Annotated in this window: 39 protein-coding genes, 1 tRNA gene and 1 pseudogene (2 of these 41 running past the window's edge); 18 read left to right on the top strand and 23 right to left on the bottom strand. The window is 42.6% G+C overall.

Translation table 11 applies throughout. The features are described 5' to 3' along the window. On the top strand, window positions 1-1071 hold the 3' portion of the coding sequence (locus tag G9Q97_RS11120) for an NAD(P)/FAD-dependent oxidoreductase (RefSeq protein ID WP_166146832.1). Its footprint begins 75 nt before the window's first position; the window shows 1071 of its 1146 coding nt (coding positions 76-1146); its start codon lies beyond the left edge, outside the window; it ends in the stop codon at window positions 1069-1071. 25 nt (window positions 1072-1096) lie between these two features. Here the strand turns inward: G9Q97_RS11120 and G9Q97_RS11115 are convergent, their stop codons facing one another. Genes G9Q97_RS11115 through G9Q97_RS11105 form a run of 3 tightly spaced genes read right to left on the bottom strand, consistent with a single transcriptional unit; the run spans window position 1097 to window position 5154 of the window. After that, a complete protein-coding gene (locus G9Q97_RS11115) occupies window positions 1097-2143 on the bottom strand; it encodes an SMP-30/gluconolactonase/LRE family protein (protein WP_246255606.1) in 1047 nt (348 codons plus the stop codon). 3 nt (window positions 2144-2146) lie between these two features. After that, entirely contained in the window at window positions 2147-3313 is a 1167-nt protein-coding gene (locus G9Q97_RS11110; RefSeq protein WP_166146830.1) for an aldose epimerase family protein, read from the bottom strand. Further along, a complete protein-coding gene (locus G9Q97_RS11105; protein ID WP_166146828.1) occupies window positions 3310-5154 on the bottom strand; it encodes a glycoside hydrolase family 2 protein in 1845 nt (614 codons plus the stop codon). Before G9Q97_RS11105 ends, G9Q97_RS11110 begins: the two co-directional genes overlap by 4 nt. A 167-nt stretch (window positions 5155-5321) precedes the next feature. On the opposite strand from G9Q97_RS11105, the gene G9Q97_RS11100 reads away from it, so the two are divergent. The 7 genes from G9Q97_RS11100 to G9Q97_RS11070 all read left to right on the top strand — a co-directional run bounded on the left by G9Q97_RS11100 (window position 5322) and on the right by G9Q97_RS11070 (window position 18620). Beyond that, the gene (locus G9Q97_RS11100) at window positions 5322-8408 is read left to right on the top strand and encodes a PVC-type heme-binding CxxCH protein (protein ID WP_166146827.1); all 3087 of its coding nucleotides are present in this window, start codon (window positions 5322-5324) and stop codon (window positions 8406-8408) included. Between the two features lie 154 nt (window positions 8409-8562). After that, a complete protein-coding gene (locus tag G9Q97_RS11095; RefSeq protein ID WP_166146826.1) occupies window positions 8563-14238 on the top strand; it encodes a T9SS type B sorting domain-containing protein in 5676 nt (1891 codons plus the stop codon). Then, entirely contained in the window at window positions 14235-15266 is a 1032-nt protein-coding gene (locus tag G9Q97_RS11090) for a PorP/SprF family type IX secretion system membrane protein (protein ID WP_166146824.1), read from the top strand. Before G9Q97_RS11095 ends, G9Q97_RS11090 begins: the two co-directional genes overlap by 4 nt. A 99-nt stretch (window positions 15267-15365) precedes the next feature. Continuing rightward, complete coding sequence (tyrS, locus tag G9Q97_RS11085; RefSeq protein ID WP_166146822.1) at window positions 15366-16655, top strand: tyrosine--tRNA ligase; 1290 nt, start codon at window positions 15366-15368, stop codon at window positions 16653-16655. A gap of 52 nt (window positions 16656-16707) precedes the next feature. After that, window positions 16708-17406, top strand: a complete 699-nt coding sequence (locus tag G9Q97_RS11080) for a TetR/AcrR family transcriptional regulator (RefSeq protein WP_166146820.1) — start codon at window positions 16708-16710, stop codon at window positions 17404-17406. A 110-nt stretch (window positions 17407-17516) separates the two neighbouring features. Then, a complete protein-coding gene (locus G9Q97_RS11075; protein WP_166146818.1) occupies window positions 17517-17714 on the top strand; it encodes a hypothetical protein in 198 nt (65 codons plus the stop codon). Between the two features lie 138 nt (window positions 17715-17852). Next, entirely contained in the window at window positions 17853-18620 is a 768-nt protein-coding gene (locus tag G9Q97_RS11070; protein ID WP_166146816.1) for an SDR family NAD(P)-dependent oxidoreductase, read from the top strand. On the opposite strand, the gene G9Q97_RS11065 is transcribed toward G9Q97_RS11070, so the two are convergent. From G9Q97_RS11065 to G9Q97_RS11045, 5 genes are all read right to left on the bottom strand, one after another. Continuing rightward, the gene (locus G9Q97_RS11065) at window positions 18621-19577 is read right to left on the bottom strand and encodes a YihY/virulence factor BrkB family protein (protein ID WP_166146814.1); all 957 of its coding nucleotides are present in this window, start codon (window positions 19575-19577) and stop codon (window positions 18621-18623) included. It lies immediately after the preceding gene. Between the two features lie 86 nt (window positions 19578-19663). Next, window positions 19664-20221, bottom strand: a complete 558-nt coding sequence (locus G9Q97_RS11060) for a 1-acyl-sn-glycerol-3-phosphate acyltransferase (protein WP_166146812.1) — start codon at window positions 20219-20221, stop codon at window positions 19664-19666. Further along, window positions 20218-21021: a patatin-like phospholipase family protein gene (locus tag G9Q97_RS11055; RefSeq protein WP_166146810.1), complete on the bottom strand. Its 804-nt coding sequence runs from the start codon at window positions 21019-21021 to the stop codon at window positions 20218-20220. The genes G9Q97_RS11060 and G9Q97_RS11055 overlap by 4 nt, the downstream gene beginning before the upstream one ends. Before the next feature lie 59 nt (window positions 21022-21080). Continuing rightward, window positions 21081-22028, bottom strand: coding sequence for an acetyl-CoA carboxylase carboxyltransferase subunit alpha (locus G9Q97_RS11050; protein ID WP_166146808.1), 948 nt, complete (start codon window positions 22026-22028; stop codon window positions 21081-21083). Window positions 22029-22115: 87 nt separating this feature from the next. Then, window positions 22116-22769, bottom strand: coding sequence for an ABC transporter ATP-binding protein (locus tag G9Q97_RS11045; RefSeq protein WP_166146806.1), 654 nt, complete (start codon window positions 22767-22769; stop codon window positions 22116-22118). Between the two features lie 249 nt (window positions 22770-23018). On the opposite strand from G9Q97_RS11045, the gene sucC reads away from it, so the two are divergent. Both sucC and G9Q97_RS11035 read left to right on the top strand, forming a co-directional pair. After that, window positions 23019-24233: an ADP-forming succinate--CoA ligase subunit beta gene (gene sucC, locus G9Q97_RS11040; RefSeq protein ID WP_166146804.1), complete on the top strand. Its 1215-nt coding sequence runs from the start codon at window positions 23019-23021 to the stop codon at window positions 24231-24233. 37 nt (window positions 24234-24270) lie between these two features. Beyond that, window positions 24271-24344, top strand: a tRNA-Arg gene (locus tag G9Q97_RS11035). Window positions 24345-24447: 103 nt separating this feature from the next. Here G9Q97_RS11035 and G9Q97_RS11030 read toward each other — a convergent pair. Continuing rightward, on the bottom strand, window positions 24448-24867 hold the full coding sequence (locus tag G9Q97_RS11030; RefSeq protein ID WP_166146802.1) for a helix-turn-helix domain-containing protein: 420 nt from the start codon (window positions 24865-24867) through the stop codon (window positions 24448-24450). Window positions 24868-25665: 798 nt separating this feature from the next. Here G9Q97_RS11030 and G9Q97_RS11025 point away from each other — a divergent pair. The 3 genes from G9Q97_RS11025 to G9Q97_RS11015 all read left to right on the top strand — a co-directional run bounded on the left by G9Q97_RS11025 (window position 25666) and on the right by G9Q97_RS11015 (window position 30613). Further along, window positions 25666-28173, top strand: coding sequence for a M56 family metallopeptidase (locus G9Q97_RS11025; protein WP_166146800.1), 2508 nt, complete (start codon window positions 25666-25668; stop codon window positions 28171-28173). A gap of 111 nt (window positions 28174-28284) precedes the next feature. Further along, window positions 28285-29493, top strand: coding sequence for an alpha/beta hydrolase family protein (locus tag G9Q97_RS11020; RefSeq protein ID WP_166146798.1), 1209 nt, complete (start codon window positions 28285-28287; stop codon window positions 29491-29493). Continuing rightward, complete coding sequence (locus G9Q97_RS11015; protein ID WP_166146796.1) at window positions 29486-30613, top strand: mannonate dehydratase; 1128 nt, start codon at window positions 29486-29488, stop codon at window positions 30611-30613. Before G9Q97_RS11020 ends, G9Q97_RS11015 begins: the two co-directional genes overlap by 8 nt. Before the next feature lie 165 nt (window positions 30614-30778). On the opposite strand, the gene G9Q97_RS11010 is transcribed toward G9Q97_RS11015, so the two are convergent. Next, the gene (locus G9Q97_RS11010; RefSeq protein WP_187357720.1) at window positions 30779-32044 is read right to left on the bottom strand and encodes a hypothetical protein; all 1266 of its coding nucleotides are present in this window, start codon (window positions 32042-32044) and stop codon (window positions 30779-30781) included. Window positions 32045-32459: 415 nt separating this feature from the next. Here G9Q97_RS11010 and G9Q97_RS11005 point away from each other — a divergent pair, with 415 nt between their 5' ends. Next, complete coding sequence (locus G9Q97_RS11005) at window positions 32460-34025, top strand: neutral/alkaline non-lysosomal ceramidase N-terminal domain-containing protein (protein WP_166146794.1); 1566 nt, start codon at window positions 32460-32462, stop codon at window positions 34023-34025. Window positions 34026-34077: 52 nt separating this feature from the next. Then, complete coding sequence (locus tag G9Q97_RS11000) at window positions 34078-34533, top strand: DUF1801 domain-containing protein (protein WP_166146792.1); 456 nt, start codon at window positions 34078-34080, stop codon at window positions 34531-34533. Window positions 34534-34579: 46 nt separating this feature from the next. Here G9Q97_RS11000 and gap read toward each other — a convergent pair whose 3' ends face one another. From gap to G9Q97_RS10975, 5 genes are all read right to left on the bottom strand, one after another. Beyond that, complete coding sequence (gap, locus tag G9Q97_RS10995) at window positions 34580-35584, bottom strand: type I glyceraldehyde-3-phosphate dehydrogenase (protein ID WP_166146790.1); 1005 nt, start codon at window positions 35582-35584, stop codon at window positions 34580-34582. A 591-nt stretch (window positions 35585-36175) separates the two neighbouring features. Further along, window positions 36176-37213, bottom strand: coding sequence for an aldo/keto reductase (locus tag G9Q97_RS10990; RefSeq protein WP_166146788.1), 1038 nt, complete (start codon window positions 37211-37213; stop codon window positions 36176-36178). 11 nt (window positions 37214-37224) lie between these two features. Continuing rightward, window positions 37225-39072: a TonB-dependent receptor plug domain-containing protein gene (locus G9Q97_RS10985; protein WP_317168750.1), complete on the bottom strand. Its 1848-nt coding sequence runs from the start codon at window positions 39070-39072 to the stop codon at window positions 37225-37227. After that, window positions 39069-39491 (bottom strand): phosphoribosyltransferase, encoded by a 423-nt coding sequence (locus G9Q97_RS10980; protein ID WP_166146786.1) that lies wholly within the window; start codon window positions 39489-39491, stop codon window positions 39069-39071. The genes G9Q97_RS10985 and G9Q97_RS10980 overlap by 4 nt, the downstream gene beginning before the upstream one ends. 14 nt (window positions 39492-39505) lie before the next feature. Continuing rightward, on the bottom strand, window positions 39506-40030 hold the full coding sequence (locus G9Q97_RS10975) for a hypothetical protein (RefSeq protein WP_166146784.1): 525 nt from the start codon (window positions 40028-40030) through the stop codon (window positions 39506-39508). A 166-nt stretch (window positions 40031-40196) separates the two neighbouring features. On the opposite strand from G9Q97_RS10975, the gene G9Q97_RS10970 reads away from it, so the two are divergent. The 3 genes and pseudogenes from G9Q97_RS10970 to G9Q97_RS10955 all read left to right on the top strand — a co-directional run bounded on the left by G9Q97_RS10970 (window position 40197) and on the right by G9Q97_RS10955 (window position 43910). Next, complete coding sequence (locus G9Q97_RS10970) at window positions 40197-41735, top strand: GH3 family domain-containing protein (RefSeq protein WP_166146782.1); 1539 nt, start codon at window positions 40197-40199, stop codon at window positions 41733-41735. A 104-nt stretch (window positions 41736-41839) separates the two neighbouring features. Further along, a pseudogene (locus G9Q97_RS10965) lies at window positions 41840-43081 on the top strand (MFS transporter). Between the two features lie 31 nt (window positions 43082-43112). Then, complete coding sequence (locus tag G9Q97_RS10955; RefSeq protein WP_166146776.1) at window positions 43113-43910, top strand: hypothetical protein; 798 nt, start codon at window positions 43113-43115, stop codon at window positions 43908-43910. A 38-nt stretch (window positions 43911-43948) separates the two neighbouring features. Here the strand turns inward: G9Q97_RS10955 and G9Q97_RS10950 are convergent, their stop codons facing one another. From G9Q97_RS10950 to G9Q97_RS10915, 8 genes are all read right to left on the bottom strand, one after another. Continuing rightward, entirely contained in the window at window positions 43949-45031 is a 1083-nt protein-coding gene (locus G9Q97_RS10950; RefSeq protein ID WP_222851971.1) for a glycoside hydrolase family 113, read from the bottom strand. A 2-nt stretch (window positions 45032-45033) separates the two neighbouring features. Continuing rightward, the gene (locus G9Q97_RS10945) at window positions 45034-46494 is read right to left on the bottom strand and encodes a BCCT family transporter (RefSeq protein WP_166146774.1); all 1461 of its coding nucleotides are present in this window, start codon (window positions 46492-46494) and stop codon (window positions 45034-45036) included. A gap of 98 nt (window positions 46495-46592) precedes the next feature. Beyond that, window positions 46593-48194 (bottom strand): glucoamylase family protein, encoded by a 1602-nt coding sequence (locus tag G9Q97_RS10940; protein ID WP_246255605.1) that lies wholly within the window; start codon window positions 48192-48194, stop codon window positions 46593-46595. After that, window positions 48187-50154 carry a glucoamylase family protein gene (locus G9Q97_RS10935; RefSeq protein WP_166146772.1) on the bottom strand — a complete coding sequence of 656 codons (1968 nt, stop codon included), beginning with the start codon at window positions 50152-50154 and terminating at the stop codon, window positions 48187-48189. The genes G9Q97_RS10940 and G9Q97_RS10935 overlap by 8 nt, the downstream gene beginning before the upstream one ends. A 291-nt stretch (window positions 50155-50445) precedes the next feature. After that, the gene (locus G9Q97_RS10930) at window positions 50446-51531 is read right to left on the bottom strand and encodes a LamG domain-containing protein (protein ID WP_166146770.1); all 1086 of its coding nucleotides are present in this window, start codon (window positions 51529-51531) and stop codon (window positions 50446-50448) included. A gap of 25 nt (window positions 51532-51556) precedes the next feature. Further along, complete coding sequence (locus G9Q97_RS10925; protein ID WP_317168749.1) at window positions 51557-53095, bottom strand: RagB/SusD family nutrient uptake outer membrane protein; 1539 nt, start codon at window positions 53093-53095, stop codon at window positions 51557-51559. A gap of 12 nt (window positions 53096-53107) precedes the next feature. Then, the gene (locus G9Q97_RS10920; protein WP_166146766.1) at window positions 53108-56197 is read right to left on the bottom strand and encodes a SusC/RagA family TonB-linked outer membrane protein; all 3090 of its coding nucleotides are present in this window, start codon (window positions 56195-56197) and stop codon (window positions 53108-53110) included. Between the two features lie 299 nt (window positions 56198-56496). Beyond that, on the bottom strand, window positions 56497-57671 hold the 3' portion of the coding sequence (locus tag G9Q97_RS10915; RefSeq protein ID WP_246255604.1) for a 7TM diverse intracellular signaling domain-containing protein. 712 nt of this gene lie beyond the right edge of the window; only the last 1175 of its 1887 coding nucleotides appear in the window; the start codon falls outside the window, past its right edge; it ends in the stop codon at window positions 56497-56499.

Here is a 57671-nt window from a genome sequence, read left to right as displayed (position 1 = left end):
AATATGAAAGTATTGATCATCGAAAAGGAAATGCTGCCCCGTTATAAAACCTGTGGTGGCGGACTGGTATTTCGTGGCAGAAACCGCCTGCCTTTTGACATCTCCTCTTTGATACAAAGGGAATTCCATGAGCTTGAAGTATATTTCGAAAATTCCACACATTATTTCTCTACCAAAAGAACCGAACCTATTATCAGCATGGTGATGAGGGACGGATTTGATGCGTTGCTGGTGGATCAAGCAAGGGAAAAGGGTGCGCAAATTATGGATAAAACCCAATTAAATGGGTTAGTTCCAGTAGAAAATGGTCTTATCCTGCAAACTTCAGCCGGTAACATTCAATGCCGCTACCTGATAGCTGCAGATGGTGCACTAAGTCCTACGGCAAAAATGGCAGGCTGGGGGGAAAGCAGAAAGCTTATCCCGGCTTTGGAATATGAAGTCACTGTAGGCAAGGCGGACTTCGAAAGGTTGTCCAAAAAGGTGAGATTTGACGTGGATGCAGTTCCACATGGATATGCCTGGTGTTTTCCAAAAGAGAATCATTTGTCCATTGGAGTTGGTTGCCTGAAAAAGCAAAAAATAAATCTGAAAGCTTTATACCAGGATTACCTGGAAAAATTAGGTATAAAGGAAATATTATCCGCTTCCGCCCACGGTTTTCAAATTCCAATTAGTCCCCGCAAGGAAGGGTTTTCAAAAGGCCCGGTTTTTCTTGCAGGTGATGCTGCCGGTTTTGCAGACCCTCTGACTGCAGAAGGGATATCTAATGCCCTGTATTCAGGAGAATTGGTAGCTTCAGCAATCGCCGAGAATTTTGAGCATGTTCAAATCGCCAACCTGGCTTACCAGAAAAAACTGGAGGAAAAACTTTTACCTGAGTTGAAAACGTCGGCTATCATGGGCTGGGTCTTTTATACCCAACCCTCCCTGAGAAATCTGCTGATTCAGAAATATGGTCAAAAAGGCTGCGAATTGTTGACTGATATCTTTATGGGTAAAAAACCTTTTCCTGACAAGATCAAGAATAGGCTGAAAGAAATAATACCTATGCTCAAATTCACTGGGTAAAAGCTTCCGGCAAACTTCCCTCTTGTCAAAGCAAGGGTATCATCACCACAAAGCTGTCAGCTGTCACAAACAAAACATCCTCTTCTTTATTTAAGGCTACATTGGATACCAATTCTCCCACCTTCAACCTTCCCAAAAATTTCCCGGAAGGATTGAAAACCCATATTCCACCGGGTCCAGTGGCAAAAACGACTCCATCGCTCCTTATCTTTAAGCCATCCGGAAGTCCAGGTTCTCCCTGCACCAGCTGACTGGCATCCTGATAAATTCGGCCATTGGATAAGGTACCACCATTATCCAGGCTATAAATGTACCAATAAGGTTTTTTCGGATCGGAATTAGCTATAATCAACTCTTTTTCACCGGGTAAAAAGGCAAGACCATTTGGTCTGCTGAGGCTATCCAAAAGCAGGTCCAGGGTACCATCACGGCTGAAACGGTATACCCCCTGAAAAGGAATAGATTTTGCCGGATCCTCCATATTGAATTCCAAACCATATGGCGGATCTGTAAAATAAAGGTTCCCTTCCCTGTCATAAACCGCATCATTGGGACTGTTAAATGGTTTTCCTTCATATTCACTCACGATTGTTTCAAAATTGGGTTCCGGATCAGACAAGGGTGCTAGCATTCTGGCGAGCCGCCTGTCCCCATGCTGACAAAGAACAAGTTTACCAGCAGGATCCAGCAAGAGTCCATTGGATCCCAATTCCCCTCCACGGGAGACAGTTCCGGTAAAACCAGCAGGTTCCAGGTAAACTTTGGATTCTCCTCCCTCCTTCCAATAATGAATTTTATTGGCGGGTATTTCAGAAAATAAAAGCATTTCCTCCTCTTCCAGCCACAAGGGACCTTCAGTCCAGGAAAAACCACTTCCAATGATAGTAGCTTTGGCTGAAGAATGGATGATTTCTTCCAATGCCTTATCCGCCACATCAATAGTCAAGGGCAGATAGTTTCCAATGGAATCGGGATCACTATTTTCCAGATGGCTTTTGCTACCGGATTTTTCGGTCGAACATGCCGCCATTACCAGGAGGGCCGGAATAAGGAAATGGTTGAGTTTTAACATCACTTACTCAGTTACAGAAAACTTATACACACATTCATGGGCGTAAGTTTCACCGGGTCTCAAGGTTACTGAAGGAAACTGAGGCTGATTGGGAGAATCCGGAAAATGTTGGGTTTCCAGACAAATAGCTCCCCGTTTGCCATAGGTTTTGTCCCCTTTTGAAGGAGATGTTCCATCCATAAAATTCCCCGTATACACCTGAATACCAGGCTGATCGGTAAATACTTCCATTTTTCGGCCATTTTCAGGTACCCAAACGGTGGCAACCAGTTTGGTACCCCTGTTACCTTCTTCCCTGTTGATTACCCAATTGTGGTCGTATCCACCCCCTTTTTGCAATTGTTCATAGTCAGCATCAATCCTTTCTCCAATTAAATGGGCTGATGTAAAGTCCATGGGAGTACCTTCCACCGGCCGCAATTCCCCTAAGGGTATCAATACCTCATTGACCGGAGTAAATTTATCTGCATTTAATTCCAACATGTGATTGCGGACATCCCCTTCACCATGCCCATTCAGGTTAAAGAAAGAGTGGTGGGTGAGGTTCACGATAGTAGGCTTATTGGTAGTAGCCTCATAGGTGATTTTAAATTCATTTTCATCGGTCAGAAAGTAATTCATATATATGGTCAGCTCTCCCGGAAAGCCTCCATGCCCATCTGCCGAAACGTATTTCATGGCCAGTTTCTGATCCGTGGCTTCAATTACATCCCAAACCACAATATGGTATCCCCCCGGCCAACCATGCAGGTTATTGGGACCGTTATTTGCCTCCAGTTCATAGATCTCACCATCCAGTGTAAATTCAGCATCCGCAATGCGGTTGCCATACCGTCCGATCGGAGCTCCATAATAGGACCCGGGATGGTTGATGTAATCTTCCAGATTATCATATCCCAGCACCACATCCTCAAAATTGCCATTTCTATCAGGAGCAAAAAGCTCTACCACCCGCGCACCAAAATTGGTAACCGTCATTTCCATACCATTTTTATTGGTGAGCCGGTACAATTTGACGGGTTTTCCATCGATGGTTTTTTCAAATTTTGATTTATCCATTGCTGTTAAAGATTGAGTTTCCTGATTTTCTTCAGATTGTTGTGTGTCTCCCGATCCACAGGCCAGCAAAAGGCCTGATAGTACCAAAGAACTTATTATTGTTGATTTCATTTCATGGGGATTTTAATGGAATATAATTCGGCATGTTTATTTTTTAAGAATGATGGCTCAAATTTAACCACCTTTCTGTCGTAAGTCATTAAACCGTTCACTTCTACCTCCACATCTGTAGTCTGGGTATAAATAGCTGAAGATAAACCTTGGAAGATAAGGGGTTTTAAATCCTTGATCAATTGGCTGTACCTGTCCTGAAGTTCGGATTTGTTTTTAAAACTTTGGTATCCCCAGTTATCTTTTTCCTGCCAGGTATGTCCCTCTACAGGCAGGCCAAGCCCTCCATATTCCCCCAAAACAATGATCTGGTCCTTACCCCAAATGGATGGGTCAGGCATCACCGGGTCAGGATAATTGTGCATATCCATAATCTGGCCTGCCTTGGTATAATTTCCTCCACTTGCCCCATCCACCAGACGGGTAGGATCCTGTCTTACGGTCCATTTGACGATTTCTTCAGTATTGAACTGTCCCCAGGCTTCATTAAATGGTACCCAAACCACGATAGAAGGAAAATTATAATTGGCATCCATAATGGCTTTCCACTCCTTCCTGAAGATGGCTTCTGATTCCGGTGTTCTCTGCTTTTCTGTACCTTTACCGAGTACCCCTGGCCTGGATTCCCATCGGTTGCCCATGTCTCCACTGGGCATATCCTGCCAGACAAGCATACCCATCTGATCACAATGGTAATACCACCTGGCCGGTTCTACTTTGACATGTTTCCGGATCATATTAAAACCCATGTCCCTGGTTTTTTGAATATCAAATAGTAAAGCCTCATCCGTGGGTGCCGTATACAGTCCATCTGGCCACCAACCCTGGTCGAGGGGGCCGTATTGAAAAAGGAATTCATTATTCAACAACATCCGCTGAATGCCTTTAGCATCCCGCTCCATGCTGATTTTCCGCAAAGCTGTATATCCAGTCACCTGATCAATTTCCTTCCGGCCTTCCATTAAGGTGACCTCTACATCATAAAGAAAAGGATTATCAGGGCTCCAAACCTGGGGACTGGAAAGGGTAAACAAGGCTTCTTCCTGATTATTCACTGTTGTTTCACCGACAAGCTCCCCTTCAGCCAACAATTTAACGGTTATTTTTTGCCCTTTTTTGAAATGAGTGATATCAGGCCTAACTTTTATTTGTTTATTGTCCAGATCAGGTGTGTTTTTGATTTCGGATATGTATTGTTCAGGAACAGCTTCAAGCCATACTGTTTGCCAGATGCCGGTCACCGGCGTATACCAAATTCCTCTTGGATCGTTAACCTGCTTGCCCCTGGGTTGAGGTCCCTCATCCGTTGGATCCCATACTCTGATGGCCAGTGATTGGGTTTTTCCTGATTTCAATGCTTCCTGGATCTCAAAAAAGAAAGGGTCGTAGCCCCCCTGGTGCTGCCCTACTGGTTGTCCGTTGACAAAAACCTCAGCTTCCCAATCAACAGCACCAAAATGAAGCAATATTTTATCCTTTCTGGTAGCCCGGGGTATTTCTATGTCCTTGAAATACCAAAGTTCATTGTCCTTTCCTACCCTATTCCCCACCCCGGATAATGCGGATTCAATGGCAAATGGAACCAGAATTTCCCCATCAAATGAGTTGGGCATGGGAGTACCTCTGTCCACTATGGCATAGTCCCACAAACCGTTTAAATTTTGCCAGGAATCCCGTTTCATTTGCGGACGGGGATACTCAGGAAGTGGATCCTCCGGATCCAAATCTTGAGCCCAGGGCGTAAGAATTTTATCTTTAACAGGTTGCCATTGGCTTTCCTGACCAATGGCTGATGAATAAATGAGGAATGTCAGAAACCAAAAGGATATGGTTTTTTTCATGGGTTCAATTATTTTTGAGTCAATTGTAATTTCAAAAATGGTCTTTTTAAAAAGAAATTAAGCGAAAATATCAAAAATTATGGAGAAAAGTATCGAAGGCTCCTCTAAAATCGATAATTTCATGCGAATAATGGCATTTTACAACCTGGCATTACCCTATACTTCAAATGATTAGCTTTACATCCTTTTTCCTGCCTGAAAATGGCTTTCCTGCCTTAATATTTCTATTGGGAATTTCCCTGATTCATCAGGGTTGCCAGGAAAAAAAATTTGCGCACCCTATTGCTGCCAACGAGGATGTGGCACGATACATGGAAAATTTTGAAGGCAGAGGTGACCTTACCGATCCCAATTCGGCTCCTACTGATCCTGCCGAGGCAGTGAGGGCTTTTCAGTTACCCGGAGATCTTGAGTTAGAGCTGGTATTGAGCGAACCTGATATCGTCCAGCCCATCCACATGAGTTTTGACCACCGGGGAAGGCTTTGGGTGGTGCAGTATCACCAATACCCCTATCCTGAAGGATTAAAAATTACGTCTATAGATAACCATACCCGCGTCAGTTTTGACAAGCAGCCAGAAGCCCCGCCAGAGGGAGCAAATGGTGCAGATAAAATCAGCGTATTTGAAGACAGCAATGGAGATGGTACTTATGACAAGTCATTTGATGCCATCAGCGGTTTAAATATTGCCACGGCAGTAGCCCTGGGCCGAAGCAAAATTTGGGTAATGAACCCTCCTTATCTTTTGGCTTTTCCGGACCCCAATGGGGATGGTCTGCCGGATGCTGATCCTGAGGTACATCTGGAGGGCTTTGGCCTTCAGGATACCCATGCCGTCGCCAATAGCCTCCACTGGGGTCCGGATGGATGGCTTTATGGCGTACAGGGAAGCACTACCTCTTCCAGGATCCAATCCAAAAATAGTGAACCGGTGGAATTTAAGGGTCAGGCTATTTGGAGGTACCAGCCGGAAAAACAAGAATTTGAGCTTTTTGCCGAAGGAGGTGGAAACAATCCCTTTTATCTGGAATTTGACCGCAAGGGACGTATTTTTTCAGGATCCAATGGTTACGGAAGAGGCCCCTACTACAAACAAGGAGCCTATTACGTGAAAAGTTGGGGCAAACATGGTGCCCTTACCAACCCGTTTGCTTTTGGACATTTACCAAATATGCCTTTGGCCGGTGAAAATAAAAGGTTTACGCATGCTGTCATGATGTATGAAGCAGCTCTATTGCCGCCAAAATACCAAAACAAAATGATGGCCCTTAACCCCTTGCACAATTACATACAATTGACAGAACTCCAAGAAAATGGATCCTCATTTTCCAATAAGGATATAGGCTTCCTGGTCGAAACAGCAGACAAATGGTTCAGACCTGTTGACATCAAGACAGGTCCTGACGGAGCAGTGTACATCGCCGATTGGTATGACAGCAGGCTTTCGCATGTGGACCCCAGAGATACCTGGCATAAAAATAGCGGGAGAATATACCGAATCAAGCCATTTGATCACGCCCTAAACATGGCTTCCTTTGATTTTAGCAAAGCAAATTTTTCAGAGCTGGTCACCTGGTTGCAACATCCAAATAAGTGGTTCCGGCAACAGGCCTTAAGGCAATTTGCAGACCGGAAAGACAAAAATGCCCTGCCCGAATTGCTGCCTTTATTCAATTCTGAAGATCCCCAGGATGCTTTGGAAGCATTGTGGGCCATTCATCTGTCCAATGGCTTTACAGGGGATTTTGTAAGGCAAGCCCTGCAACACCCTGATCCCCAAGTCCAAATGTGGACCATCAGGCTGTTGGGGGACCAGAAATCAATCCCCGATGACGTTTTTCCCACTTTTCTCCAATTGGCCACCAAGCGTTCCTCTCCGGAAGTGATCAGCCAGTTCGCTTCCACCATCAAAAGAATACCCACAAAACAGGCACTTCCCGCTTTGGAAGCCCTACTACTCCTTAAATTGGATCCAAACGATCCGGATATCCCCCTTTTGATATGGTGGGCAATGGAATCCCAGGTTACGAAAAATCTTTCCGCAGTTTTAGCATGGTGGGATAATCCGGCCAACTGGCAAAACCCCATCATCAAAAGCCACCTGGCAGGACGCATGGTGCAGCGCCTGGTTATGGGAAATCACTATGAGGCAGCTGCCGGTTTCCTGGCAAAATCTCCCAATGAATCCTTTGATCAGGTCCTTGTGAATGGATTCTATGAAGGGATGGTAGGAAGGGATCTGAGCACGGTCCCTCCCAGGCTTTTGGAAGAAATTGCCGCAAAAGAAAAGGAGAATACGCCCTTCCAACTGGAATTGAAAACCGGCGATTTTGATCATCTTCCGGATGCACTACAATTGGTTCGTGACGAAAACCAATCTCTGAAACACAGACTAAATCTCATTTCACTTTTTGGAGAAATAAAAGCCCCGGAAACTGTACCTGTTTTATTGGATTTGATAAAATCAGGAGACAATCCCAGTGCTTTAAAACAGGCAGCAATACACAGCCTGAAGAATTTTAATCAGGCTGAAATCGGGAAAGAGATGGCGGCCATCTATCCGGGTATCAGGGGGGACAGCTATGTCAGGGAGGAAGCTATCCGTTTGTTTTCCAGTCGCCCCGAATGGGCAAATGCCTTTTTCCATGAAATCACAGAAACTAAAGTAATTCATAAAGAAGATGTTCCTTACCAGTTGATAAGAAATTTCTATGCATTAGAAACCGATGCCATAAAGGGTAAGGCAGCCCAAATCTGGCCTGAAAGTAAGCCTCTGGACGCTGCGCAAATAAATGAAAGCATCAAGCACTGGAAAGAAACTGTTTCCAGGGACAATGGAAACGCGGTGGCCGGCAAACAACTGTTTGTCAACAAATGCGGCAGCTGTCATCGGCTGGGAGAAGGGGGAGGCGATATTGGTCCTGATTTAGGCGGTTACGACCGTACAAACCTAGATTACTGGTTATTGCATACCATAAATCCCAATGCAGATATACGGGAAGGCTATGAGACCATGGAACTTACCCTTAAGGATGGAAGAACTGTAGTGGGAAAGCTGGTAAAAGATGAGGGGGGGATCAAATATCTGGTACCTCCTTTGGGTGGGAAAGGTGAATTTATATCAGATACTGATATCCGAAACATCAAGTTGAGTCAAAGGTCTGTAATGCCGGAAAGGTTGTTTGAAGAACTTCAGGAAGAGCAGGTAAGGGATCTGCTGGCCTATATTCTAAACCCTTTAATAAAAAACTAAAGGTATTATCGATTTATAAAATCTATTGCTTAATTTTATTGCGTCAATTCATGTTATAATCAATATTTTGTATTTTAGATAATTAAAACTATTTTTTGTCGTGAATTTTTTGTATAAAAGTTTGATTTTTTATCAAAGAGCTAGATTAAAATTTTTGTTATACACAACACTGGTCGTAGTTTTGACCAGCACTGTTTTGCTGCAAACTCAGGGTAAAGATTGGATGTTGTTTTTGCCCATTACCGTTACAGGTCAGGAGGAAGTAAAAATCTTTTATGATGAAGGCCTGGTAATCACCCTGGACATGCTTACCATTGATTATGATGGGGATCCTGGAGATTTATCTCTACAGGTTTTAGAAGGACCAGGATACAATCGAACAGGAAACACCATTAACCGGACTATAGAATACGATAAAGAATGGAGTGCTGCCGGAGAAGAAATCCTGGTAAATGTGAGGGTATCGGACGTATCGGGTGATTTCGACGATTATGAACTAAGGATACTGGTCATCCCTCCCCTGACCCACACCAGATATGATGAAAAGCCCTGCATGGGTATAGTTACTTTAGAAGTTAAGGCATATCAACCTTTCCCTGGAATTCCTTCACAGTCATTTCCTGTTAATTTTACCTTATTAGATTTGGATGGGAATATTATTCAAGAACAAATTTTCACAAGTTCTTTTCCTGGTCAGGGAACAGCCTCAGCTAGTTTTGATTTTGAAGAATTGGATCTAAGTAGAATAGCGAATTATGATATTATAGTTGAGGACAATTTGGGTAGAGTTTTCACCAAGCAGATTGGTCCACTAGGCGAGCCTTATTCTATAAATTTTGACATTAATGTATCCGGTCCATTATGTGCAGAAGATCCCGGAGGAGTTGTAGAATTTATTTTTTATAATGCTGAAGTACCTTTAACATCATTTATAATTTATGATGAGGAAGATAACATCGTATCGGACACTTATAATATAGTCAGTCTTACAACTGATTATTTGGTTATTAATTCTGATAATATAGGAAACGGAAAGTTCACGATGGAAGTGATTGATAGGCTTGGTTGTAGTGGTACTGAGGAATTTGAAATTGTATTACCTGAACCCATAATTGTAGAGGAAAGTATTCAAAACTTATCCTGTTTTGGGGCTAATGATGGAGAAATAGTCCTTTCCATTAGCGGAGGCTGGTCTCAACCCTTTGAGGGCAGTCCCTTTGAAACAGCGAGGAATTATTCAATCCACTGGTTCGCTTTATCCGGTGACAAAATTGGTACCGAATCCAATATCCCAATTGAAAAGGACGGTGAAATCCTTGGTATGGAAAGCACCCTTTCCAACTTACCAGAAGGGAGTTATTATGCTGTAATCCAAGAAAGTGTGCGCCGGTTTGAAATCCCGGATGCAGCTCCCTTGCTATGTACTATTGTTACCCCCACTTTTATTGTAGAAGGACCTGATCCCCTCGAGTTAAATGCTAATTTTAATCCTATTTCCTGCAATGGAGCCGGCGATGGCATTGTCACTATTGCTCCAACGGGAGGTACTGAAGCCTATACCATAGCCTGGTATGAGGGGAATTTTGCTGACCTTACCGTACCGGATCCGACCGGTTTGAATGAATTGACGGCGCAGGCAGGTGATGATGCCATGCAGCGGCAAGGTCTGGAAGCGGGGGATTATGCAGTTTTACTGACCGATGCCAATGGCTGTATGATCGCAGAAAATTTCACCATAGAAGAACCTGACCCTTTATCCATGATTGAGCGGGCAGACCTTAGGGTAGACGTGCAGTGTTTTGGGGAAGAAACAGGCTTGATTGTATTGGAAGTAGATGGACCCACTACTGGACCTTATTTTTTTGAGGCATTTAGGGACGGTGCTTCAGAAGGAATTAAAGAGGATCCAATAGTTTCTCTTGGATTCGGCGAAGTATTCATTTCAGACCTGCCCGCAGGTAATTACCGTTTGGTGGTCACGGATGCCAAGGGCTGTACTTTTGAAATCAACGACATCCTTATCGATCAACCCGATACGGGATTAATAATTGAAGAGCCGGTCATTTCTGACTATAATGGATTTCAGATCTCCTGTCCCGGTCAGAATGATGGGAGCATTGAATTGGAAATTACCGGCGGAGAAGGTGCACTGGACTACCTCTGGACCGGACCGGATGGCTTTGAATCCACTGAAAAGGATATTTTTGATTTGGCTCCGGGACAGTATCAATTCATCGTTACCGATGAGAACAATTGTACCGCAACTATCGGATCAGTAGAACTTATCGCTCCTACCCCCATCACCCTAAACGAAGTCATCCCGAATTACAATGGTTTCGAGATCAGTTGTACTGGCAGTGCAGATGGCAGTATCAATCCTGATCCAGCTGGCGGCACAGGTGCGTTTACCTTTAGTTGGGCAGGGCCTGACGGATTCAGCTTCACGGATCCAATCATAGAAAATTTAAGCCCCGGGTCTTATGAACTGACCATTACAGATTCGAATGGATGTATACTTGAATCCAGTTATTTGCTGGAAGAACCGGTGGAATTGATCATCGAAGAGATTCCAGACGAAAGGGTAAATATCACTTGCTTTGGGGATGATACCGGAGCCATTGCAATAGCATTAACCAGTCTTTCGGTTCCACCCTATGAAATACAGCTTGGTGAAATGGGCGAAACTGTGCCCCTTAGGACCATTAATGATTTTGTGTCGGATAGGCTGGATCTGGCCAACCTGGTTGCTGGAAATTATTGGGTTCGGGTCACTGATTCTAACGGCTGTAGCAAAATCATCGAAGACATTCCCATAGTGCAACCGGAAAATGGTCTTGAATTAACCAATGTATCGGTTTCTGATTACAACGGTTTTGAAATCTCTTGTAACGGAGCCAACGATGGTTTTATATCGTTTGAGGTAGAAGGTGCACAAGGTGCAGTGGCTTTATCCTGGTCTGGTCCGGATGGTTTTACCTCTGCAAGCAATACCCTTTCTGATTTGGCACCGGGAAATTATGAATTGACTGTATCTGACGAATCAGGATGTTCTTTGACAGAGACCTTTGGGATTACAGAACCTGAAGCCTTGAGTTTAACCGATGAAGTCTCAGATTTCAATGGTTTTGGCATCCAATGTAATGGTGGAAATGAGGGTTTTATCCATCTGCTCATTTCAGGTGGAAATGAACCAATAAACGTTAATTGGACAGGCCCGGATGGCTTTACTTCCAATGATACCTCCCTGGAAAACCTGGTTACCGGTGTGTATGAGGTGTTGATTTCCGACCAAAACGGCTGCCAGATAAATAGCAGTTACAACCTTACTGAACCTGAGAGTCTGCAAATAGTTGAATTGGTCGATGAAAAAGAAAATGTTGCCTGTTTTGGACAGGAAACGGGAAGATTAGGGGTTAGCCTTAGCGGACCTTCAGCTGGCCCCTACCTGTTTAGTCTGGAAAATCAAGATGGAAGTATCAGCCGTGAAACAGCGCCAACCACGGACATCAACTGGATAGTTGACAACCTACCAGCGGGCAACTACACCGTGCGGGTTACGGATGCCAATGGGTGTTTTCAGGAATTGACTGGGCTGCTTATCAGTCAGCCAGATGAAGGTGTACAGATTGAATCCACTGAATTGTCCTCCTTTAACGGTTTTAATATCAGTTGTTTTGGTGCTGCTGATGGCTTCATTGAAGTTACGGTAGCCGGAGGGTCTGGAAATTATACATTTGAGTGGACCGGGCCTGAGGGCTTTTCATCAGATCAACTCAGAATTTCTAATTTAAGCCCAGGCACTTACCAGCTTACTGTTACCGATGAAAATGGCTGCGCAGTCAATTCTGATGAATTGGAGATACTTTCCCCTGAGCCACTTGATTTGAATGCTACAATCAGTAGTATCAATGGTTTTGAGATCAGTTGTTTTGGAGCGAATGATGGACGTATTTCTCTAGCTGCTACCGGTGGCACCGAGAATTTCACCATTTCGTGGACAGGTCCCAACAATTTCACTTCCGCTGCCACCGAAATATCCGGATTATCTCCGGGAATTTATGAAGTGCTGCTGGTTGATGAAAATGGATGTGAGGCAAGGGAAAGCTTTCCTGTCAATGAGCCGGATTTGCTGGAAGTAACTTTGCTGGAAACGGAAGATGTGCTTTGCTTTGGAGAAGCCACCGGGAGCATTGCTGTAGCAGTAACGGGAGGGGTAACTGATACCTATGTGTTTGATTGGTCACGAGATGGTGCAGCAATTGACATGAGCTCTCAAAACCTGGAAAATATTCCTGCTGGCAACTACTCCCTTAGCGTCACAGATGCCAATGGTTGTATAGGCATCTTACCCGAAATTCAGATTCTCCAGCCGGACGCTGCCCTTGAAGCCACACTCAACCAAACCCCTGTATCCTGTTTCAACGCCAATGATGCCAACCTTTCTGTTGACATAACCGGGGGTGAAGCCCCCTACCAGGTCAGTTGGAACATTGGCTCCACACAAACAGAATTTTCGGGGATAGGTCCTGGCTTTTATCAGGTTACGGTAACCGATGCAAACGGCTGCAGGCTGGTAAGGGAAACAACCATTGAGGATGTACCGGTTTTTGATGTATCCCCGGAAGTAAATCAAATATCTTGCAATGGGGCTGCGGATGGGAGCATTTTGCTCAACCTGGAAGGAGGGGAGGCTCCTGTAAGGGCCATATGGGATCATGGCCCTGAGCAATCGGCTATCTATAACCTTGGACCAGGAACATACAGCGTACTACTGGAAGATGCAAAAGGTTGTACCATTCAACGGTCATTCAACATTGTGGAGCCTGATATTTTGGTGGTAGTGGAGCAAATCCAGGATGCCCTATCCTGTGAAGATGGTCAAAGTGGAGCAATCAACCTGATAGTTTCAGGGGGCACCCCTCCCTACAACTACGAATGGAGCAATGGAGCCAACACTGCGGGAATTTCAGGATTAACCAATGGAACCTATTCCGTAGATATTACAGACCAATCCGGATGTTTTGTCAGTCAAACTTTCAGGGTAAACAGACCCACTCCAATTACTATAGATATGGTATCCACTACCTCCATTGAATGCGAACCCCGGGGGATCAGTGAAACATTCGAAATCAATGTAGCCGGCGGAGTAGCACCCTACACTATTGAATGGAGCAATGGTGAAGTGTTTGATGAGGGTTACCGCATGAATACCGATGAACCCGGAACTTATGCAGTCACGGTTACAGATGGCTATGGCTGCACCCAAAACAAAAGTTTTGATGTTGAAAATAGCCAGGTTTTGGTGGATGGAGATTATATTTCAGCCTCTTTTGACAGCTATGGAGAAGACCTTGTCAACTTTGATGTGCAATTTATCAACAACAGCAGTGGAAATATCGACAGCTATTACTGGGATTTTGGTGACGGGAACAACAGTCTTGAAGATAGTCCCATACATCGGTATCAGGAAGCGGGCATATATGAAGTTAATTTGACTGCCTATGATTTCTGGAATTGTAGCTCTACAACAACATTTGAAATTGAAATATTGGATTACTTTCTGAAGGTCCCGAATGTGTTCAGCCCTAACGGGGATGGGATCAATGATTATTTCTTTCCCAAATTCCTTTATATTGAAGAGATTTCTTTTACCATCATGAACAAATGGGGTGAAATACTTTTCCATACCGAAGAAATAGATTCCAGGGGATGGGATGGCAGCTATCGGGGACAACAATCCACACCCGGGAATTATGTTTACAAATTGAATTTTACTACCACCGATGGGAGGGAATTTTCGGACACCGGTGCATTGATGCTTTTGAAATGAAAAACGTATGGACCATAGGAATAGCATGTCTCTGCCTGATTACAGGCTGGAATAAAGCCCTGGGGCAGGATTTTCATTTCACCCAGTTTTATGCTGCTCCCCTAAACCTGAGTCCGGCCTTCGCCGGCGCCATGGAAACCAGCAGAGTAGGGCTAAATTACCGCAAACAATGGCCGGGTTTGGGTTATGATTTTAATGCAGCAGGATTTTACTTCGACACCTACCTGGACAAATCCAATGTGGGTATAGGGCTGTCTGCCTCACAGTTTACAGAATCTTTTTTAAGCATAAGGTCTGCAGATATTGCTGGATACATTTCCTACAGGTTAAAATTGGGAGATGAAAGCTTCTTACGGTTTGGTGGACAATTTGGTGTTGTAAACCGAAGCCTAACACTAGAGGAGTTGGTTTTTGGTGACCAGATTGATTTGTTAAACCGTACCGTCAATCCCACTACTATTGACAGGCTTCCGGGAGAAGACAGCAATTGGTATCCGGACCTTTCATTTGGGGCATTGCTTCAGGTTCCGGACTTTTGGTTGGGGATCAGCAGCCACCATGTCACCAGGCCAAATATTGGCTTTTTAGATAATGGCATTGGCAATAATCTCCCCATTAAATGGGGTGTACATGGAGGATATGTCAAAAACCTGGACAACAGGATGTTCAAAACCTATCCCATTAGAAAGGTGTTTTCGGTATCCTTCAATTACAAAAGACAAGGCACTTTTCAACAAATAGAATTGATTCCACAGTTGCAGGTAGAAAATTTCATCGGAGGTTTGGGATTTAGAAACATTACCCGATTCAATGATTTGCCAGACCAAAATTCGATCAATGCCGTTCTGGGATTTAACCTGCCAAGCGGTATCACCATGGCATATAGCTATGATTACATGTTGAATAGGTTCAGCAATCCGGCCCATGTCTCCCATGAAATTTCCATCTATTTTACTGATCTGAAAAAGAAATCTTTGAGGGATACGCTTTTGCCTTGTCCTCCCGGAAATGCCAATTGGAATTATTAAAAATGGATGAATGCGAAATTCAGCCATAATAAACCCTATTCATTCCTTCAATTTCCCCGGATGCCTTATATTTGCGGACGCATTTAAAAAGCCTACAACATGAATGATTTTATAGCAGAGCTAAAGTGGCGGGGAATGCTACAGGACATGACCCCGGGTATAGAGGAACATTTGAGAAAAGGAAGGGCTGCAGCCTATCTGGGTTTTGACCCCACAGCTGATTCTCTCCATATCGGTCATATGGTAGGTGTAATGACCCTGGTTCATTTTCAGCGCTCAGGAAACCAGCCAATGGCCCTTATAGGTGGGGCTACCGGAATGATCGGAGATCCCTCTTTTAAATCTACCGAAAGAAGCCTGCTGGATAAAGCTACTCTTGACCAAAACATCGCCGGCATCAGGAAGCAACTGGAAAAATTTTTAGACTTCGATGCATCAAGTGAAAACAAAGCCATTTTGGTCAACAATTATGACTGGATGGCTCAATTTTCTTTTCTGGAATTCATCCGGGATGTAGGCAAACACATTACTGTCAATTACATGATGGCGAAAGATTCAGTAAAAAGAAGACTGGAGGAAGGAAATGGTCTTTCATTCACTGAATTTACCTATCAATTGATTCAGGGTTATGATTTTTACCATTTGTGGAAGCACAATGACTGCAGCATTCAGCTTGGGGGATCAGATCAATGGGGAAACATTGTCACAGGAACAGAACTGATCAGAAAGAAAGCAGGTGGAGAAGCCTTTGCACTAACCGTGCCCTTGATTACCAAGGCAGATGGCAGCAAATTCGGTAAATCCGAAGGAGGCAATGTGTGGCTGGATCCGGAAAAAACCTCTCCTTATGCTTTTTATCAATTCTGGTTGAATGTCTCTGATGAAGATGCAACACGCTATATTCGGATTTTCACTACTCTGGATAAATTGGCCATTGAAACACTGGAAAAAAAACATGCTGAAGCTCCCCATCAGCGGCTTTTACAGAAGACTATTGCTCAGGAAATCACTTGTATGGTTCATGGAGAGGATGAATACCAAATGGCATTAAAAGCATCCGGGATTCTTTTTGGAAATTCTTCTCTGGAAGATCTTTCCAAATTGGATGAAAGAACGTTTTTGCAGGTATTTGACGGGGTACCGGTAATGAAAATAGACAGGAAAACTTTCGATTCCATAGAAAATGTATTGGAACTTCTTTGTTTCGATAAAACCATTTTCAGTTCGAAAGGGGAAGCCAGGAAGCTTATACAGGGAGGAGGCCTTTCAATCAATAAAACAAAGGTTGCTGATCCCCAGGAATCCATTCAAGTACCTTTGCTTCAGGGAAAATACCTACTGGTGCAGAAAGGGAAAAAAAATTACTACCTCATCACGGTTCAGTCTTAAATTCATTTACCTCCGGGTATCTTAACTAAAGTTCAACAAAACCCAAATAAATATGGGGGTTTACGAAAGACAACAAAAAGAAAAAAAAATCCTTGAGGCAGCTTTCCAATTATTTGGACAGAAAGGTTTTCACGGCACCAAAGTAGAGGATGTGGCTAAAAGGGCCAAAATAAGCAAGGGTCTGGTCTATTTTTATTTTAAAAGTAAGGAAGACTTATACATGGCCATCACCAGGAAAGGTATAGATGAATTAAAGGATATGATTTTTAAATCCTTCGGAAAGGCCAAGGAAAAAACAGGCCTGGACGTGATGACAGATTTGGTGGAGGGCTACTTTACTTTTGCTCAGGAAAAAAAAGTGTACCATGATGCCTTGTTGTATTTTTTATCTACGCTGAATCAATACCATCTGGACAAGGAAAAGGTTAATCCCCTGCTTTTGGATAGTCAGTATTTTAATAAGTTGCTACAAAGCCATCATGACCTGGCAAAATTAGGGATCAAAGCCATCTCTCAAGGGATCAAAGATGGAAGCATAGGACCTGATCTTCAGGCAGAAAGCACATTTTACACGCTATGGAGCATGATGATTGGCTATTGTCAGCTAAGTGGCTCTATCCGGCTAGAACCCTCCGATATCAGGATCAATTCAGAAAGCTGGAAAAATGGATTTTTAAAATTGTTCTTTGAAATTCTGAAAGGCAGTGATAACCCCTATAAAAGCCCACCGGTGCAGGGCAAGTTATTTTAGTTTTGAAAACAATACGGCATGCAAATGGTTTTTTTGAAATAAAACCATAGTACCGAAGGGTTAGGCACCTTTCTTGTACCTATAGTTAATAAAAACTTAAAAAGCATCTCATGGATTTATTGATAGGAGCACTATTTGTATTGGCCATAATATTGGCCCTTTTCTTAATATTTAAGCGAATATTTAACAGAAAAAAAGGTAAAGTTGATGCCAGTCAGGAAATTTCCTCCAAAGAAGTTTTAGGGAAGGAAGTTTCAAACATGGAAGACAATCCTGAATCCCAGAAAAAGCGTGAAAATAAAGAATAATTTTGATTCTGAGACATCACGGCTAATATCTTTTAAATATTGTTGATTCATCAATTATTTGTTTCAATAATGGATATTTATTGGTATTAATCACTTAAATTGGCTTTATAATTTCCTCTCTTTAGATAGTCATTTCTTATGGATTTAAGTTCATTATTTTCTTTACAGGATAAAGTAGCTATTGTTACAGGCGCAAGTCGGGGTATAGGTTTTTCTATAGCCCATTTTTTTGCTGCAGCGGGGGCAAAAGTGGTGATCAATAGTAGAAATCAGGATAGATTGGATGAAGCCACACATAAATTAAGGGAAAAAGGTTATGAGGTTTTTGGTATAGCCAATAACATTGGATATCCGGATGACAGGCAAAACCTGATTAATCAAACCATAGAAAAATATGGCCAAATTGATATACTGGTTAATAATGCTGCGACCAATCCGATTTTCGGGCCTATTGAGGAAACAGATTTAAATTTGTTTGACAAGGTCCTTGACGTGAACGTAAAGGCACCCTACGAACTTTCCAAATTGAGTTTACCGTTTTTAAGGCAATCCTCGGCCGCATCAATTATCAATATCAGTTCAATAAGTGGTTTATCACCTGAAAAAGGCCTTGGATTGTATAGTATCAGCAAGGCAGCGCTGATTTCGCTGACCAAGGTTTTTGCCAAAGAATGGGGGACCTACGATATCAGGGTGAATGCTATCTGTCCAGGCTTGATCAAAACCAAATTTTCTGAAGTATTGTGGTCCGATGAAACTATCAGAGAAAAATTCTTAGCCGATCTTCCACTAAAACGCATAGGTGAGGAAGAGGAAATCGGATCGATGGCTTTGTTTCTGGCTTCTCAGGCCTCAGGCTATACTACAGGCGCTGTTTTTACGGTAGACGGTGGTTTTAATGCCTGATTACTTTGGATTGGCATCGTTTTCACATTCTTCATCTTCTCCATTTTCTTCTACTACCCTAATTCTTACCGCCTGTTTGATGGGAACAATTTGCCCCCCTACATTTTCAGCAATAAAATAGGTCAATTGGGCACCAAAAAGAAAAATAAGTACAGAATAATAAACCCAAATCAAGACCACTACCAGAGAACCTGCAGTACCATAATAACTTCCCACATCTGCATTACCCATATAGAGGCCTATCAGGTATTTGCCCAGTCCAAACAAGGCCATGGTAACAAAAGCACCCAACCAGACATCTCTCCATTTTACGACTGCATCCGGAAGGATTTTGTACATTAGACCAAAAATCAATACAAGAATTGACTGTGTAACAAAAAAATTAATTACTGACGCCAATTTTAAAGTACCCGTATCAAAAACTTCAGAAAAATAATTCAGGAATATTACGATCAGGGCATCTGCCAGCAATGACACCAATAGTAGGAAACCTATAGAAGCTACCATAGAAAAACTTAGCAAGCGGTTAATCACGAACTTTAAAAAGCCACGCTCAGGTTTTGATTTAATGTGCCAAATATGATTAATGCTGTTTTGAAGGCTAACAAAAACGGTGGTTGCAGAGAATATTAAGATCCCTATCCCCAAAATCCGGGTATAAACTTTTTGCCCACTAATAGAAACATTTTTCATGACATCATCCAAAGTCTGGGCACTTTCTTCCCCAATCAAACCGGAAACCTGGGCGAGTAGCTCATCCTTGACGGTATCTGCACTGTAAAGTACCGAGGCAATATTCAATACGATGATCAACAGGGCTGGCAAGGAAAAAATGGTGTAAAAAGCGGTTGAAGCGGCAAAAGTGACCGAATCACTTTTGCCAAATTCCTTGACACTATCGATGATGATTTCAAAAAAAGAAAACCGCTTTAAACTTTTAATTCTACTCTTTATCATTATTCAAACAAATTGCATAAAAGGAATTCAGTGAAAATCACCAAAAATCATACCTTAAATGGCAAATCAATTTGAATAATAAAACTTTAGCGAATTCCCTGCTCCGGATGCTTGCCGGTAATGGTTCTTCCAAATGCCTTCATTTCTTCCATTTGCTCTTCCATTTTACCATTTGGCCTGACCACAGGTCCAATGCCTGCCAGCTTTCTTTTATAATCTAAAAAACCAACTACTATGGGCACATCCGCACCTGAAGCAATATGGTAAAAGCCGGTCTTCCAACGGGGAGCATAACTTCTGGTTCCTTCGGGAGTCACCATTACCACCAATTCCTCTCTCTCCTTTAACATCTGGATCATGGCCTCCGTATAGGTCTGTTTCCTCCTTCCGGGCATTCTTTTGCGGTCAATTGAAATCCCTCCTAATGATTTGATCAACCAACCCAGAGGACCCACCATTACCTCTTTTTTGATGGTAAACCTAACGGGTACGTCCATTAGAAAAAAAGCAGACCTCGCATAAAGTAAATCCCAGTTACTGGTATGGGGAATAGCGATCAAAACAGCTTTCTTTACTCCATCGGGCCATTCACCCGAAATTTTCCAGCCTGAAATCCAAAATATAAATTTTGCAAGTAACTTCATTGTTTTGTAGGATGGTAGTCCTCATTTTTTAGACCTGATAATTGAGGGTTTTGTTCAAGAAACTGTCTGCCGGCATTGAGCCCGGCTGCATAGATTTCTTTTGCCTTTTTGATTTCCAATACTCCATATCTGGCCAAACCAGGTGGATCTATGAAATAATCACACATACTTTTTCTACTGTAGACATTGTAATTCATCGACATGATGACAGTCCTCTCAATAAGCCCCTTGATATGACTGATGTTTTGAAGTATGGGTAAATTGTTACAATTGATCCCTATTATGGTGTGGCATTTATCCAATAAAGGTTCTACAGGCAGGTTATTCAACACCCCCCCATCTACAAACAAGCCCTCTTCAATCAATATTGGCTCAAACATACCTGGAATACAGGAGGATGCCATCAGTCTTTTTATGAGTGGCCCCTCTGAGAAAAAAACTGTTTGGCTGTTTTGAATATTGGTAGCAGCAATAAATGCGGGTGTTTTTAAAGCTGAAAAATTATCAATAGGCAGGTATTTTGCAAATAAGCCTTCCAGAAGATCCATTTTCAACAAAGCCTTAAAACTGATGGAAGGCCTGAAAAATTTGAAATAATTGGTTTGGATGATAATGTCTAGAATATCCGCCGGCTTATGCCCATAAGCATACATTACAGCCGCAATGGCACCTGCACTACTTCCTGACAAATAGTCGGGATAAATATCCACTTCATTGAAGGCTTGCAATACACCTAAATGAGCAATTCCTCGTACTCCTCCACCGGAGAGCACGACACCTATTTTATTTTTGTTCTCCAAAATCAAGTGGTATATGTCCCTCTATATAATCCCACAGTGGGAGGATTCTTCCACCAAAATTATTCATTTACGATTCCCATGGCACAAAATTTATCAATGCGCTTTTCGATTCGCTTTTCTGGTTTCATTTTATCCAACTCAGACAGCGCAGCGATTATCTGATTTTTTATTCTAACGGCCATATCCTGCATGTTTCTGTGTGCCCCGCCTAAAGGTTCTTCTATGATGGCATCAATGAGTCCGTTTTCCTGCATGTCTGGCCCTGTGAGTTTCAAGGCCTCTGCTGCTTGTTCTTTATAGTCCCAGCTCCTCCATAAAATGGAAGAACAAGATTCCGGAGAAATGACAGAATACCAGGTGTTTTCCAACATGTATACCTTGTCTCCTATAGCTATTCCCAATGCACCTCCAGAGGCTCCTTCACCAATGATGATACAAATAACAGGAACCTTCAACTTAAACATCTCCCTAAGGTTTTTGGCAATGGCTTCTCCTTGTCCCCTCTCTTCAGCCTCAATTCCAGGAAATGCCCCTGGAGTATCAATCAGGGTAATGATAGGCTTATTGAATTTTTCTGCCAATTTCATTAATCGGAGGGCTTTTCGGTAGCCTTCAGGATTGGCCATCCCAAAATTTCTTTCTTGCCTTTGCTTGGTATTCCTTCCTTTCTGCTGGCCGATAAACATGACTGTCCTACCGTTGATGTCACCCAAGCCACCAATCATTGCCTTGTCATCTTTTACCGTGCGGTCCCCAAACAACTCGATAAAATCATTGGTCATTTCATAAATATAATCCAGGGCATATGGCCGGTCACCGTGTCGGGAGAGTTGCACCCTTTGCCACCTGGTAAGGTTATAAAATGTTTCCTTTTTTAACACCTGAAGTTTTTCTTCCAGAGATTGTATATCTGCGGATAAATCAATGTTTTTTCCTTTAGCCAAATGAATCATTTCTTGAATCTTGTGCTCCAGATCAGCTATAGGTTTTTCAAATTCTAATACCATAAAGTGCATTTTTAAAGACCCAAAGTTAATTATTAATTTTTGATTCCCTGCCCCACCTTCATCAAAGATACCAAAGGAACCTGTCATTCAGGTGATAATTCTTCCATCTTTCATTGTCAGCATCCTATCTGACATTCCTGCGAGACTTTGATTATGGGTTACAATGATGAAAGACTGACCAAACTCGTCCCTTAATTTGAAAAAAAGCTCATGTAATGCCTGTGCATTCTGGGTATCGAGGTTTCCACTGGGTTCGTCAGCGAAAATCATATCGGGATTATTTACCAGGGCCCTGGCCACAGCAACTCGCTGCTGTTCCCCACCAGAAAGCTCGGCGGGTTTATGTGAAAGCCTGGAAGAAATACCCAATAATGATGCCAGCTCCTGCGTTCTTTTCCTGAGGAAGGATTCATGTTTTTTGCCAATAAGCCCTGGAATCCAAATATTTTCTTCTGCCGTAAACTCCGGTAATAAATTATGAAATTGAAAGATAAAACCAACACGGTCATTTCTGAAGGCCGCTAATTTGTCCCCATTCAACTTCAAAATATCAAATCCATCTACTTCCAATGATCCTGAATCAGCTTTGTCCAGCGTTCCTAAAATGTGAAGCAGTGTACTTTTTCCGGCCCCCGAAGCGCCGACTATAGATACAATCTCACTCTTCTGAATAGTAACATCTACTCCTTTGAGCACATGTAATTCCCCATAATATTTTTGAAGAGATTGAGCAGTTAACATATATAGCAGTCAAAATTAAAGTGTAAACCTAAACAAAGGTTTGTTGTAAAATTAATCAAAATTTTAAAAAATAAGATAAATTGTGGGGTTTAGCCGTTATTAATCAGTTATTCCGCTGGTTTTTAAAGCAATAAGCTTTAGAAACCAAACCCGAAAAAGGTAAAGATTACATGAAACACTAAAAAGCAATCTCTAAATCTTGAATTATCGGACAATTGACATTAACTTCGGGCAAAAATTTTGACCAGGATGAATATACACGAATATCAAGCAAAGGAAGTTTTAAAATCTTACGGAGTTAAAATTCAGGAAGGTATTGTTGCCGATAGCCCTGAAGCTGCTGTTGAAGCTGCTAAAAAACTGAATGAAGCAACAGGAACTTCCTGGTATGTTCTAAAAGCACAAATCCATGCTGGTGGCAGGGGTAAAGGAGAAATAAAAGAGACCGGCTCACGTGGAGTGGTTTTAGCAAAATCTCTTGAAGAAGTTCCAGAAAAAGCCAAAAATATTTTGAATGGTACATTGGTAACCATACAAACCGGGGAGGAGGGTAAATTCGTTAAAAAATTACTGGTAGCACAGGATGTATATTACCCGGGAGAATTTGAACCAAAAGAATATTATCTCTCCATCTTATTGGACAGGGCCACAGGCAGCAATGTCATTATGGCTTCCACCGAAGGTGGGGTGGATATTGAAGAAGTAGCTGAACACAATCCTGAAAAAATCATAAAGGAATGGGTAGATCCTTCTATGGGAATTCAACCTTACCAGGCAAGAAAAGTTGCTTTTCAATTGGGACTTACAGGCAATGCTTTTAAGGAAATGGTTAAATTTATCATGGCCTTATATGCAGCATATGATGCTACAGATGCCTCACAATTTGAGATAAATCCGGTTTTAAAAACCTCGGATGATCAGATTCTTGCTGTAGATGCTAAAGTTAATCTGGACGACAACGCACTTTTCAGAAACAAAAAGCTTGCTGAAATGAGGGATCTTGATGAAGAAGATCCACTGGAAGTAGAAGCAGGAGAGTCTGGCTTGAATTACGTGAAATTAGATGGTAATGTGGGCTGTATGGTAAATGGTGCAGGTTTGGCCATGGCTACCATGGACATGATCAAACTATCAGGTGGGGAACCTGCTAATTTCCTTGATGTAGGTGGAGGAGCCAATGCACAAACCGTTGAAGCAGGTTTTAGAATCATTTTAAAAGACCCAAAAGTAAAAGCCATTCTTATCAATGTATTTGGCGGAATCGTAAGGTGTGATAGAATTGCTACTGGTGTGGTAGAAGCTTATAAATCCATAGGGGATATTCAAGTTCCAATTATCGTCAGATTACAAGGAACCAATGCGGAAGAGGGAGCCAAAATCATCGATGAGTCTGGTTTGAAGGTTACTTCTGCAATTACCCTGAAAGAAGCGGCAGAAAAAGTACAAAATGTACTGAAAGCCTGAATTAATTTTACTAATATTGCGGCATAATTGTCGGCAGGCACCCGTAGTTCAACTGGATAGAATATCGGATTTCGGCTCCGAGGGTTGAGGGTTCGAATCCTTCCGGGTGTACAAAAAGCCCCCTGCTTTACAGCAGGGGGCTTTTTTCATTCTACTATTTAAAGGGTTTACAACAAAAATCAAGTCAACCACCCTTCGGAATCATTAAATGACTTTAAGATTCCTTGATCCACTTAAACAAGGTCTGGTAGGTCACTCCTGTCTCCTTACTGAATTCTGCTTTGGATTTACCCTCGGCTTCAGCTTTTTTCCAGGCGGCAAGAATATTTGACTTTTCCTGATTAGAGTAAGTTCTTCTTCCTCTCCCCGTGGGTTTATCGCTCTTAACATCCACTCCATATATAAACTGAACAAGGGCTATGAATTTGGATGCTTCGGCTTTGGAGTGAATGCCTAATTCACCAAGATCTGCCAGTGCGGTATCTTTTACATTTTTGGTTACAAAAGGGTGTTTTCCTTTTTTATGCGCTTCATCTATAGAATGAAATACCGTTCCATCAGCATCTTCCATATAGACCACACTGTCTGTTTTTGGAAGGTCTGCATGCTTGCTTAAAAACTCCTGAATTGACATAAAATATTAAATTAAGATTTATTTGATAAATAAAGTTTATAACCGTGTAAGATAACAACAATTTATATATAATTAACAAATACTATACCAAAATTAGCTTTACTTAACTTCATCTTTTGCTTTTTATAAATTATGTTATTGGAATACGGAGATAGTTTTACATATGGTTTCAATATAAAGCTGTAGGCTTTCCATTATCTGTAGTAAAAAATATTCATTGAAAATAAATATAAAACCAGATTAATAAAATCCGGTGGACCAATACTACTTACTCAGGAAAAGGTGGTTTCCTTTCATCTGTTTATAATTTGATTTTTAGCTGTCAGATGCCCGCCCGGATGACGCCAGTCGGACGGGGAATCTCGCTATGATATTCATCCCACTGTGTGACGTTTTCGTCATGCTCGATTTCATGTGTCTATAATTTGTTCTTTAATGGCCACCCCGATTTGTCGCGGCAGGCTATGGAATCTCGCATGGTTGTTAGTCATCCCAGTGTGTGACGACTACGTCATGCTCGATTTCTTCAGTTAAAAAATTTTTAAAAGAAGAAGATGATTAGTTTGGAATTCAAAAACTAAATGGTTAAGTTTATTTTGTATTGCATTTCACTCAAAGGACAAGTCAAAGGAACTGATTTAATCCATTTATTAATTGAAACTAGAATCTTGTAAAACAAAAACGAAAGGGATTGATTGTATACAATCTCCTGTATCTGGACGCCCATCAAAATACCCTGATTCGTACTTATTTTAAAAAGAGGCTCATTCACCAAATCAACCGTTTAAATTAAAAAATATGGCACATCTGATCAATTACATCTGGCAAAGTACTTTTTGCCTGGCTTTTTTTTATGGGTTGTACTGGGTCTTTTTGAAAAATGAAAAGACATTTTTATTGAATAGGATATACTTGTTGGTAACTCCAGTTTTGGCCTTGGCTTTTCCTTTGGTAAAAATCCAGGTGCCTTTTGAAAAACCAAATATTTCTCTTGAAAACACGGCTTTTCTAAAAGCAATACAAACCGATGAGAGCCAGGAAGTTGTCGGTACTTTTGGGCTTCCAGAAATAACTGTTACCGGAAGCAAGCTACCATTGTTGTGGGAAATAACAGATTATCTTTTATTGGGTTATATGGCAATAGTGATGATTTTATTTACCAAGCTATTGTGGCAATATTTTCAGTTACGCCAAATTTTAGAAAGAGGCTGGTACCAGACCAGGTATATTTTAAAAGAAAATTATTTCAAGGTGCCTACCTTTGGTATGGCTCCCGTATTTTCCTTTTTTGATAAGATCTTTTGGGATGAAAATGAAGACCTGACTGAGAATGAAAAAACTCAGATCATCCAACACGAACTGGAACATGTGAAACAAAAGCATACTTACGATGTACTGTATTACCAGTTTCTTAGCATCCTGTTTTGGTTTAACCCCATGATACATCTAATGCGGTTTTCCCTGATAGATTTACATGAATATCAAGCAGATGCATATGTTTTAAAAGAAACGGTCAATAGAGAATCTTACCCCAGATTGCTCGTAAAAATGGCTTTCAAGGGGATTGAACTGCCCATTGGTAATTATTTTATTCGCTCTACCACATTAAAAAGGATCGTAATGATGAAAAGGCCTCATAAGATAAAGTGGTTTAAGTTACTCATGCTATTCCCATTGATGCTTATGCTCTTTGGCCTGGTGTCCATGAAAACAGAAAAGGGAATCACCATGCTCAATCAGTTCAAGACCCAGCCTACGTATTTTTTAAAGAATCAGATATTGGCTGCGCAGGACTCCATTCAGGTTGGTATAAAGGTCAAAAACCTCAAAAATCCGGTTCATTATGAAAGCATCGGCATGCTGGAAAATCAACGGCTAGTGGCACAATTGGGAGAACTTTCCTATGAATTTTCGGGAATACAAAATGAAAACGACTACTTAAGAATTCTACAATTAATCGAATCCTTGCGCAACAACTCGACCTTGGTAAAACAGTATGCAAATGTGCTTCCATTCGACAAGGTGGAAAAAAAACCTGAACCATCGAAGGGCTGGGGAAACTGGTACAGCTATCTGCAAAATCAGGTTCACTTACCACAAGGTGAATTCATTGCCGCATCTGACCCCGTAGAGCTGGAGTTCATTATTGACGGGGATGGTAAAATCAATTACCCCGTCATTAAGAAAAGTTTAAATGGGCTGGTAGATCAACAATTACTGGATGCCATGAAAAGCCCGCATGCCCCCCAATGGAATTCAGGCCAACATAATGGACAGGCTGTGGCTGTAGTGGTCCATACCAAGCTTTATGTATCCTCAAACCCCAATATCAGTTCTGCTACAGATCGCAAGCAAACTACACCTGAACCTGTAAAAAGACAGCAAGCAGCAGCAACCCGGGACGATAAAGTTAATTCGCCTTCTGCCAATTTTGCTTTTGCTAATTTTTCCTTTGCTGCAAAAGATACCAACGATCTGAAATCAGGGGCCATCGCATTAGGTGATGCAGCTAGGGGTTACCTGGTGAGAAAGCTTAAATTTCCGTTTAGTGATAATAAAAACGATCATATTGGCACCGTTTTGGTCCAATTGAGAACAAATATGACGGGAAAGGTAATTCATTACCAAATCCTGGAAAGTCCATCCGCTGCCGCTGAGAAGGAATTGCTTGAGGTGCTGAAAGATATCCCTGCATTGGAGCCTGTTAAGGCTAAAAATGAATACCTTATACTTTTGCCGGTAACTTTTCAGCTTCGGGGTGAAGAATATGGCCTCCCTCCCTCCCAAAAAAATAAGTATGGAGAAGAAATAACCGTCAATGCTTACGCAGATAGCGAAAAAAACAGATTTAAACCGGAACTTCCCCCTTTGACCCAAAAACTACCCCTGAAAATCATTAATAAAAATTACATCAATTTTAATGGGATTACCCTACCGCTAAACATCGGACTTTCGAAAGGTATCGCTAGTCTGACCAGGCATCATCAATGGAACCCTGAAAAGGTGGAAGTTGAACTATATGCTTTCGACGGAGTGAAAATGGGAACTATACAAGAAGTACAGAAAGCCCTTCGGGAAAATGGCATGAATAAAATCCATTATGCTGAACAAATTAATTCAGAACTATTTGACTCCTCCAAACAGCCCTTGTATATTCTTGATGGAGAAGTTCAAACAGATAATCAACTCCTGACCCAAACAAAACCTATAGACATCGAATCCATTTCGGTTTTAAAAAGTAATCAAGTCAATTTATACGGTGAAAAAGCTAAAAATGGAGTAATTATCATCACTACCAAAAAGTAATGTAATCATAAGCCAGTTTTAGTAAGGCCTGCTAAAATATGGGATATACTTTCCTGCATTTTGGCAGGTTTTTTTATATTGCATTTATATAAATCCAACAATCAAATAACCATGCCTAATAAATCGCTTATTGTTTTGAGCCTCCTGTTTTTTTCTTTTTTACATACCCGTGCCCAGGACGAATTCAATTACGACGAATCTCTGGTTCCGGACTATCCCCTACCAGATCCATTCGTTTCACAACAAGGAGAAGTGGTTTCCACTATTAAGGATTGGGAACACCAAAGAAGGGTTGAGATATTGCGCTTGTTTGAGGACAATGTTTACGGTCAAGTTCCCGGAAGTATGGACGAACTCAGTTTCAACCTTGTTTCTGAAGACAAAGAGGCCATGGACGGTAATGCCCATTTGAAAGAAATTGACATCCGGGTAGGGCGCAATGGAGGCTCAATTTCAATGAGGCTGATTCTTTTTATTCCAAAAAGTGCGACTAAACCTGCACCAGTATTTCTATTGATCAACCACCGTGATCCGGAGAATATTGATCCTACCCGAAAAGTGAAAATGGGCTTTTGGCCTGCTGAGGATATTGTTGAAAGGGGATTTGCAGCTGCTACTTTTCATGTAAAGGATGTCTCGGATGACAACAACGACACCTTCAAGGAAGACATCCTTCAAACTTTGTACCCCGAACAACTTGAAATGAAAAATGGCATGAGGGGTCTTGGTGCCTGGGCCTGGGGAGCCATGAGGGCCATGGACTACTTTGAGACTGATCCACAAATTGATGCTAAAAAAGGTGCTGTGGTAGGTCATTCCAGGGGTGGGAAAGCATCTCTCTGGACCGGAGCGCAGGATACCCGCTGGGCCATTACCATTTCCAATAATTCAGGTTGTGGTGGGGCTGCCCTGTCCAGACGAAGGTTTGGGGAAACCGTCAGGCGTATCAATACCAATTTCCCCTATTGGTTTACGGACAATTTTGACCAATACAATGATCAGGAAGACCTTCTGCCTCTTGATCAGCACCTGCTAATTGCCTCCATTGCTCCCAGAGCAGTATATGTAGCGAGTGCTTCCGAAGACCAGTGGGCAGACCCCAAGGGGGAATATCTTTCCCTGGTCCTTGGCACAAGAGTGCATCGGGAAATCTTCCAGATGAATGGCAATTTACCAGCAGATCTTCCAGAAGTGGAATCCCCTGTTCATTTACCTTATGCCGGACATCACATTCGTGAAGGAAAACACAACCTTACTCCCTATGATTGGGAGCAATACATGGATTTTGCGAGCCGTCTTTATGGATTAGCCAATGAGTAAAAACAGAAGATCGTTTTTGAAAAAGGCTGGTGGTCTTGCAGGAATAGGCCTTGCCGGTCCTATGGATCTTCACCTTCCCGGTGCTGTCCGGTCAGCCGCTTACCTTAGAGACCTGGGCATGCAACTCTGTCTGGCATATTTCTGGGGGATTGAGGAATGGAAAACAGCTCTGGCCAGACAAATGGATGTAATGGGTGCAGTAGGAGGAATTAATCCGAATATGGCAGGTCTAAACAGTCAAAAGCCTTGGTCCAGGAAAGTAATTCGGGGAGTAAAGGAAGCATGGAAAAAGGAAGGGCTCACCTTGACCGTTATCGAAGGTCCCCCTTCTTTGGGGACCAGGACAAAATTAGGACTAGAGGGAAGGGATGAAGAAATTTCCAATTTCATCACTTTAATGAAAAACCTGTCTTTGGAAGGAATAGATACCATCTGCTACAATTGGATGCCTGTAATCAGTTGGGCCAGAACCGATATGGAAAGAAAAGGAAGAGGCGGTGCTCTGGTAAGTGCTTTTGATATAGAAGATATTAAAGATAAACCCTTGATCAGTGATTATGGCGAATTGAGTCATGAACGGATGTGGGACAATCTCCAATACTTTTTAGATGCCGTAATACCGGAAGCAGAAAAATATAGAATAAAATTGGCACTTCACCCTGATGATCCTCCCATATCCCATATTCAGGGAATTCCCAGAATAATGACTTCAGTAGATGCCTTCAAAAGGTTGTTGGACATGTACCCCAGTTTCTTCAATGGTATTACTTTTTGTCAGGGAAGTTTTGCTTCAATGGGGGATAAAGATAATGAGGTAGACATACCTTCAGCCATTCGGTATTTTGGTCAAAATGAAGCCATCCATTTTGTCCATTTCAGGGATGTGAAAGGGGATAAGAATAACTTTGAAGAGACCTTCCATGATGAGGGGAAAACAGATATGTTTGCTGCCATGCAGGCCCTGAAAGACCTCAAATTCAGGGGACCCATTCGGCCTGATCATGTGCCCACAATGGCAGGTGACAGCAATGAAAAACCTGGCTACAGTACCATTGGAACATTATATGCCATAGGCTATATCAGGGGCCTGATGGAAGGAGTAGGAAAAAGCAGTCATTGAGAAAACCCAAAATTGCTTGAAATCAGACACTTTGTAGTAGTTTTCAAATTCACCATAGCGGATTTGCCTCCATCTCCAAGCTTCCAGATTTTCATGCAATTCCGCCCTTTTCAGATATTCGAAACTGGTTTCCAAGAAACCAATTGTATGGTCCGGGTTGAACCATCAGGTACCAACTATATCTGAAATATCCAGGTAGTACATCTGCCGGCTGCCTTCATGGGTGGAATCAAAAAACACCCTTCTCCCCTGTTGATCACAACGTGGATGCAGGTCACAACGCCACTCACCTACAAATTGCTCCGGAGAATGAAATTTGCCCAAAACAACCTTTTGATCGCTTGGAATATGGTACAGGTACAAGGTAATATTTCTGTCTTTGTCCGGATAGGTATCATTCAATACCCATTCTTCATTGGTATGAGGCACATAGGTGTTGTGCCCGTTTCTGTCCATGGCCTCCTTACCTATTAACTCCATATCTTCTGTCTTGTCTTTAATTAACCAAAACCCTGCCTGCTTTCCTATGGGACGGGTCCATACAAAAATGTGCTTTGGATCCCTCCATACAAAATGGGAGGAATTTCCAGAAGGGTCAGCCACATAAAGGTCTTTCCCCCGGGTATCCACGGTAATCATACGGGTAATAAATCCTGTCCTTGCCATGACTTGATTCTCCAGAATTTCCGGCCGCCATCGGTGAAGGAACAATATGCGTTTGGAATCAGGGCTTACCAAAAGGTGATTGAACCAATGCCAATTGTCAGAAACATCTTTGCCCAAATGAGGTATTGCTGCCAAATCTGCCAAACTCAATAAATTTTTTATGCGCCCCGTTTTTAAATTCATGGTGTACAGGCCTATTTCATCCGGTGCCTTAACGGATTGGAAAGGATCTGTAACAGCTGCATAGCCATAGCCCGGGCGCAGGTTTTGGATCCTGTTGAAGGCAGTTCCTACCGCATAGTCTCCGTTCGGAGCAAGTGTATATATCGGCCTGGGCAGTATACGGGTAGTTTCATTGCGAACATCATAAATCCGGCTTACATATTGCCCATTTTCAAAATCATTCCAGATTACCTCTTCTGATGAACCGGGAATCCATTGCAACATGCAGGATTGCTGCCAGCTCCAGGCCCCTGATTCTCCAATCTTCTTCCAGTAATTGTCATTTTCCAAATCAATCAATCCAATTTCCAGTTTATCTGTTTCTTTAGGGGACCGTCCCTCAAATCCAACGCGGCATCCCAAAGCAAAGCGACCAGTTGGATCGATTTGCCATTTGTCATAATAACCGAACCAATGCCCCTGTGGACCTTCGGTAATTGGCACAGGCTTATTATACAATGGTGAGGAAATCCATCTAGGGGCAAAACCCATGGAAAAGCTTAGCAGTAAACCGGATTTAACGAAATCTCTTCTATTTATCATCGTTGATTCTTTTGAGTTAATCCAAATATAAGGGTTCCCCCAAATCTTTGCATGATGAATTTTTGGCATAGGTTGGCAATTCTAAATGATTTATTTTGCAGCCATAAACCTTGATAGATTATTGAATAGTTAAAACCATCACGAAATATTGCGAGTTTATTGGCTGTCTCTATCCACTATTTTAGCCTTTCTTTGCTGGAAACAAAACTTCTGAAAAGAATTTTAATGACCTGCGCCAGGACTGGTTAAATTGGTATTTTAACCAATAATTTTCCCATATTAGTGAATTGAAAAGAAAATAAAAAATTTTGAAGATTTGTCAGAAAACGGAATAAATAAAATTTCAATTTCACTTACTGACATTCATTTGGTGGTCCTTTTGGAAAAGAGGTCGTATTATGTATAAATTTTATTAATGAAAACCTGGATAAAATACACCCTGTTCTTTTTGGCATTTGGCCTACTGTTGATTTTTATTTACGGCTCCTATCAGTTCAGGGATCGCCATAAAGGTTATTGGCTGGATCTTAGCATTAAAAATGAACAGGCTTCCGGACTACAGGCCGGATTTGCCAAAATAGATATCAGCCCCGTGGATTTTGATACCTGGACGGATGCCAATGGAGATGCCCGGTTCAATGAGGCAGACGGGGATCAATACCAGGATCTCAACGCAAATGGGAAATTTGACCCGATTTGGATGGCAGGATTTCACCAAAATAAACCTGCAAGCGGTATCAACGATCCATTGTGGGCGAGGAGCATGGTTTTGGATGATGGCAAAACAAAATTAGGTCTTTGCGTCATTGATATGATTGGCTTTGGAAATGATGAGGTCATCAGTTTAAGGAAAAAACTACTGGAAATGACTGATTTGGATCACCTCATCATCAGCAGCACCCATGTTCACTCTTCACCTGATATGATGGGTATGTGGGGGCCTGGCCCATTTACACGAGGGGTGAATAAGAGTTATCAGCAACTGGTTTTTGATGGGATAGAGAAATCCGTGCTTGCTGCCTATAAAAGCCTTAAACCGGCAAAGGTTAAATTTGCCGTTAATGAACGGGACGCAGCACATTTGGTTGGAGACAGCAGAGAACCAATGATCTATGATGCTGCAATACGAATCATGCAGGTACAGGAATTGGAAACAGGCAAAACCCTGGGAATGCTGTTAAATTGGGGCAATCACCCAGAAACCTTATGGGCCGGTAATACCCTGATCAGTGCTGATTTCCCTCATTATTGGCGACATTACATGGAGGAAGGCATACATTTAAAAGATTCCTTGGTTCATCAGGGATTAGGAGGCATTGCAATTTTTTTGAATGGCGCTTTGGGTGGTTTAATGACTACCCGCCCAAATGACCCGGTAACAGATCCTATTACCGGAGAGCAGATCAGCGAAGCATCCATTCAAAAGATTGATGCACAAGGAAAATCATTGGCTAAAATTTCATTTGAAACCATGAAACTTGGAATGGACAGTATTTCTGAAGGAAGTATTGACCTGAGGGCAAAAACTGTTAAATTACCCATGGCAAACAAGTTATTCAGGCTGGCTGCTTTTGTAGGTGTATTCGATCGGGGCTTTGTCGAATGGGGAAAGGTCAGGTCTGAGGTCAATGCCTGGACAATTGGTCCTGCCTCATTTGTCCACGTTCCTGGAGAGCTGTATCCGGAAATTTTAAATGGAGGAGTGGAATCGCCAGATGGCGGTGATTTTGGGATAGATCCGGTAGAAGTCCCGGCTATCAGAAGCCAAATGCCAGGGAAGTACCGGTTTTTCAGTGGTATGTCGAATGACATGATTGGCTATATTGTCCCAAAAAGTCAATGGGATGAAAATCCTCCATTTACCTATGGCAGGGAAAAAGCCCCATATGGGGAAATCAATTCCCTGGGTCCGGAAACGGCTCCCATTTTACACCGCGAAACCCTGAATATCCTGAAAGAGCTCGGGACTTCATTAAAATGACACATCCATGAAATTGATAGAAAAATCTAATCCGTAATTTAATCCAGAGACCATGTCTAAAGCTCCTGACAACATTGCCGCATACCTGGAATCCGTACCTGAAAGCAGGAAAAATGCCTTTACCAAATTGAGAAATACAATCATAAATCATCTTCCTGAAGGTTTTGAAGAAACTATCAGTTATGGGATGATTGGCTATGTGGTTCCACTGGACAAATACCCCAAGGGGTATCATGTCGACCCGAAATTGCCCTTACCCTTTCTAAACCTGGCCAATCAGAAAAATTATATTGCCCTTTACCACCTCGGATTGTATACCAATGAGGCCCTACTGAGCTGGTTCAAAGATGAGTATCCCAAACACAGTAGCAGAAAACTGGACATGGGAAAAAGTTGTATCAGGTTCCGGCAGCCTGATATCATTCCTTATGAGCTCATTGGACAGTTGTTGGAAAAAATATCTTTGGAAGAATGGATCATGAGTTATGAAAAGGGGCGAAAAAAATAGGGTTGAAATAAATTCCAACCCTATTTTCAAATATGGATAGTTAATTTTATTTATTGGCGATATAACTCACCAGGTCCACAACTTTGTTGGAATAGCCCCATTCGTTGTCATACCAGGCCACCAGTTTTACAAACTTATCACTAAGCTGAATACCAGCCCCGGCATCAAAAATAGAGGTACGGGCATCACCAATAAAATCATTGGAAACAACTGCTTCTTCAGTGTATCCAAGGATACCTTTTAAATCTCCTTCAGCTGACTCTTTCATTTTGGCGCAAATCTCTTCGTAAGTTGCTCCTTTTGAAAGCCTGACGGTCAAATCTACTACAGATACATCGGGAGTAGGTACTCTGAATGCCATTCCGGTCAATTTTCCATTCAATTCCGGAATAACCTTTCCAACAGCCTTTGCAGCCCCTGTTGAGGAGGGAATGATGTTTTGACCAGCACCTCTTCCGCCTCTCCAATCTTTGGCTGAGGGTCCGTCTACTGTTTTCTGCGTGGCAGTTGTCGCATGTACTGTAGTCATCAAGCCCTCTTCTATTCCCCAATTGTCATTGACAACCTTTGCCAATGGAGCCAGGCAATTGGTAGTACAAGATGCGTTGGATACAAATGTCATGTCTGAAGTGTAAGAAGATTCGTTAACCCCCATGACAAACATAGGCGTGTCATCTTTGGATGGGGCAGACATTACTACCTTTTTGGCACCGGCATCGATATGCCCCTTGGCACTTTCCTTGGTAAGAAACAAACCGGTGGATTCCACTACGATTTCAGCTCCCACATCCGACCATTTCAAATCAGAAGGGTTTCTTTCAGAAGTCACGCGGATAGCATTCCCATTGACCACCAATTTACCATTTTCTACGGCTATATCACCCTTGAATTGTCCATGGGTAGAGTCATATTTCAGCATATAGGCGATGTAATCAACATCGATCAGGTCATTGATACCAACAATCTGAATATCATCTCTTTCCTGAGCAGCCCTGAAAACAAGTCTTCCAATTCTACCAAATCCATTGATACCTACTTTGATTTTTTTCATAATGTAGTTGTCTATTCTTTCGTTATAAAAGATTGATTAATATTGAAATGCCCCTGATAATCTTTCAAAATTGAACGATTTATAATTGGTAAAACAGGGATTTCGAATCGTTTATCCAAAATTTTCAATGGTCAAATTTATAAAAATTTAATTTATCATTGAAATTTTGCTTTTGATTAGTTGAAAAAACTTGCCGCTTCACACAAAAGCATTCCGGAAAGAAAATTTGTATTATTTTTGATCTGAACTAAATCAACCAAAGCAAGAAACCGATCAGCTAAGGATTATTTTTGAGGGCAATTCTTTGCATCTGACTAATGTGTCCCTCGGGGTCATCAGGTTCGGTGTGGCAGTAGAAATCAAACTGGCTGATTTTTAAGGACATTCTTAACCCGAACTCACGTTAACAGGATACTTTGCTCATTTCCTGTCAACCGGTATATTGTTTTTTGACCAGAGTTTTTATTTATTTAACTATCCTTGTATATCAATTTATTGCTTTTTACACTTATGGAACCCGAATTCGTGACCCGGCATGGTATCAGAAACACCCTCTGGATCTTGAAGAGACCTCCCCCATCTTTGGATCAATTAAACCTTGTAATATTCGACCAAATTACCGTCAAAACCAGCAACCTTTTCTACCAATTTGTTCCTGGTAGCGGTATCAAAGGCTTTGAAATTCCTGGCAAGTCCAATTTTTTCCTCAAGCATTTCTGCATTATCGGCACCAGTGATCAACACACTAATTGGCAATGACCAGGAAAAATAAACGGCTTCTGCTACTGTTAAGGCATTGGGGATGATTTTTGGTTTGTCACCATGGTTGAAATGGGAAGTTCCTCCAAAAAAACCACCATTGGCAAGCGTCTTCATGGCCATGGGTGCCATTTTCTTTTCTACCAGTTTGGGCATCACATTCGTAATGAAACTCTTATAATTCGGATCAAATGCGTTAATTGGCATTTGACATGCCTGAAGCAGATCAGTACTGTCTAACATCCGGAGGTGGGCATTGTAATCAGAATGCCCAGAGAAGCCCACGTACCTCACCTTTCCGCTCTCCTGAGCCTTCCTAACCACATCCAACACTCCGTTTTGTATCCTTCCATCCACATCACCCGGGCTGGTCACGGCATGAATCAACCACAGGTCCAGATAATCCGTTTTCATGCGTTTCAGGGTACCATCCAGATGGGCTTCAGCTGTACTGCCATTCCTGGCGGTGGTTTTGCTTTGAATAAAAGCGACATCCCTGTATTTGGGTGTCAGGAACTGCCCATATCTACGTTCTCCGGTACCGTTTCCATAAGACTCCGCATTATCAAAAAACCTTATTCCCCCTGCAATTGCCGTTTCAATCGTTTTCTCAGCTTCCAATTCCGACATTCTTGCGATATGGGCACCTCCCAATCCAAGCATGGTCACGGCCTCACCAGTACTTCCAAATTTTCGCTGCGGAAGTAAATCCCCCCATTTATCCTTCAAAATAAATTTCCCCATTTTGGTTTGCTCAGATATGTCAGCCCCATGCAAGTCTGAAAAATGCATGGGCAACATAATACCTGCGGTCAGACCTGCAAGTGATTTTAAGAAGGAGCGCCTTTTTTTGTCATTTCCGGTATTCATTTTTCTTTGGGTTAAAATTCAACATTAATTCCTGCGGTCACATTTATCCCTGGCATGGGATAGCCATTTTCCAATTGATAAACAGTATCAAAAAGGTTTTTGGCCAACACATAACATTTCAACTCTTCCAATAACTGATAGCCCAGGTTGATATTCAAAAGCGTGTAATCAATTGTATTGTCCTCCAATTCCGGGCTATTGTTCAACCCAAAAATTTGTTGCACAAAAGGAGCAATTGAAAAATCCCCGAATTTTTTAGTGACCTGCATGTTAAGGTGATGTTTTGGAGCGAACAAAACATTGTCCGATACATCGAGAAAATTATAATTGAACACCAAATGAAATTTTTTACTAGGATTATACCGAACCTGAGTTTCCAGGCCACGGTTCCGAAAGGCGCCGATATTTCTGTTACTCGGAGGGGCAGTTGAAGGATCCAACTGAATCAGATTGTCTCCCTTGGTATAATAAACCACCAGCTCCATTTCCAATTGGTGTCCAGTCATAACATGGGTCAAGCCCATTTCATGGTTCCACATCGTTTCTGGATTCAGTTCCTCATTGGCAGGAGGAAACAAGTACAAGTCTACCACCGAAGGACTTCTAAAAGCCTTGGAAGAGGACATTTTAAGCAGATTCTTCTCGCTTAACGCATAGGTTAAACCAAAACCGGGGATAGTTGACTTCCCAAATTGGGAATTGTTGATTTCCCTGACTCCCAGGTTTACATGCGCCTTTTCCCATAAAGTCTGCTGCATTTGTAAGTATATGTCGGTTTGGTTAATCCTATGGGAAACATCCAGGCCAACGGCTGCCGGCGGAGGTAGGGTTTCATTGACCGCCCTTCCCCCAAACCGACTGTGATCTACTCCAACCGTAATGGTCTGACCGGGGATCAATTGGAGATTTTGATAAATATTAAATCCCTGATTGGTATCAGTTGACTCGAATCCGCTTTTAAATTGGTGCTCACCAAAATTATGGTAAAAAAGGGCTGCCCCTGAAACTTTGTCCCCCTGGTTTACAAGTCCCAGTGAAACTCTTCCTCGCAAATAATCTCTTCGGTCGTCAGATAATGGTCCCTCCAGGGTTCCGGGATGAAAATAAGTGGCATCAGATAACTGGAAATCAGCAGCCAGGCGAATTTCATCTTTCACCTGAAAATTCAGTTTGTAAAAAAGTGCATTATTTTCAAAACCATCATTGGCATCCTCTCTATATCCTTTGGTTTTACTGCGGTTCACTGAAATCAGGGACTGCCATTTCCCTTTCTCATAATTTAGTTTCCCGGTATAGGCTTGGGTGCCAAAACTACCTAGGTTTGCCCCGATGTTGCCAGACCAACCCTGCTTTTCACCTTTATCTGTAATTAAGTTAATGGCTCCTCCCATGGCATTGCTCCCGTATAAGACTGAGGCCGCTCCACGAATCACCTCTACCCTTTCAATGTCGGAACTGTGGTAAGCATCGGCAATCGGATGGGAAAATATACCCATAAATTGAGGTTGCCCATCTATCAAAACAAGGATTCTGTTGTTTGGGGTACCACTGATGCCCCTGATGGAAATGTTTCCCCCAGAACCCGGACCTACTCCAAAGCCCAGCAAAGAACGGTCGTTCAGCAACAAACCCGGAACATGTGGCACCAAGGCCTGAAGCACATTGATTTGCCCGGATTCCCTGATTTGATTCTTGTCGACAACAGATATACTGGATGAAACCTGTGCAGCTGATCGAGCCATGCGGGTACCAGTAACCACTACCTGGTCCAGGCCCAAGGTATCAGTATCCTGACCATACAAAGGTCCGCTAAGCGCAAAGAACCAAAGTATTATCCCATATATAGGTCGATTCATCATTCTTTCCCCGCGTTATTCCATGGCCAGTTGACACAGGATTTCACTTTTGGAAACAAAACCATATCTGCAGTTCCTTTCAAGACAAAAGTATGCACCTCATTATCAATCAATTTCTCTTTTACCAGTGCCAGGGTCTTGCCGGTTACTGCCACATCATCCACAATAAGAATCCTTGGATAACTGAAAAAATCCCATTTGATATCATCCATAATTTTCGGGGAATCCTGCATGGGCTCATTGAGATCATTCCTGTGGCTTACCCGGATGATTTTCATGGCCACACCCAGCTGATGTGAAATCATGCAAGCAGGATAAACACCTCCTCTCCCTATTCCCAAAACCAGATCAATTTCCGGAAAATCAAAAGCATACAAAGCTTCACTGATGGCATCGAAGGTAATATCAATTTTATCCCGCATGTATTTTCTTTTAGCTAGTTTTTGCCGGATTTTTCACCAATACCTGGCACCGTAAAACCCAGGATAAATAAAATAATAATTCCCGGCAGTCCGGTATACAAGGAATTGGAAAAGTAATCTACAGGAGTCAATGGCAAAAAATTAAGCCAAAAAATACCTGTTGCTCCTATCACTTTGGCCAGCAATATGGAAGGAAGAACAGACCAGCCATTGCCCAGTTTATGCTTTAGATAGGCCAGTGAAAGGGTAAAAACAATCAGTTCAATGGTCAACAATAACATTAACGACCACTGCTCATTACCAGAAATCAGAAAATTTAAAGCAGGGGAAAGGGCAGCAGCAGCCAATGCAGGTGTTTTGCCTAAGAGTATCAAGGCGATTAGTGGTACATAAAACATGGGTAACAAGATGGCACCTATGGGAGTGCCCTGAACCGGAGGAGCCAGATGAACCACAATAGGTAACAATACAGCCGCGATAAGTGTAAACAGCGAGGTCAATAAGGGGCTGCTTTTATAATACTGATTTAAATATTGCATTTGCTTGTTCTTTAATTCCATTGAAAATATAAAAAAATATAAGCAGTCCTGCAATTAAATTTTTACCAAAAGCCATATTTTCAAGGAATTACAAGCAAAACAAAGTGGTCTGATAATTGTACAGTTAAAGTGGAAACAATTAATTCAAAACTTTATTTCGCAACACATGCCCGTAATTGGTGAACTCATAAAAAAGGCAATTGATTTAGGTGAAAAACTAAACACCGAGTCCAAACCCGCCGAGAAACAATTAAAAGTATTACAGGAATTACTGGATCATGCCAAAGACACTTCTTTTGGAAAATACCATGGTTTCAAAAAAATACATAAGTCAAAGGATACAGTGTCCTCCTATCAGCAAAAAGTCCCCTATCATGATTATGATGCCATTTATGATTTGTGGTGGAAAAAAATAAGGGAAGGCCACGACGATATTACCTGGCCCGGGATCAACCGTTTCTTTGCTGTAAGCTCCGGAACGACAAGCAACAGTAAGTACATTCCTGTCACAGATGACATGTTGGATGCCATAAGAAAAACAGGGATACAGCAGATCATGACCCTATCCAAGTATGACCTTCCCTCAGACTTTTTTGAAAGGCAAATCATGATGCTTGGCAGCTCCACGGAGCTGAAAGAAAATAATGGATTTCTGGAAGGAGAGATTAGTGGCATTAGTGCTAGTCAGATTCCTTTTTGGTTCAATAATTTCTACAAACCCGGACCGGAAATTTCTGCCATTGAAGATTGGGATGAAAGAATAGAGAAAATAGCAGAACAGGCCAGGGACTGGGACATTGGTAGCATTTCTGGCATTCCTTCATGGATAGAGCTGATGATGAAAAGGGTCATTGCTTATCATGGCGTGGATAACATCCATGATATATGGCCCAATTTGGCGGTCTATACCCCCGGAGGTGTAGCATTTGAGCCCCATAGAAAGAGTTTTGAAAAAAATCTTGCTCACCCCTTGATTTATATTGACACCTACCTGGCGTCAGAAGGTTTTTTGGCCTTCCAGGGAAGACCAGACACGGATGCAATGGCACTTGTTCTGGATAATGGCGTATTCTTTGAATTTGTTCCATTCGAACCGGAAAACATGACTGAATCCGGTGGCATTCATCCTGATGCGAAAGCATTGACCATAGCAGAAGTAGAAGAAAACAAGGATTATATATTGGTCATTTCAACGGTAGCCGGTGCCTGGAGATACATGATCGGAGATACGGTCTCCTTTACCAACAAAGAAAAAGCTGAGATAAAAATTACGGGAAGAACCAAATTCTTTCTGAATGTGGTAGGCAGCCAACTGAGTGTACATCAAATGGACCAGGCCATAGAGGCAGTCCAGGAAAAATTCAACATCGCGATACCTGAATACACCGTAAGCGCAGTCCGGGAGAATGGCGAATACATGCATCGATGGTATCTGGGAAAAGATTCCGGTGAGGCCGATGAAGAAGAAATAACAGCCTTTCTGGATCAAAACCTTCAGGAAAAAAACAAAAATTATAAAGTGGCAAGAAACAAGGCTTTAAAATCCATCGAAGCCAAAATAATTCCCGCGGCAACCTTTATTGCGTACAATGAAAAACAAAAAAAGAAAGGTGGCCAGGTGAAATTTCCGAGGGTAATGAAAGAAGACGTTTTTGGTGAATGGGAAAATTTTGTTAAAAAATCATCCCATTTGGCAGAACAATGAAACCAAAAGCCATAAAAATCAATTGTTATTTCAGCCTGCCTGAATTAACAATTGATTCATTTAGTTGATCAAAAGGGCTTCATTTTAACAACAGGTTTCTAGCCATGCTAATTTTTAAATCCCTGTCATCTGCCAATTACCGTTTTTTCTTCACCGGACAAGCCTTTTCCAATCTGGGCAACATGATGAAACAAGTAGCGGTTGGCTGGTTGGTATATCGGCTGACAGGTTCTGCTTTGCTTTTGGGTTTGGTTTCTTTCTCCAGGGAAATTTCGGCCTTTTTGCTATCTACTGTGGCAGGGGTATTGGCGGATAGATACAACAAGCACCGCCTTTTGATGGTCTGTCAATCCATCATTGCAATCAACGCCATAATATTGGCCATACTCACCATCAGTAACACCATAAATTTTCAAACCTTATTAATTTTGGAAATAGTATTTGGACTGGTGAGTGGTATGGAAATGCCATCAAGGCATGCGTTTGTCAATGATCTGGTAGAAAATAAAACCTACCTGACTAATGCCATTGCCCTGAATTCGTCGCTGTTCAATACCGCCAGAATTGTGGGGCCTGCACTTGCAGGAATACTCATTCCCATCATTGGGGAAGGATATTGCTTTCTTTTATATGCCGGAGCCAGTGTGGCCGTTGTAGTGATTTTTACATTTATCCGCTACCAGCCTTCCGGTAAAAAAAATCCCCGAAAAAAATTCGGGAAGGAATTCCAGGAAGGTGCTGCCTTTGCCATCAAAACGAAACACATACGTTTCCTGATCCTATTTGTTGCTGGGGTAACCCTAATCGGGGTTTCTTATATGGTAATCCTGCCCGTGGTTGCAGCAGAGGTTTTTCTGGGAGATGCTGTAATCTTTGGCTACATGACCAGTGCTGTAGGTATTGGTTCGTTATTAGGTGCTTTTTTTGTTGGAGCCAGAAACAATGTAGTAGGATTGGACAAGCTTATTCTATTGGGGACAGTTATCTTTGGTTTGGGTTTGGCTGTTTTTTCATTCAGCACTATATTGTAGATATCATTGTTGGCCCTGGTGACCACAGGCTTGGGTAGGGTAATCATTTTCACCGGGTCCAATACTTTATTGCAAACCATTGCACCAGAGGAAAAACGGGGAAGGGTGTTGAGTTTTTATATCATGTTATTTATGGGTGCGCTTTCTTTGGGAAGCTTCCTAATAGGCATGCTTACCGATTGGATTGGAGCCCCCTTTACCTTACTGATTGGAAGTATGGGGGTATTGTTGATGGGAGGATATTATGCCAGGAGCCTTCCCGTATTAAGAAAAAGAACCTACAGGGCCATAAAAAAATCAGAACTGTTGAGCTGAGAGTGAAAAAATTACCGTAAACAACCTAACAATGAAACCATTTAGTTTATTAATAATCAACAGTGTAACACTGATCTTCACATTGTTGATCAATTACCTGGGTGGAACCGGGGAATTTTTCGGTAACAGCGTAGGAGAAATCAGTGGCCTGTACCCTACTATCCTCACGCCGGCTTCCTATGCTTTTTCCATTTGGGCATTGATATACCTTGGCTTGATTGCCTTTGTACTTTACCAGTGGTACACCCATTTTAAAGGACGTCATGCTGTTTCCATTTTGCCCACCGGCCTTTGGCTGGGGCTGGCCAATGTTTGCAATGCCTTGTGGGTTTGGGCATGGACTTCCGAGTATATATTCCTTTCTACACTACTCATTTCCCTTTTGCTGTATGCATTGGTCCGCCTGGTCATTCGCCTTCGGCTAGAGCTATATGATGCCCCGCTGCAAATTATTTTTTGGGTTTGGTGGCCGGTCTGTATTTATACCGGATGGATTGTATTGGCCACGGTATTGAATATTTCGGTGGGAATAAAAAGCAGTGGTTTATTGCCGGGCATTCTGGCCGACGAGGTCTGGGCTGCTTTGATTTTAATCGTGGCCAGTTCGATATATATCTGGTTGACTTTTCGGAGAAACATGAGAGAAGCAGCTTTGGTGGGTGTTTGGGGTTTTGCTGCCGTAGGAGTGAAACAATGGGAAGCCTTGCCAAATGTGGGTATTTTATCTGTTTTACTGGCAGGCCTTTTATTTGTAATTGCGGGAATACATGGCTACCGGAATAGAAATACTTCTCCCCTGATAAAATTGCTCAATGGAGAATGGAAATAATTCTTAATCGGGAGAATTTCGCATGATTTACTATCATCCTATTGTTTGACGGCTACGTCATGCCCGATTTCAGGTGTTTGAAAGGTAAAATACGTTTGCATCACCTTTTGTGCCATTTTATGTTGGGGGGTAAAATCAGGGCTGCGGTTTCTGGATTCCGGATACCATTTCCAGAAATAAACCCCCTGAAACCAGGGTTGGTGCCATACAGATTCAAAAAAAGCAGTATAACAGCGCGCTTGCATTTCTTCGGATAAAATGGCGTTTTTCCTTTCATTTGGCCACACCCATGGAGCATCAGCCGCATCATTAGTATTACAATAACCCAACTCGGTGAATAAAATGGGTTTTTGGTAAAGCAGATTCACCTTTTCCAGATCAGGTATTATTCTTTTCCATCCCTGTAAAAGTTGATCCAAAGTTGGATTTTCACCAGTAGCCAGGGGAAAATAGGCCTGAACACCAATGTAGTCCAGCGCATCCCAAAATTTTACGTATTCATACTCTGTGAAATTTGCCGCATAGGTTAACTTTCCACCGTATACCTCCTTTACCGCAGCTATGATTTCCCGCCAATCGTTTTCCCGGTGACTGGTTTTTTCCAATTCTGTTCCTACACAAAATAAGGGAAGCTTTCTCTGCTCAGCAAGGTTGGCATAATACAAAATGAATGATTTGTAATTGTCAAACCAGATTTGCCAATCGGTTTCCGTTGTCATGGCGATTTCTCCGGGCCAGGATCCACGCACCCAAATGTGGGGTTTTAAAATACTGATCAGGCCCTGGCTTTGGGCCGTATCAATGGTAGCCACCAGGCCTTTGCTGCTTTCCCCCCACCAGATCTTTTCTGAATGGGTTTCCCACCTGATCGACGGCTCCGATGTATGGCGCTGCCAGCCAAAAGGGGTTTGGGAAATGTGGCTGACTCCGGTAGCTGTTAAATTCTCCATCTCTCCTCCCTGCAATGGATTCCTGCTGCCCACCCAACATACTCCACGATGTTTGCTTTCTTCAAAATTGGCAAAATTCTCAGTTTTTTTGGCAGTGTTGCAGGTGATACAAGCCAAAAATAAGCTCAAAGCCACCAACAGTCCCATACATTTGTTTCCCTGGAATAACATGTTTATTTCTTTTGGTACAAGATAAAAAGAAAACTACTGATCATCAGCAGGTAAACCCAACTAAATGGCAAGGCCATCAATACCAGCAATTGACTTATGGATTCCAAAAGTTGTTCTTTCCCCACAAAAATCGTGGCCACGGTAAACAGGACCAAAATCAACCCCCAGGCCAGCAGATTTCTCCTCCTGGGTTCCATATTCCCATTGTCAGCAAACATCCCCAGGACAAAAATGGCTGAATCTATGGAGGTGATAAGAAAAGTAAACACCAGGATCAGACCCATCATTTTGATCAGCCCTGCCAGTGGAAGGCTGTCAAAGAAAACAAAAATGGAACCATATAAAGAATCAAACTGGCCTTCATAAAGCTCCGGATGGCCTATCAACTCAAAAGCCTGAGATCCGAAAACCGTAAACCAAAAGAAGGTACCCAGGCTGGGTACGAGCAGCACACCAAAAATAAATTCACGAAAAGTGCGGCCTTTAGAAATCCTGGCAATAAAAACACCTGTAAAGGGAGCCCAGGATAGCCAAAACGCCCAATAAAAAAATGTCCAGTCCATCAAAAAGTCCTGGCCTACTTTCATGGAGCCAAAATTGATGCTCATGGGTAAAAAATCTTTGATATAGCTTAAAGATGCTGCAGAAAAATTACCAAAAATACTTAAAATATCTCCTGCCAACCAGGTGAAAAATAGTAAAAACAAAGCCAGTGCAATATTAAACCTGGATAAATTGCGGATACCATTGCTTAAACCTGTAAAAGCAGAAAGCGTAGCTAAGGAGCCTAGAAAGACTACCACATAAGCATTGTTGGTGTAATTGACTTCCAGCATTCCGAAAAGCTGCCTGAATCCGGCCAGCAATTGCCTGCTACCCAATCCCACAGCACCTACCACACCAAACAAGGTACTGATAATGGTGATCACATCTATGGGAACAATCAACCAGGGTTTGTGGTATTTGCCATGCAGAACAGAGGAACTAAGCATCAATCTCCCCCTCCCATACACCAGGTATCCTATGATCAGCCCAAACATGCCATAAAAAGCCCAGGGTGTAAGTCCCCAATGGAAAAAGGTGTATTCGAGAGCAAATATTTCGGGTGAAAGTTCAGATGCCCTGGGGGCTTGGGTATAATAAAATACAGGTTCCTGAATCGCACGCAACATCAAACCGGCACCCATTCCGGTACTGTAGAGCATGGCTACCCAGGAAAACCAGCCATAAGCCACCGGCCCCTCTCCCAATTTTGTTTTTCCCAATGGGGATACCGCAATACCCAACAATACCAAAACCATAAGCAGGCCCAGGTAGAGATAGTAGGTTCCGAAATAATATAAAGTAAAATTTGCTGCTTCCTTAATCCATATTTTGAATCCCAGGGGAAAACTGAAAGCCATAAATAAAAAAACCAGGCAGGCCAGCAGGGATGTCAGATAAGTGGGTTTGCTAGTAGGCATCAACAGGACAATGTCAAATTTGATGGAATATACTATACAATTTCTTCCCTATCCTTCATCCATTCCAAATTTTTTACATTACGAGGCATTATCAAGATTCATTCGGAAATGGAAAAGCCTAATTTTTTTAATCCTTCCTGAATTTCCGGAGCCTGCATAAATAATTTCCAGCCCAAACCGGACCGGTAGTTTTCTATCATGGCAACGATGGGTCCCTGATCAATGGCAAGGTACCGTTTGGGGTACCAATCTTCTTCCGGGCTCAGGGCATCGTAAAACCCATACCGGCCAAAAGTTTTCTCCCCGTAATTGTAATAGAGGTTTTTGAGGACTTCCATGCTTTCTTTTGGTGTATAGGGAATGGATGAAAGTGCCGCTGTGGGCGAAATGACTCCGATATCGTTACCCGGCCTGTGGGCTGAATACCCTATGGTAGAATAACTGGCAGTAAGCCCCCATAAATCTGAACCATAGCCTTTAAACCCTGCTTCATTCTCCATACACCACTGCCGGTTGATCAGGCTATGGTTGCGGTTATGCTCCCAATAATCCGCATACCTGTCTTTTAGTCCTTTTGGATTCAATCCCAGGTAAGAATAGTGTGCCCAAAACAAGGGCCCTCCGTAATCAGGGGACCCATTGTGTAAAAGAGGGAGGGAATAACCAAATGCCTCGCTTTCGTTTTGAATGGCTCCCCCCCGAGCCCAGCCCTGGTGGTATACCTGCTCTGATACAGCATGCGTTGGCGAAGATGCTGCTAAAACATAAGTGATCAGGCACTCATCATACCCCCTGATAGCAAAGTCTTTTTGCCATCCAAAATTCGGAGACCAATGCCAATAAAGCACCTCCTGTCCACCCTGTGTATGCCAGTCCCATTGCATTTCTTTCCACAAAACGTCTATTTTGTCAGCCAGGGCTTTTTCCCTTTCATTTCCTTGCTTGTAATATTCCCTTACTGCAAGTAAGCCTTGCATCAAAAAGGCCGACTCGACCAGATCCGCCCCATCATCATCCTGACCAAAGGGTTTGACTTTGCCGGTTTCTCCATTGATCCAATGGGACCAAATACCATGAAACCGATCTGCATTCGCCAAAAAGTCCACTATCTTTTCAAAACGGGCCAGGCCTTCATCGGGGCTGATCCATTCCCTTTCCAAACCGGCAAGCAAGGCGAAGAGTCCAAAACCAGTCCCTCCTGCGGTCACTATATTTTGGTCGTCTTGAGGGTATACCCCATCCACATGAATTCTTTCCCTGGCCATTCCCGAATTTGGTTCAGCGCCCTCCCAAAAATACCGAAATGTATAGTATTGAACCATGTCCAGCAATTCCTCTTCAGTCATGGTCCGTGTTTCTACGGCCACTTCCCCGATCATCCGGGATTCTTCTCCCAGCACAGCTTCGATTTTATACTGCAAACCCAGGTTTTTTCCCAGATCATTCACAAAATCCAGGTAAAGCGTATCTGTTACCTCGGCTCTTTTGGAGTAATCACCATCTTCTTTTCGAACATAAATCTCATATTTATCCGCCAGCTCAACGGGATTCCAACTCAATTCCACATGCCGGTCATAGGCATTGGATTCAATCCCGTTGGGGGAAACCGATTTTTGCTTACAGGAATACCCGGCAAGCAACAGCATAACAATCGTGCAATAGGGAAATAATTTCATGATTTTGGGTTTAGTGCTATTCATAAGTAAAATCTAATTTTTCCAGGCCGGATTGGATATCTTTATTTTGCATAAAATGATTCCAAAGTAAACCTGTCCGGTAATTTTCAATCATTAATACAATAGGCCCCTGATCGATGGCCAGGTAATCCGTAGCAAACCATTGTTTGGTTAGGTCAAATGCATCCAAAAAGCCCATTTCTCCCCAAAGTCTGTCCCCTAACCGGTAATAGAAATATTTCAGGGCTTCCATGGATTCCCGGGGTGTATAGGGCATAGAGGATAAGGCTGCCGTTGGAGTGATCACACCCAGGTCCCGGGTAGGTGAATGCGCTGCATATCCTTCTGGATTATCACTTGCAGTCAATCCCCAGGATTCGGCACCGTAACCCACATAGGATTGAGGATTTTGGATACAATGCGCCCTATTGATCAGGCTATGCATGCGGTTCTGCTCCCAATAACCTGCATACCTGTCAACCAAATTCCTGGGATCCAACCCCAAAAAAGAATAGTGGGCAAAAAACAGGGGACCTCCCCTTTCCTGTCCAAGGGGAAGGATGAAACCATTGTAAGACTGCCCATTTTGGATGGTTCCATTTCTGGCCCAACCTTCATGATAAACTTCAGCCTCAATGGGGTGGGTGGGAGAAGCCGCTGCTAAAATATATACGATCAAAGCTTCGTTGTAACCAGAAACGGGCAGATCCATGGCCCATTCCTGATCAGGTGACCAATGCCAGAATAACCGGTTCTGACCTCCCCTGGTGTACCAATCCCATTCAACCTCCTCCCAAAGTTGGGTAATTTGATCCTGCAGCAACTTTTCTTCAATCCTGCTGCCATCAAGGTAACTGCTAATGGTTAATAACCCTTGCATCAATAAAGCCGTTTCTACCAGATCCCCTCCGTTGTCCAGTGTGCTGAAAGGAATGGTTTTTCCTGTATTGCCATTCATCCAATGGGGCCAGACACCATGAAAACGATCTGCTCCCTGAAGAAAATCAAGTATTTTTGACAACCTGCTCACTCCTTGTTCCCTACTGATAAAGCCCCTTTCCATCCCTACCATGAGGGCCATGATGCCGAATCCGGAACCACCAGTGGTAACAAGGTCTCCTGAGCTACTTCTTTCCCTTGCCATGCCGCTTACCGGATGCGCAAAATCCCAAAAATACCTGAAGGTCTGAGATTGAACTTTATCCAACAGCGCATTTTCATCCAACACGGGAAATTTTGGTTCAGCTGCCGGCTCAGTATAAAAAGTGAGTTCGAATCCTTCCACATCAATCCCAGTGTCCGGGTGCTGATCTTCAGAAAGGGAAAAGGTAAATTGTCTCAAGTCCTTCAAGGGTTCCGGGGACCGGATTTGGTAATGAAGAGAATCTTTGACATGAATTACCTGTACAGGAAGCTGTCCCTCTTCTTTTTCTTCAAGTTGAATGTATTCTTCCTTCAAAACTACTTTACCGGAAAAATGCAGGTCAAGTTGAAAATCAAGCGCTGCCCCAACCCAATTCCTGCCACCAAGATGATCTGCGCCCTGCAGGACAAATGACTGTACCGAAACAGCTCCAAAAAGAGTGGTAAATACAAGCTCCTTGCCTGCATATACTTGTCCATTCACACCGGTTAATCCTGGATGAATTTCCAGCTTGTAGGTGGTTCCCGCTTTCAGCAAGCCTACCGGAAGCAGCCTGATGGTCTGCGATCCGTCCAGAAAATTGGTATTGAAAGGGACTTCTTTTCCTGAATCCATATCCGTTAATTCCAGGTTTTCGGGAACGGATTTTAAGGCCAGGGGAATAGTAAAATGTAAATGAATGGCCTGATCAACGGGGATACCGGTCAAGGGTTCTATGCCTTGAATTTCCATTTCACCAATGGTTATGTTGGTCAATTCCAAAACCGGAAAGGCCGTCTCTTCCGGTTGGCAAGACCAAAAGATTAATGAAGATAAAAATAAGAGAATCCGAGACCTCATCTGTTTATAATTGTCTTTAAATGGTCATAACCTGCCCCGATTTATCGGGGTGGAATCTTCGCATGATTACTAATCATCCCACAATGTGACGTTCTCGTCATGCTCGATTTCATGTGTTTACAATTTGCTTTTTAAAAGACACAATTTACCCTGTACCGAAGGCTTCCAAATCCCGGGAAAATCCCGCATTCTTAATACTCATCCCTTTATGTGAAGTTCCCTTCACGCTCAACTCTTGAAAAAAATACAGCAGAAGGAATTCCTTCTGCTGTAACATTTGAGTCAATTATTTCAATTTTTCTCTTCCATCATTATGGATTGTATTTCAGACTGACTGATAGCCCGGTTAAAAATCCTTAATTCATCCAATTGGCTTGAGGTAGACAAATGGCCCCAACCGGCAAAGCGGGGTGCGCCTGAGGCTACCGAAAGGATATCGCAACCAGACCAGTCTATTCCCGGAAAGCTCCCCTGGCTGACCACTTCCCCATTGATGTAAACCGTACATTGGTCAGAAGAAATGGTAAAGGCGATGTGATTCCAGGTATCTGAAGACGGGTCAATATCTGCCGCCGCTCCTCCATCGAACCAGTTTTCACCCGACCCATTGCCTACATTCAATTTAAACCGCTGCATACCACCGGCATTTTCCCTGAAAAGCCTGAATCCGGAAGTCCGGTTATTCATGGCGGTTGGGTTGGCTTCGTCTGGAGGGCCCATAACCAAAAGACCAGCCCGATCAGGCGTTCCATCCAATTTATACCAAAAAACGGCACTGAACTCTTCAGAGTGAAGATTTCCCCCCTCATAAGTCAGGTATGCGTCCGGACTACCGGAATATGCCCTACCGGATATGCCATCTGTAAATCCCGGTGACCCGGATACATTGGCATTCTGGATCTGCACCAATTCAGTATAATCACCATCAAAAGGCAAATAGAAAACTTCGCCTTCATAAATGGGCTGGTAAGGCTCGATTTTTTCAAATACCACCGAAGTACTGGTTTCCTTCCCGGAAAGATCCCTGGCAATGACATCCAACTGGTGTTCTCCATTTGTCAGGTTATCGTATTCAAAGGAACCCAGAAACCGCCTGTAATCCTTAAAGTCCTCAAACCTTGCAATCTCCTGTCCATCAAGTTCAACCGCCACCCATTCGATTTCAATATCGTCTACAACTTCAAGATCGATCTCAATGGAAGTAACATCTTCTGTAACCCGAATCTGGGTACCATCCGTTGGGTAGTTTAAAGTAATTTCGGGAGATTCACTGTCTGCTCCCGGTTCAACAAATTCAATATCGTCAATATAGCCATCTGTACAGGCACTAAGGCAAAACACCACAATTGCCAGCAGGCTGATCCATTTATTTAACATCTTGGAATATATTTTATGTTTCAAATCATTCTTCATTTGCTGCCTCCCGTATTTGCGGTAAGATGTCTTGTTGCTCCAGCGGGTATGGCAGATACCGATCTCCTTCGCTAAAGGTCCTGCCGCCATAATTCAGTTCTGAAGTGCGGTCATACCTGATCAGGTCAAAATACCTTATTCCCCATTCCATGGCAAATTCAGCATATTTTTCTTCCAATACGGCATCCAGATCCACGGAGGTAAGGTTATTCAACCCAGCCCTGGCCCTTACCAGATTTACAGCTTCTTCTGCTGACAAGACCTGACTACTGGCTCCATTGACCAGAGCTTCTGCATGCAATAGCAGTATTTCAGCATACCGGATGCAGGTGAAATTCTTGTTTTCCCCATAAGTAAACCTTCCGGGGGTCAACTGGGTGGAAGGAAGGTAATGCTTACCGCTCAGGAATTGATACCGGGGATGATTGTTAAACACATCTCCGTCGGGACTTACATTGGAAACCCAATCCGGTAAATTCTCATAGGCAGCATCGGATTGAATTTCAGCTATTCCGTCTGGGGTAAATAATACAGAAGTGGTAAGACGCTCCTGTTCATTTCTGTCCAGCATAAACTTTACGTATTTATTGGAGGGTTCGAAAAACCCCCAACCTCCCCCTGCTCCAGAAACGGCAGGTGTCCAGCTGGCGGGGCCGAAAAAATCCCAGAGGTAGCGGGTACGTGTTCCGCTGGCCTGACCAAAATCAGAATATTGCAACTCCAGCAAATTTTCATCATTCAGCTTTCCGGAAATTTTAAAAAGCTGATAAAAATCCGGTTCCAGGGTAAATAAATCACTCCCGATGATTTCCTCTGTGGCAGCCACCACTGCAGTGTGGTTGTGCAGCTCCATATTGGCCCTTGCCTTGACAGCCAATGCCGTGTAGCGGGTCACTCCTCCCCTTACATCAGACCTTTGGTTGGGACGAACACTTGGCAAATCCGGGATAGCCGCATCCATTTCCATGGAAATGTGTTGCATTACGGTTTGATAATCGGACAACTCCACATTAAACAAATGGCTGGGCTCGGACGCATTGGGTATAAGCACTGATCCCCAAAGTTTGGCCAGATACATTAATTCAAAAGCTCTCATGACCCTGATTTCTGCAATGTATTGCCTCGCATTGGCTTCATTGGCACCGGCCTCCCGGTACTTTTCGATTTCTTCCATGGCACCATGCCAGTACAGGAGATCAGAATACAAATTGAGCCAGGTGGAATTGTACATCCAAAAATTCCTGTCATACCGAAACTCGTCCGTTTCTGTAAGAGGAAACTGGTCCCCAGCCGCATTAACGTCATCGCCCCGAACACTTATTAAGGGAAAAGTTTCCCATTGCAAACTGTACAATTCGCCATAAGCGCCGTACAAAAGCAATACCATGTTTTCAGATTGATTATAATCAGTATCTTCAGCAATAAATTCATTTTCTAATGGCTCATCCAACACATCAGTACAAGCCGGTCCCATGAGGATTGCTGAAAAGACCAGAAACAGCACGGAAATATATTTATAGATATTCATCTTCATCTTCATTTAAAGTTTAATGTTCAGACCAACGGTATAGATGGCCGGGATAGGGTATACCTGCCGGTCAATACCATTTGCCACTTCGGGATTAAAACCGTTGTAATTAAACATCGTTAAGGGTCGCTCTGCAGTAAGGGTGAATCTGGTCTCAGGCATTGTAGTGCCGAAAACCTCTTTGTCTGCAAGGGTATAAGAAAGCCTTACATTTTGAATTCTGAAATAGGAACCGTCTTCCACAAAATAATCGCTCAGATTTTGGTTCCAACCCTTACGCAAGCCTGCAGCGGAGGGGTAACGATTGGATGTACCCTCTCCTCTCCAAAGGTTATTGGCAAGTTCGGCATCCAAGTTGGTATCATTGGTGAAAATGATTTCTCCCCGTTTCCGGTTTAGGATTTTATAGCCGGATTGCCCTTGAAAGAGGGCTGAAAAATCCAGGTTTCTATAACGGAACCCTGCATTAAAGCCATAAGTCAGACTGGGCAAAAAAGAGCCCAGTACCACCCGATCCTGGTCATTGACCATACCGTCTCCGTTTTGATCCCTGAAAATCAAATCGCCAGGCTGCAGGTCATTGTCGTTGATGAATTCCTGGGTGTAACCGTAAGCATTTATTTGCTCCTGAGATTGGAAAACCCCATCCGTCTCATATCCGAAGAAAGCCTGATAGGGCTGACCAATAATGGACCTTTGTCTGAACTCTGCTGAACCTGCATCCAGGCCTTCTGCCCCACCCAGACCTAGAACGGTGTTTTTAAGTGTTCCAAAATTTCCGCCAAAATAATAGGAAAAATTGGTAGTCAGGTTATCCTCCCAATTGGCCGCCACTTCCAGCCCCTGATTCCGGATTTCACCCACACTTCTCCTTTCACTGGCACGGATTACCGGAGGGATGATGCTCACCGCAAGGTTTCGTGTATCTCTGATAAAATAGTCCGCTTCTATAGAAAGCCTTTCCCTGAACATGCGGGCATTCAGACCGAAATTTCTTTCTACCGTTGTTTCCCACTGCTCTATCAAATCAAAGGTTGGATCCAGACGCCGTCCAATCACCAATACCCCATCAATGGCAGCATTGTTTTCCACCAGCACCGGGGCACCTACGGAAGGGCTGATACCATCATTACCCAATTCACCCCATGATCCGCGAAGTTTTAAGAAATTAATCGCATCTACATTAAAGAAGGCTTCTTCAGTAAGCACCCATCCTGCACCAATAGTGGCAAAATTACCCCATTTGTTTTGGAATTTATTGTTACCATCTCGCCGAAAGGTACCATACAAAAGGTAACGGTCATCGTAATTATAGGCCACACGGGAAAAATAAGACTGAAAGAACAAACGTGATCCTCCATCGCCAATACCATTGAGGTCAAAATCAGTCGCATTATTCAGGTACCAGAACTGTTCCTGGTCCCTGTCCGGATTAGGATTGATATTTTCCCCCCTGGCAAACAAAGCTTCATTGGTTTCGCTCCTGTAAGATTGTCCCAAAACGACCGTCAGGTTATGTCTGTCAAAATTGTTTTGGTAGGTAAGGAAATTATCCCAAATCTGATCATAACGGTTGAAGGTTCTCCTGTTGATGGACGATTGCCGCTCAGTTACCCCATCGTTATAGGCAAAGCCAACGTTCCTGCTGGTTACCGATTCCAGGTTGTAATTATAAGACGTTTTGAAGGTCAGGTTATTGGGAATAATTTCCAATTCGGCATAAAAGTTACCCAGTATTTTCGCAATCTTGTTTTTGTTGTCGGAATATAAAAGGCTGTAAAATGGATTTTGATTGCCCCTGTATCCGATTTGCTGGGCATTGGAGAGTTGATAGGGCTGGGCATTTTCATTTTGCTCATCATACACCGGAATGATGGGTACTGCAAAATAAGACCGGAACCAGGCCCCATTATCCCCATTGTACTGCTCTCCTGTACTGACATTCAGGTTACCGCCTACACTAATCCAATCCTTGAGATCGGCATCCAATTTTACCCTGAAATTCATCCGCTTATAGCTGTTACGGGTATCTTTCATCAGACCCTGTTGATCAAAGTAACTACCTCCCACGGAGTATCGGGTCCTTTCACTCCCTCCATTGATAGATAGGGTGTGGTTCTGGATGGTAGCTGGCTGCATCATTTCAGCATACCAATCTGTGTTCACATCCGGCAAACTGGGATCAATGCGGCTTCTGCCATACCGCTGAATGGCATTTTGAACAAAAGCAATATCCGGAGCCGATCCTGTCTCATTGATGTACCCGACAAACTGTTGGGTATTGGCCATTTTTAAAATATTTTGTGGGTTTTGTACCCCATAATAACCATCATAAACAATTTCCGGCTCCTGATTGTAACTACCGGACTTGGTTTCTATGACCACTACACCGTTTGCAGCCCTTACCCCGTAAATGGCGGATGCAGATGCATCTTTTAAGACGGATATGGTTTCAATATCGTTTGGATTCAGAAAATCAATATTATCGAAAAACATGCCATCTACCACATAAAGGGGAGCCGCTCCACCTTCGAAAGAACCAACACCTCTCACACGGACGGTAGGAGAAGCACCGGGTGCCCCGTTACTGACGATTTGTACACCAGCCACACGGCCTTGAAGCGCCTGCATGGCTTGAGAATTGGGCGTTTTGATGATATCATCAGATTTTACAGTGGTAATGGCAGAAGTAAGGTCCTTTTCCCTTTGGGTACCGTACCCAACTACTACCACCTCCTCGAGATTTTGCGAGTCTTCAGAAAACACCACATTAATCTGGCTCCTGCCATTGACATTCACTTCCTGGGTTTCAAAACCTATAAAAGAAAACACCAGTATCGCCTCGGAGGAGCTGACCGTTAATTCATAATTACCGTCCATGTCGGATACGGTTCCGTTGCTGGTATTTTTTTCGAGAATATTCACTCCCGGAACCGATTCTCCTGTCGGATCAGTAATATTTCCAGATACAGAAATTTGTTGAGCGATGGCACTTGAGCCAGCCAGGCTTATCATCCACAGAAAAAAGCCCAGGCTCCATCCCAATTTTGCTGGAATTTTGGGTTTAAAATATCCCTTGCTGTAAGTAAAAGGAATTTTCATACATCAGTTAAGTTAGGTAGTATTTAATAATTTAATAGGAAATCTGACTATTGGTATTTCCTCCGAAAAGGTAATCTAAAGACTTAAAAACATCTGAATTCCAATAAGAAATGTTGGAAATCTGGGCTCTAAAAATCGAAAAATTCTCCTGGCTTTTTCCAGTTTAATAACATAAGAATCATTGTTATTTTGCTTTAAACAGGATTTTTAAAAATAAACATCCAAGGAATTTATCAAACTTTTATATACTTCGCTATTGGAGGCCAAAAAATTTAATTAAAGATATTATAATTAAAAAATCAGGTAGACAAGGGTTGCAAAAGAATCAGTTCCTCCCATTTCAAACTACCCTCTTCAGCTGCTTGCATTCTTTGATTTACCTTTTTCCGAAAAGCCCAAATTGTATTCCGGCCTAAATCCAAAACTTCTGACAATTCATCAAGGGTCATCTTGTCCTTCACCTCCAGGGAAGCATAAAGAATATAAAAGGCTTTTTCAAGAGGGAATTTAATTCCATGAAAAATCGTACCAGCTGTTGCGGAATCAATGTGTCCGCAATGGGTGCATCTCCGTGAAAACCATTTTGGGCCTTTTCCAAATTTGGTTTTGCCGCATTGCCTGCATGAAAAACCTTTTCCCCATTTGAGATCCTCCAAATACCGGTAACAGGCCGATTGATCCGGAAAAATATTGGCAAATTCTTCCCGGGAAAGGGATTGTTGAGAAATTCGTGCCTTGTAAGAATCCCTGATTGAACTTTTTAACTTCCAATTATCTTTGTCGAGTAAGGCATTTATTCTTTTGATCTCCTTATCCTTATCCTGCAATTGCTGGTTATAATGTTCGAGTAAACGGTTTTTTTCCTCCAATTCGGTAGTTCTGTCTTTTACCTTTGTTTCCAACTCCAGGTTTACTCTCTCCTTCAAAGCTATATTTTCCTTGTATTGATTCAAGGAACGCTTTAATGCTTTATCCCGTATTTCTTTCATGATTCGGATCCTGTCTCCCAGAGCAAAAGACAACAAGACCATCTCAACCAGAAAAGCAAAATGAAGGCTATAGTAAACGATGATATGGTGTGGTATTATGGCATAGCTTGCCAGGACTTTTATCAATACTCCAGTAAACAAAACACCATAGGCCATCACAAAAAATCGCGCTGCCTGAAAATTCCTGGATAACAAATAAATACCTGTAGAAAATATCAGTAAGAAAGGAATCAGATCAAAAAAGGAAATTTCAAAATAGGATTTATCAATCAACAGTCCTGCCATGAAAATCATGGATTTGAAAAACAAAGAAAACCAAAGCAAATAATGAAAGGTTTTAGCCCTTCTACGGGTGTTTAAAAAGCGGATAGTAAACAAGACAGCCCAAAAAACAATAAAAAAACTAAATACGCCATTCACAAAAAAGTTCAATTCTGGCAATTGCGGCCAAAAATATTGGAAACCTATGCCATCCAAACTCATGG

This window comes from Cyclobacterium plantarum (genome assembly GCF_011290685.1).
Lineage (GTDB): Bacteria > Bacteroidota > Bacteroidia > Cytophagales > Cyclobacteriaceae > Cyclobacterium > Cyclobacterium plantarum.
This window is presented reverse-complemented; position numbering and strand designations above follow the sequence as displayed.

Bases quoted from the DNA above. Each gene is read 5' to 3' on its own strand.
- G9Q97_RS11115 (WP_246255606.1), bottom strand. From the start codon at position 2,143: ATGTTAAAACTCAACCATTTCCTTATTCCGGCCCTCCTGGTAATGGCG.
- G9Q97_RS11110 (WP_166146830.1), bottom strand. From the start codon at position 3,313: ATGAAATCAACAATAATAAGTTCTTTGGTACTATCAGGCCTTTTGCTG.
- G9Q97_RS11105 (WP_166146828.1), bottom strand. From the start codon at position 5,154: ATGAAAAAAACCATATCCTTTTGGTTTCTGACATTCCTCATTTATTCA.
- G9Q97_RS11100 (WP_166146827.1), top strand. From the start codon at position 5,322: ATGATTAGCTTTACATCCTTTTTCCTGCCTGAAAATGGCTTTCCTGCC.
- G9Q97_RS11090 (WP_166146824.1), top strand. From the start codon at position 14,235: ATGAAAAACGTATGGACCATAGGAATAGCATGTCTCTGCCTGATTACA.
- tyrS (WP_166146822.1), top strand. From the start codon at position 15,366: ATGAATGATTTTATAGCAGAGCTAAAGTGGCGGGGAATGCTACAGGAC.
- G9Q97_RS11080 (WP_166146820.1), top strand. From the start codon at position 16,708: ATGGGGGTTTACGAAAGACAACAAAAAGAAAAAAAAATCCTTGAGGCA.
- G9Q97_RS11075 (WP_166146818.1), top strand. From the start codon at position 17,517: ATGGATTTATTGATAGGAGCACTATTTGTATTGGCCATAATATTGGCC.
- G9Q97_RS11070 (WP_166146816.1), top strand. From the start codon at position 17,853: ATGGATTTAAGTTCATTATTTTCTTTACAGGATAAAGTAGCTATTGTT.
- G9Q97_RS11065 (WP_166146814.1), bottom strand. From the start codon at position 19,577: ATGATAAAGAGTAGAATTAAAAGTTTAAAGCGGTTTTCTTTTTTTGAA.
- G9Q97_RS11060 (WP_166146812.1), bottom strand. From the start codon at position 20,221: ATGAAGTTACTTGCAAAATTTATATTTTGGATTTCAGGCTGGAAAATT.
- G9Q97_RS11050 (WP_166146808.1), bottom strand. From the start codon at position 22,028: ATGGTATTAGAATTTGAAAAACCTATAGCTGATCTGGAGCACAAGATT.
- G9Q97_RS11045 (WP_166146806.1), bottom strand. From the start codon at position 22,769: ATGTTAACTGCTCAATCTCTTCAAAAATATTATGGGGAATTACATGTG.
- sucC (WP_166146804.1), top strand. From the start codon at position 23,019: ATGAATATACACGAATATCAAGCAAAGGAAGTTTTAAAATCTTACGGA.
- G9Q97_RS11030 (WP_166146802.1), bottom strand. From the start codon at position 24,867: ATGTCAATTCAGGAGTTTTTAAGCAAGCATGCAGACCTTCCAAAAACA.
- G9Q97_RS11025 (WP_166146800.1), top strand. From the start codon at position 25,666: ATGGCACATCTGATCAATTACATCTGGCAAAGTACTTTTTGCCTGGCT.
- G9Q97_RS11020 (WP_166146798.1), top strand. From the start codon at position 28,285: ATGCCTAATAAATCGCTTATTGTTTTGAGCCTCCTGTTTTTTTCTTTT.
- G9Q97_RS11015 (WP_166146796.1), top strand. From the start codon at position 29,486: ATGAGTAAAAACAGAAGATCGTTTTTGAAAAAGGCTGGTGGTCTTGCA.
- G9Q97_RS11010 (WP_187357720.1), bottom strand. From the start codon at position 32,044: ATGATAAATAGAAGAGATTTCGTTAAATCCGGTTTACTGCTAAGCTTT.
- G9Q97_RS11005 (WP_166146794.1), top strand. From the start codon at position 32,460: ATGAAAACCTGGATAAAATACACCCTGTTCTTTTTGGCATTTGGCCTA.
- G9Q97_RS11000 (WP_166146792.1), top strand. From the start codon at position 34,078: ATGTCTAAAGCTCCTGACAACATTGCCGCATACCTGGAATCCGTACCT.
- gap (WP_166146790.1), bottom strand. From the start codon at position 35,584: ATGAAAAAAATCAAAGTAGGTATCAATGGATTTGGTAGAATTGGAAGA.
- G9Q97_RS10990 (WP_166146788.1), bottom strand. From the start codon at position 37,213: ATGAATACCGGAAATGACAAAAAAAGGCGCTCCTTCTTAAAATCACTT.
- G9Q97_RS10985 (WP_317168750.1), bottom strand. From the start codon at position 39,072: ATGATGAATCGACCTATATATGGGATAATACTTTGGTTCTTTGCGCTT.
- G9Q97_RS10980 (WP_166146786.1), bottom strand. From the start codon at position 39,491: ATGCGGGATAAAATTGATATTACCTTCGATGCCATCAGTGAAGCTTTG.
- G9Q97_RS10975 (WP_166146784.1), bottom strand. From the start codon at position 40,030: ATGCAATATTTAAATCAGTATTATAAAAGCAGCCCCTTATTGACCTCG.
- G9Q97_RS10970 (WP_166146782.1), top strand. From the start codon at position 40,197: ATGCCCGTAATTGGTGAACTCATAAAAAAGGCAATTGATTTAGGTGAA.
- G9Q97_RS10955 (WP_166146776.1), top strand. From the start codon at position 43,113: ATGAAACCATTTAGTTTATTAATAATCAACAGTGTAACACTGATCTTC.
- G9Q97_RS10950 (WP_222851971.1), bottom strand. From the start codon at position 45,031: ATGTTATTCCAGGGAAACAAATGTATGGGACTGTTGGTGGCTTTGAGC.
- G9Q97_RS10945 (WP_166146774.1), bottom strand. From the start codon at position 46,494: ATGCCTACTAGCAAACCCACTTATCTGACATCCCTGCTGGCCTGCCTG.
- G9Q97_RS10940 (WP_246255605.1), bottom strand. From the start codon at position 48,194: ATGAATAGCACTAAACCCAAAATCATGAAATTATTTCCCTATTGCACG.
- G9Q97_RS10935 (WP_166146772.1), bottom strand. From the start codon at position 50,154: ATGAGGTCTCGGATTCTCTTATTTTTATCTTCATTAATCTTTTGGTCT.
- G9Q97_RS10930 (WP_166146770.1), bottom strand. From the start codon at position 51,531: ATGTTAAATAAATGGATCAGCCTGCTGGCAATTGTGGTGTTTTGCCTT.
- G9Q97_RS10925 (WP_317168749.1), bottom strand. From the start codon at position 53,095: ATGAATATCTATAAATATATTTCCGTGCTGTTTCTGGTCTTTTCAGCA.
- G9Q97_RS10920 (WP_166146766.1), bottom strand. From the start codon at position 56,197: ATGAAAATTCCTTTTACTTACAGCAAGGGATATTTTAAACCCAAAATT.